Annotated in this window: 54 protein-coding genes and 4 tRNA genes (1 of these 58 only partly in view); 6 read left to right on the top strand and 52 right to left on the bottom strand. The window is 68.3% G+C overall.

Annotation, left to right across the window (positions count from 1 at the left end; translation table 11 throughout):
* The 29 genes from rplB to NIE79_RS17105 form a co-directional block, all read right to left on the bottom strand.
* Positions 1-185: the 5' portion of a 50S ribosomal protein L2 gene (gene rplB / locus NIE79_RS16960; protein WP_053653944.1), read on the bottom strand. Its footprint begins 655 nt before the window's first position; only the first 185 of its 840 coding nucleotides appear in the window; the start codon lies at positions 183-185; the stop codon falls past the left edge of the window.
* A gap of 12 nt (positions 186-197) precedes the next feature.
* The gene (rplW, locus tag NIE79_RS16965; RefSeq protein ID WP_007465304.1) at positions 198-500 is read right to left on the bottom strand and encodes a 50S ribosomal protein L23; all 303 of its coding nucleotides are present in this window, start codon (positions 498-500) and stop codon (positions 198-200) included.
* Complete coding sequence (rplD, locus tag NIE79_RS16970; protein WP_238679502.1) at positions 497-1,147, bottom strand: 50S ribosomal protein L4; 651 nt, start codon at positions 1,145-1,147, stop codon at positions 497-499. Before rplD ends, rplW begins: the two co-directional genes overlap by 4 nt.
* A complete protein-coding gene (gene rplC, locus NIE79_RS16975; protein WP_238679503.1) occupies positions 1,144-1,809 on the bottom strand; it encodes a 50S ribosomal protein L3 in 666 nt (221 codons plus the stop codon). The genes rplD and rplC overlap by 4 nt, the downstream gene beginning before the upstream one ends.
* A gap of 11 nt (positions 1,810-1,820) precedes the next feature.
* Positions 1,821-2,129: a 30S ribosomal protein S10 gene (gene rpsJ, locus NIE79_RS16980; protein ID WP_007073037.1), complete on the bottom strand. Its 309-nt coding sequence runs from the start codon at positions 2,127-2,129 to the stop codon at positions 1,821-1,823.
* A 350-nt stretch (positions 2,130-2,479) separates the two neighbouring features.
* Positions 2,480-3,673, bottom strand: coding sequence for an elongation factor Tu (gene tuf / locus NIE79_RS16985; RefSeq protein WP_030489585.1), 1,194 nt, complete (start codon positions 3,671-3,673; stop codon positions 2,480-2,482).
* A gap of 212 nt (positions 3,674-3,885) precedes the next feature.
* Positions 3,886-5,982 carry an elongation factor G gene (gene fusA / locus NIE79_RS16990; RefSeq protein WP_308193185.1) on the bottom strand — a complete coding sequence of 699 codons (2,097 nt, stop codon included), beginning with the start codon at positions 5,980-5,982 and terminating at the stop codon, positions 3,886-3,888.
* 74 nt (positions 5,983-6,056) lie between these two features.
* Entirely contained in the window at positions 6,057-6,527 is a 471-nt protein-coding gene (rpsG, locus tag NIE79_RS16995; protein WP_007465317.1) for a 30S ribosomal protein S7, read from the bottom strand.
* Position 6,528: 1 nt separating this feature from the next.
* Positions 6,529-6,903, bottom strand: coding sequence for a 30S ribosomal protein S12 (gene rpsL / locus NIE79_RS17000; protein ID WP_007465318.1), 375 nt, complete (start codon positions 6,901-6,903; stop codon positions 6,529-6,531).
* A gap of 506 nt (positions 6,904-7,409) precedes the next feature.
* Positions 7,410-7,790 carry a hypothetical protein gene (locus NIE79_RS17005; protein WP_238679544.1) on the bottom strand — a complete coding sequence of 127 codons (381 nt, stop codon included), beginning with the start codon at positions 7,788-7,790 and terminating at the stop codon, positions 7,410-7,412.
* A 730-nt stretch (positions 7,791-8,520) separates the two neighbouring features.
* Positions 8,521-8,889, bottom strand: a complete 369-nt coding sequence (locus NIE79_RS17015) for a hypothetical protein (RefSeq protein WP_210784125.1) — start codon at positions 8,887-8,889, stop codon at positions 8,521-8,523.
* Between the two features lie 94 nt (positions 8,890-8,983).
* Positions 8,984-12,871 (bottom strand): DNA-directed RNA polymerase subunit beta', encoded by a 3,888-nt coding sequence (locus NIE79_RS17020; RefSeq protein ID WP_238679504.1) that lies wholly within the window; start codon positions 12,869-12,871, stop codon positions 8,984-8,986.
* A gap of 80 nt (positions 12,872-12,951) precedes the next feature.
* Positions 12,952-16,383, bottom strand: coding sequence for a DNA-directed RNA polymerase subunit beta (rpoB, locus tag NIE79_RS17025; protein ID WP_238679505.1), 3,432 nt, complete (start codon positions 16,381-16,383; stop codon positions 12,952-12,954).
* Positions 16,384-16,952: 569 nt separating this feature from the next.
* On the bottom strand, positions 16,953-17,339 hold the full coding sequence (gene rplL, locus NIE79_RS17030; RefSeq protein ID WP_238679506.1) for a 50S ribosomal protein L7/L12: 387 nt from the start codon (positions 17,337-17,339) through the stop codon (positions 16,953-16,955).
* A gap of 54 nt (positions 17,340-17,393) precedes the next feature.
* Positions 17,394-17,939, bottom strand: a complete 546-nt coding sequence (gene rplJ, locus NIE79_RS17035) for a 50S ribosomal protein L10 (RefSeq protein ID WP_112584808.1) — start codon at positions 17,937-17,939, stop codon at positions 17,394-17,396.
* 340 nt (positions 17,940-18,279) lie between these two features.
* Complete coding sequence (locus tag NIE79_RS17040; protein ID WP_238679507.1) at positions 18,280-18,969, bottom strand: hypothetical protein; 690 nt, start codon at positions 18,967-18,969, stop codon at positions 18,280-18,282.
* A complete protein-coding gene (locus tag NIE79_RS17045; RefSeq protein ID WP_238679508.1) occupies positions 18,966-19,856 on the bottom strand; it encodes an ABC transporter ATP-binding protein in 891 nt (296 codons plus the stop codon). The genes NIE79_RS17040 and NIE79_RS17045 overlap by 4 nt, the downstream gene beginning before the upstream one ends.
* Before the next feature lie 80 nt (positions 19,857-19,936).
* On the bottom strand, positions 19,937-20,653 hold the full coding sequence (gene rplA / locus NIE79_RS17050; protein ID WP_238679509.1) for a 50S ribosomal protein L1: 717 nt from the start codon (positions 20,651-20,653) through the stop codon (positions 19,937-19,939).
* A gap of 78 nt (positions 20,654-20,731) precedes the next feature.
* Complete coding sequence (gene rplK / locus NIE79_RS17055) at positions 20,732-21,163, bottom strand: 50S ribosomal protein L11 (protein WP_091402426.1); 432 nt, start codon at positions 21,161-21,163, stop codon at positions 20,732-20,734.
* A 186-nt stretch (positions 21,164-21,349) separates the two neighbouring features.
* Positions 21,350-22,072, bottom strand: coding sequence for a transcription termination/antitermination protein NusG (gene nusG / locus NIE79_RS17060; RefSeq protein WP_238667527.1), 723 nt, complete (start codon positions 22,070-22,072; stop codon positions 21,350-21,352).
* A gap of 38 nt (positions 22,073-22,110) precedes the next feature.
* A complete protein-coding gene (secE, locus tag NIE79_RS17065) occupies positions 22,111-22,500 on the bottom strand; it encodes a preprotein translocase subunit SecE (protein ID WP_030329860.1) in 390 nt (129 codons plus the stop codon).
* Between the two features lie 212 nt (positions 22,501-22,712).
* Positions 22,713-22,785 (bottom strand) — tRNA-Trp (locus NIE79_RS17070).
* A 129-nt stretch (positions 22,786-22,914) separates the two neighbouring features.
* Positions 22,915-23,307: a MaoC family dehydratase gene (locus NIE79_RS17075; RefSeq protein WP_238679510.1), complete on the bottom strand. Its 393-nt coding sequence runs from the start codon at positions 23,305-23,307 to the stop codon at positions 22,915-22,917.
* Position 23,308: 1 nt separating this feature from the next.
* A complete protein-coding gene (locus NIE79_RS17080; RefSeq protein WP_238679511.1) occupies positions 23,309-23,755 on the bottom strand; it encodes a MaoC family dehydratase N-terminal domain-containing protein in 447 nt (148 codons plus the stop codon).
* Between the two features lie 124 nt (positions 23,756-23,879).
* On the bottom strand, positions 23,880-24,047 hold the full coding sequence (gene rpmG / locus NIE79_RS17085) for a 50S ribosomal protein L33 (protein ID WP_238679512.1): 168 nt from the start codon (positions 24,045-24,047) through the stop codon (positions 23,880-23,882).
* Positions 24,048-24,181: 134 nt separating this feature from the next.
* Positions 24,182-24,254: transfer RNA gene (locus NIE79_RS17090), tRNA-Met, on the bottom strand.
* 24 nt (positions 24,255-24,278) lie between these two features.
* Positions 24,279-24,351, bottom strand: a tRNA-Thr gene (locus NIE79_RS17095).
* A 93-nt stretch (positions 24,352-24,444) separates the two neighbouring features.
* A complete protein-coding gene (locus tag NIE79_RS17100) occupies positions 24,445-26,973 on the bottom strand; it encodes a putative bifunctional diguanylate cyclase/phosphodiesterase (protein ID WP_238679513.1) in 2,529 nt (842 codons plus the stop codon).
* Between the two features lie 50 nt (positions 26,974-27,023).
* Complete coding sequence (locus NIE79_RS17105) at positions 27,024-27,161, bottom strand: hypothetical protein (protein ID WP_238679514.1); 138 nt, start codon at positions 27,159-27,161, stop codon at positions 27,024-27,026.
* Between the two features lie 1,795 nt (positions 27,162-28,956).
* On the opposite strand from NIE79_RS17105, the gene NIE79_RS17115 reads away from it, so the two are divergent.
* Positions 28,957-29,469, top strand: coding sequence for a hypothetical protein (locus tag NIE79_RS17115; RefSeq protein WP_238679515.1), 513 nt, complete (start codon positions 28,957-28,959; stop codon positions 29,467-29,469).
* Positions 29,470-29,489: 20 nt separating this feature from the next.
* Here NIE79_RS17115 and NIE79_RS17120 read toward each other — a convergent pair whose 3' ends face one another.
* The 4 genes from NIE79_RS17120 to NIE79_RS17135 are packed head-to-tail and all read right to left on the bottom strand — an operon-like array spanning position 29,490 to position 32,849.
* Positions 29,490-30,179: a tyrosine-type recombinase/integrase gene (locus NIE79_RS17120; protein ID WP_238679516.1), complete on the bottom strand. Its 690-nt coding sequence runs from the start codon at positions 30,177-30,179 to the stop codon at positions 29,490-29,492.
* A complete protein-coding gene (locus NIE79_RS17125; RefSeq protein ID WP_238679517.1) occupies positions 30,176-30,916 on the bottom strand; it encodes a hypothetical protein in 741 nt (246 codons plus the stop codon). Before NIE79_RS17125 ends, NIE79_RS17120 begins: the two co-directional genes overlap by 4 nt.
* On the bottom strand, positions 30,913-31,098 hold the full coding sequence (locus NIE79_RS17130; RefSeq protein WP_030329852.1) for a helix-turn-helix transcriptional regulator: 186 nt from the start codon (positions 31,096-31,098) through the stop codon (positions 30,913-30,915). The genes NIE79_RS17125 and NIE79_RS17130 overlap by 4 nt, the downstream gene beginning before the upstream one ends.
* Entirely contained in the window at positions 31,095-32,849 is a 1,755-nt protein-coding gene (locus tag NIE79_RS17135; RefSeq protein WP_238679518.1) for a replication initiator, read from the bottom strand. Before NIE79_RS17135 ends, NIE79_RS17130 begins: the two co-directional genes overlap by 4 nt.
* Before the next feature lie 95 nt (positions 32,850-32,944).
* Here NIE79_RS17135 and NIE79_RS17140 point away from each other — a divergent pair, with 95 nt between their 5' ends.
* Entirely contained in the window at positions 32,945-33,298 is a 354-nt protein-coding gene (locus NIE79_RS17140) for a hypothetical protein (protein ID WP_238679519.1), read from the top strand.
* A gap of 26 nt (positions 33,299-33,324) precedes the next feature.
* Here the strand turns inward: NIE79_RS17140 and NIE79_RS17145 are convergent, their stop codons facing one another.
* The 5 genes from NIE79_RS17145 to NIE79_RS17165 all read right to left on the bottom strand — a co-directional run bounded on the left by NIE79_RS17145 (position 33,325) and on the right by NIE79_RS17165 (position 36,485).
* A complete protein-coding gene (locus tag NIE79_RS17145) occupies positions 33,325-33,867 on the bottom strand; it encodes a DUF2637 domain-containing protein (protein ID WP_238679520.1) in 543 nt (180 codons plus the stop codon).
* Complete coding sequence (locus NIE79_RS17150) at positions 33,864-34,052, bottom strand: hypothetical protein (protein WP_196919828.1); 189 nt, start codon at positions 34,050-34,052, stop codon at positions 33,864-33,866. Before NIE79_RS17150 ends, NIE79_RS17145 begins: the two co-directional genes overlap by 4 nt.
* A gap of 3 nt (positions 34,053-34,055) precedes the next feature.
* Positions 34,056-34,322, bottom strand: a complete 267-nt coding sequence (locus NIE79_RS17155) for a hypothetical protein (RefSeq protein WP_238679521.1) — start codon at positions 34,320-34,322, stop codon at positions 34,056-34,058.
* Positions 34,319-35,914, bottom strand: a complete 1,596-nt coding sequence (locus NIE79_RS17160; protein ID WP_238679522.1) for an FtsK/SpoIIIE domain-containing protein — start codon at positions 35,912-35,914, stop codon at positions 34,319-34,321. The genes NIE79_RS17155 and NIE79_RS17160 overlap by 4 nt, the downstream gene beginning before the upstream one ends.
* A gap of 175 nt (positions 35,915-36,089) precedes the next feature.
* Complete coding sequence (locus NIE79_RS17165; protein WP_091402451.1) at positions 36,090-36,485, bottom strand: transcriptional regulator; 396 nt, start codon at positions 36,483-36,485, stop codon at positions 36,090-36,092.
* Between the two features lie 1,333 nt (positions 36,486-37,818).
* Between NIE79_RS17165 and NIE79_RS17170 the strand changes: the two genes are divergently transcribed.
* On the top strand, positions 37,819-38,250 hold the full coding sequence (locus NIE79_RS17170; RefSeq protein ID WP_238679523.1) for a hypothetical protein: 432 nt from the start codon (positions 37,819-37,821) through the stop codon (positions 38,248-38,250).
* Here the strand turns inward: NIE79_RS17170 and NIE79_RS17175 are convergent.
* The 4 genes from NIE79_RS17175 to NIE79_RS17190 form a co-directional block, all read right to left on the bottom strand.
* Positions 38,240-39,016, bottom strand: coding sequence for a glycosyltransferase family 2 protein (locus NIE79_RS17175; RefSeq protein WP_238679524.1), 777 nt, complete (start codon positions 39,014-39,016; stop codon positions 38,240-38,242). The two genes, NIE79_RS17170 and NIE79_RS17175, sit on opposite strands and share 11 nt — an antisense overlap.
* Positions 39,004-39,825 carry a GntR family transcriptional regulator gene (locus NIE79_RS17180; protein WP_238679525.1) on the bottom strand — a complete coding sequence of 274 codons (822 nt, stop codon included), beginning with the start codon at positions 39,823-39,825 and terminating at the stop codon, positions 39,004-39,006. The genes NIE79_RS17175 and NIE79_RS17180 overlap by 13 nt, the downstream gene beginning before the upstream one ends.
* Before the next feature lie 149 nt (positions 39,826-39,974).
* The gene (locus NIE79_RS17185; protein WP_238679526.1) at positions 39,975-40,205 is read right to left on the bottom strand and encodes a precorrin-4 C11-methyltransferase; all 231 of its coding nucleotides are present in this window, start codon (positions 40,203-40,205) and stop codon (positions 39,975-39,977) included.
* A gap of 91 nt (positions 40,206-40,296) precedes the next feature.
* Positions 40,297-40,632: a hypothetical protein gene (locus NIE79_RS17190; RefSeq protein WP_238679527.1), complete on the bottom strand. Its 336-nt coding sequence runs from the start codon at positions 40,630-40,632 to the stop codon at positions 40,297-40,299.
* A gap of 551 nt (positions 40,633-41,183) precedes the next feature.
* Between NIE79_RS17190 and NIE79_RS17195 the strand changes: the two genes are divergently transcribed.
* Positions 41,184-41,606 (top strand): GntR family transcriptional regulator, encoded by a 423-nt coding sequence (locus tag NIE79_RS17195; protein ID WP_238679528.1) that lies wholly within the window; start codon positions 41,184-41,186, stop codon positions 41,604-41,606.
* A gap of 419 nt (positions 41,607-42,025) precedes the next feature.
* Positions 42,026-44,521, top strand: a complete 2,496-nt coding sequence (locus tag NIE79_RS17200) for a tetratricopeptide repeat protein (protein ID WP_238679529.1) — start codon at positions 42,026-42,028, stop codon at positions 44,519-44,521.
* A 91-nt stretch (positions 44,522-44,612) separates the two neighbouring features.
* Here the strand turns inward: NIE79_RS17200 and NIE79_RS17205 are convergent, their stop codons facing one another.
* Both NIE79_RS17205 and NIE79_RS17210 read right to left on the bottom strand, forming a co-directional pair.
* The gene (locus NIE79_RS17205) at positions 44,613-46,127 is read right to left on the bottom strand and encodes a protein kinase domain-containing protein (RefSeq protein WP_308193186.1); all 1,515 of its coding nucleotides are present in this window, start codon (positions 46,125-46,127) and stop codon (positions 44,613-44,615) included.
* 1,582 nt (positions 46,128-47,709) lie between these two features.
* Positions 47,710-47,793 (bottom strand) — tRNA-Tyr (locus NIE79_RS17210).
* Between the two features lie 147 nt (positions 47,794-47,940).
* Here NIE79_RS17210 and NIE79_RS17215 point away from each other — a divergent pair.
* Positions 47,941-48,435, top strand: coding sequence for a YajQ family cyclic di-GMP-binding protein (locus NIE79_RS17215; protein ID WP_124774541.1), 495 nt, complete (start codon positions 47,941-47,943; stop codon positions 48,433-48,435).
* A gap of 161 nt (positions 48,436-48,596) precedes the next feature.
* Here the strand turns inward: NIE79_RS17215 and NIE79_RS17220 are convergent, their stop codons facing one another.
* From NIE79_RS17220 to NIE79_RS17255, 8 genes are all read right to left on the bottom strand, one after another.
* The gene (locus tag NIE79_RS17220; protein ID WP_238679530.1) at positions 48,597-49,856 is read right to left on the bottom strand and encodes an MFS transporter; all 1,260 of its coding nucleotides are present in this window, start codon (positions 49,854-49,856) and stop codon (positions 48,597-48,599) included.
* Positions 49,857-50,003: 147 nt separating this feature from the next.
* Positions 50,004-50,879 carry a zinc metalloprotease HtpX gene (htpX, locus tag NIE79_RS17225; protein WP_196919843.1) on the bottom strand — a complete coding sequence of 292 codons (876 nt, stop codon included), beginning with the start codon at positions 50,877-50,879 and terminating at the stop codon, positions 50,004-50,006.
* Positions 50,880-50,994: 115 nt separating this feature from the next.
* A complete protein-coding gene (locus NIE79_RS17230; protein WP_238679531.1) occupies positions 50,995-52,494 on the bottom strand; it encodes an NADH-quinone oxidoreductase subunit N in 1,500 nt (499 codons plus the stop codon).
* Entirely contained in the window at positions 52,491-53,999 is a 1,509-nt protein-coding gene (locus NIE79_RS17235) for a complex I subunit 4 family protein (RefSeq protein WP_238679532.1), read from the bottom strand. Before NIE79_RS17235 ends, NIE79_RS17230 begins: the two co-directional genes overlap by 4 nt.
* Before the next feature lie 55 nt (positions 54,000-54,054).
* Positions 54,055-55,986, bottom strand: coding sequence for an NADH-quinone oxidoreductase subunit 5 family protein (locus NIE79_RS17240; protein WP_238679533.1), 1,932 nt, complete (start codon positions 55,984-55,986; stop codon positions 54,055-54,057).
* Positions 55,983-56,345, bottom strand: coding sequence for an NADH-quinone oxidoreductase subunit NuoK (gene nuoK, locus NIE79_RS17245; RefSeq protein WP_238679534.1), 363 nt, complete (start codon positions 56,343-56,345; stop codon positions 55,983-55,985). Before nuoK ends, NIE79_RS17240 begins: the two co-directional genes overlap by 4 nt.
* Positions 56,342-56,902 carry an NADH-quinone oxidoreductase subunit J family protein gene (locus NIE79_RS17250; RefSeq protein WP_238679535.1) on the bottom strand — a complete coding sequence of 187 codons (561 nt, stop codon included), beginning with the start codon at positions 56,900-56,902 and terminating at the stop codon, positions 56,342-56,344. The genes nuoK and NIE79_RS17250 overlap by 4 nt, the downstream gene beginning before the upstream one ends.
* Before the next feature lie 25 nt (positions 56,903-56,927).
* Positions 56,928-57,524: a NuoI/complex I 23 kDa subunit family protein gene (locus NIE79_RS17255; protein WP_308193187.1), complete on the bottom strand. Its 597-nt coding sequence runs from the start codon at positions 57,522-57,524 to the stop codon at positions 56,928-56,930.
* Positions 57,525-57,545 lie beyond the last annotated feature (21 nt).

Genomic DNA, 57,545 nt, shown 5'->3' on the forward strand with positions numbered 1-57,545 from the left:
TACTGACGCTTGTGACCGCCACCGTGGTGCCGCGTGGTGATCCGGCCGTGGGCGTTACGCCCGCCCTTCTTCGGCAACGGAGCCAGCAGCGACTTTTCCGGCGTGGACCGGGTGATCTCGGCGAAGTCAGCGACACTCGAGCCACGTCGGCCCGGCGTCGTCGGCTTGTACTTACGGATAGCCATTGTCTACACCCCTCAGCTGACCGGGCCGCCGAAGGCCTCGATGCGGTCACCGTCAGCCAGCTTCACGATCGCCCGCTTGGTCGCCTTGCGCTGACCGAAACCGGTCTTGGTGCGCTTGCGCTTACCCTGGCGGTTGAGCGTGTTGACCGTCAGGACGCGGACGTTGAAGATCTGCTGGATAGCGATCTTGATCTCGGTCTTGTTCGCGTCCGGGTGCACCAGGAAGGTGTACCAGTTCCGGTTCAGCTCGCTGTAGCTCTTCTCCGAGACGACCGGCGCCACGATGATGTCGCGCGGGTCGGCGATCGTGCTCACTTGCCACCCTCCTCGGTGGTCTCGGCGGGCACGCCCAGGAACTCGTCCAGGGCGTCCTTGGTGAAGACCACGTCGTCGGCCACCAGCACGTCGTACGTGTTCAGCTGGCCGGACTCGATCAGGTGCACCCGCGACTCGTTGCGCAGCGACACCCAGTTCAGCTCGTCGGTGCTGCTCAGCACGACCAGGACCCGACGGGCCTCGGTGAGCTTGGTCAGCGTGGCCAGAGCGGCCTTGGTCGACGGCTTCTCGCCCGAGACGAACGCCTCGACGACGTGCACCTGCCCGGCGCGGGCCCGGTCGGAGAGGGCACCCCGCAGAGCGGCGGCCTTCATCTTCTTCGGGGTCCGCTGGCTGTAGTCGCGCGGCACGGGACCGTGCACGACGCCACCGCCGGCGAACTGCGGCGCGCGGATCGAGCCCTGACGGGCGCGACCGGTGCCCTTCTGCTTGTACGGCTTCTTGCCGCCACCAGCGACCTCGGCGCGGGTCTTGGTCTTGTGCGTGCCCTGTCGGGCCGCCGCAAGCTGGGCCACCACGACCTGGTGCATCAGCGCGACGTTGGCCTGCACGTCGAAGATGTCCGCCGGCAGCTCGACGGAGCTGCTGGTGGTGCCTTCGACGGTGCGCACGTCAACGGTGGTCACTTGGCCGCACCGCCCTTCTTCACCTTGATCTTGGCCGCGGTACGGACCAGAACAAGCGCGCCCTTGGGACCAGGAATGGCACCCCGGACGAGCAGCAGGTTGTTCTCGGTGTCGACCGCCTGGACGGTGAGGTTCTGCACGGTGTACCGAACGCCACCCATACGGCCGGCCATCCGGGTGCCCTTGAAGACACGACCCGGAGTGGCGCAGGCGCCGATGGCACCGGGCGAGCGGTGCTTGCGCTCGACGCCGTGCCCGGCGCCCAGGCCGTGGAAGCCGTGCCGCTTCATCGGGCCGGCGTAGCCCTTGCCCTTGGTCTTGCCGGTGACGTCGATGGTGACGCCGGCCGGGAACTCCTCGACAGTGACTTCCTGGCCGAGCGAGTATTCCCCAGCGTCAGTGGTGCGCAGCTCGACGATGTGCCGGCGCGGCGCCACGTCCGCCTTGGCGTAGTGCCCGCTGGTCGGCTTCTTGACCTTGCGCGGGTCGATGGTGCCGTACGCGAGCTGGACCGCGGAGTAACCGTCCTTCTCGGCGCTACGAACCTGGCTGATGACGCACGGGCCGGCCTCGACCACGGTCACGGGAACAACACGGTTGTTCTCCCAGACCTGGGTCATGCCGAGCTTGGCGCCCAGGATCCCCTTGACTTGCCTGTCCATTTGTCCGGTCCCTACAGCTTGATCTCGATGTCGACGCCAGCCGGCAGGTCGAGGCGCATGAGCGAGTCGACCGTCTTCGGGGTCGGGTCGATGATGTCGATCAGCCGCTTGTGCGTGCGCATCTCGAAGTGCTCGCGCGAGTCCTTGTACTTGTGCGGCGAGCGGATAACGCAGAAACGGTTGATCTCCGTGGGCAGCGGCACCGGGCCCGCGACCTGCGCCCCGGTGCGCGTCACCGTCTCGACGATCTTCCGAGCCGAGGAGTCGACGACCTCGTGGTCATAGGCCTTGAGCCGGATGCGGATCTTCTGTCCCGCCATGGTGGCTTCTGTTCCTTCTCTCGATGCCGCTGTGTTGCGGGCGCCTGTACCGGCTGGCACAGGCCCACTTCGCCGACCCCCGCGGTCGGGCGTGTCGCGCCCTCGGGCCGAGCTCCGCCCCTAGGTACCGGAGTGGTGCTGACCGCACGGGGGGTCAAGGCGCCGATCGCATTACCGCGACCTGAACGCCGTGCGAGGGTGGTTGGCGACTGGGCCGCCAACCACCCTACGCTCGACTGCCTCGCCACCCGGAGGTTCAGCGAATGCCGAACACAGGCGACGAACTGTCGTTACGCAACCTGACTAGTATGCCGCACGACCGGCGGCGGGTCTAATCGGGGTTACCTAGTTCACTTGTTAATCTTGGTGACGAACCCGGCGCCGACGGTGCGGCCACCCTCGCGGATCGCGAACTTGAGGTTCTCCTCCATGGCGATGGGCTGGATCAGCTTCACCGACATGGACGTGTTGTCACCCGGCATGACCATCTCGGTGCCCTCGGGGAGGGTGACGACACCGGTGACGTCAGTGGTCCGGAAGTAGAACTGCGGGCGGTAGTTCTGGAAGAACGGGGTGTGACGGCCACCCTCCTCCTTGGAGAGGATGTAGACCGTCGCCTCGAACTCCGTGTGCGGGGTGTTCGAGCCCGGCTTCACGACGACCATGCCGCGCTCGACCTCGTCGCGCTTGGTACCACGCAGCAGCAGGCCGACGTTCTCGCCTGCGCGGGCGTCGTCCAGGGTCTTCCGGAACATCTCGATCGCGGTGACCTTGGTCTTGAAGCTCTTCTCCTTGATACCGACGAGCTCAACATCCTCGTTCGGCAGGAGAACGCCGCGCTCCACGCGACCGGTGACGACGGTGCCACGACCGGTGATCGTGAAGACGTCCTCAACCGGCATCAGGAACGGCTTGTCAACCTCGCGCTCCGGCTGCGGGATCGAGGTGTCGACAGCGGTCATCAGGTCCAGCAGCTTGCCGGTCCACTCGGGGTCACCCTCGAGGGCCTTCAGCGCCGAAACCCGAACGACCGGCAGGTCGTCACCCGGGTACTCCTGCGAGGAGAGCAGCTCACGGACCTCGAGCTCGACGAGCTCCAGGAGCTCCTCGTCATCGACCATGTCGCTCTTGTTGAGCGCCACGACGATGTACGGCACACCGACCTGACGGGCCAGCAGCACGTGCTCGCGGGTCTGCGGCATCGGGCCGTCGGTCGCCGCGACCACCAGGATCGCGCCGTCCATCTGCGCGGCACCGGTGATCATGTTCTTGATGTAGTCGGCGTGCCCAGGGCAGTCGACGTGCGCGTAGTGCCGCGACTCGGTCTGGTACTCGACGTGCGCGATCGAGATCGTGATGCCGCGGGCCTTCTCCTCCGGCGCCTTGTCGATCTCGTCGAACGGCGTGTAGGGGTTCAGGTCCGGGTACTGGTCGTGCAGGACCTTGGTGATGGCCGCCGTCAGCGTCGTCTTACCGTGGTCGATGTGACCAATGGTGCCGATGTTGACGTGCGGCTTAGTCCGCTCGAACTTAGCCTTCGCCACTGGTGTCCTCCTGTGGACTTCTTGGTTCGTACGCCCGGCGCGCCGGTCGGCGCTTAGGACTCTGTCGACAGCCTTTCCGGCCTGAAGGCCGGAGAGCCTTTGTGGGTTCTGCGGCGATGAAGCCTACAGGCCCGGTCTCACGCGATCCGATCGTGGTGGTCGCGGGCGGGTGAAACCTCCCGCGACCAACCACGAATCACCTGCTCAGGGCGTTACTCGCCCGTTGCCTTGGCGATGATCTCCTTCGCGACGCTCTGCGGAACCTCGGCGTAGGAGTCGAACTGCATGCTGTAGCTAGCCCGGCCCTGGGTCTTCGACCGCAGGTCGCCGACGTAGCCGAACATCTCCGACAACGGCACCAGGGCCCGGACGATGCGGGCGCCGCTGCGCTCCTCCATCGCCTGGATGATGCCGCGGCGGGAGTTGAGGTCACCGATGACGTCACCCATGTTCTCCTCAGGAGTGGTGACTTCAACGGCCATCATCGGCTCGAGCAGTGCCGGATCGGCCTTGCGGGCCGCGTCCTTCATCACCATCGAGCCGGCGATCTTGAATGCCATTTCCGACGAGTCAACCTCGTGGTACTGGCCGTCCAGCAGGGTCAGCTTCACACCGACCAGCGGGAAGCCCGCGAGGATGCCGTACTGCAACGCGTCCTGCGCACCGGCGTCCACCGAGGGGATGAACTCCCGGGGGATGCGGCCGCCGCTGACGGCGTTGGCGAACTCGTAGGTCGGCGAGTCGTTGTCCAGCGGAAGCGGCTCGACGCTCACGATCACGCGGGCGTACTGGCCGGAACCACCGGTCTGCTTCTTGTGGGTGTACTCGACCTTGTCCACCTTGCGGCGGATGGTCTCGCGGTACGCCACCTGCGGCTTGCCGACGTTCGCCTCGACGTTGAACTCGCGGCGCATCCGGTCGACCAGGATGTCCAGGTGAAGCTCACCCATGCCGGAGATGACCGTCTGACCGGTCTCCTCGTCCAGCTGGACGCGGAAGGTCGGGTCCTCCTCGGCCAGGCGCTGGATGGCAGTACCCAGCTTCTCCTGGTCGGACTTGGTCTTCGGCTCGATCGCCACCGAGATGACCGGCTCCGGGAAGGTCATCGACTCCAGGATCACCGGGTTCGCCGGGTCGGAGAGAGTGTCGCCGGTGGTGGTCTGCTTGAGACCCTGCACGGCGATGATGTCGCCGGCCTGCGCCGACGGACGCTCTTCCCGCTTGTTGGCGTGCATCTGGTAGATCTTGCCGATGCGCTCCTTGCGGTCCTTGGTGGAGTTGACCACCTGGGAACCGGAATCGAGCGTGCCGGAGTAGACCCGCACGTAGGTGAGCTTGCCCAGGTGCTTGTCCGTCTGGATCTTGAAGGCCAGGCCGGAGAAGGGCTCCGAGTTGGACGGCTTACGCAGCAGCGGGGTCTCGCCGTCGGTGGCCGTACCCTCGATCGCCGGGACGTCCAGCGGCGACGGCAGGAAGTCGACAACGGCGTCGAGCATGGGCTGAACGCCCTTGTTCTTGAACGCCGAGCCGCAGAGCACCGGGTTGGCCTTGCCGGCGATGGTGGCACGCCGGATGGCGGCCTTGATCTCCTCGGCGGGGATCTCCTCGCCTTCCAGGTACTTCTCCATCACCGCGTCGTCGACGTCGGCGAGGGTCTCCATCAGCTTCTCGCGCCACTCGGCTGCGGAGTCGGCCAGCTCGGCCGGGATCTCCTCAACCGCGTAGTCCTCACCCTTCTGGGTCTCCCCGCGCCAGGTGAGCCCGCGCATGCCGATCAGGTCGACGACACCGATGTGGTCACCCTCGAGCCCGATCGGGATCTGGAGCACCAGCGGGGTGGCGTTCAACCGGTCGATCATCATCTGCACGCAGCGGAAGAAGTCGGCGCCGGTCCGGTCGAGCTTGTTGACGAAGCACATACGCGGGACGTTGTACTTGTCGGCCTGCCGCCAGACGTTCTCCGTCTGCGGTTCCACGCCGGCGACACCGTCGTAAACCGCTACCGCACCGTCCAGGACCCGCAGCGACCGCTCGACCTCGACCGTGAAGTCGACGTGGCCAGGCGTGTCGATGATCTGGATCGTGTGGTCTTTCCACTCACACTTGGTAGCAGCGGAGGTGATGGTGATACCACGCTCCTGCTCCTGCTCCATCCAGTCCATGACGGCAGCGCCCTCGTGGACCTCACCGATCTTGTACGTGATGCCGGTGTAGAACAGGATTCGCTCGGTGGTCGTGGTCTTACCGGCATCGATGTGCGCCATGATGCCGATGTTGCGTACCTTGGCGAGCGCGTCTGCGGCGGCCACTTCAATCCCTACTTATCGTCGTCTCGACTCAACTGGTGGCGGTTCCGGCGCCCGGAGGCGCCGGAACCAGGGTGTTACCAGCGGTAGTGCGCGAAGGCCTTGTTCGACTCGGCCATCTTGTGCGTGTCCTCGCGCCGCTTGACGGCGGCACCGAGGCCGTTGCTCGCGTCCAGCAGCTCGTTCATCAGCCGCTCGACCATGGTCTTCTCGCGCCGGGCGCGGGAGTACGTGACCAGCCAGCGCAGGCCCAGGGTGGTCGCCCGGGTCGGACGAACCTCGACCGGAACCTGGTAGGTGGCGCCACCGACACGACGGCTGCGCACCTCGAGGGTCGGCTTGACGTTGTCCATCGCCCGCTTGAGGGTGACGACCGGGTCGGTGCCGGACTTCTCGCGGCAGCCCTCGAGGGCCGCGTAAACGATGGACTCGGCGAGCTGACGCTTGCCGCGGAGCAGGATCTTGTTCACGAGCTGGGTGACCAGCGGCGAGTTGTACACCGGGTCAGCGACCAGTGGCCGCCGCGGAGCGGGTCCCTTACGCGGCATGTCAGCTCTTCTCCTTCTTCGCGCCGTAACGGCTGCGCGCCTGCTTGCGGTTGCGGACACCCTGGGTGTCCAGCGAGCCGCGAACGATCTTGTAACGCACGCCGGGGAGGTCCTTCACCCGACCACCGCGAACGAGCACGATCGAGTGCTCCTGCAGGTTGTGACCGACGCCGGGGATGTAGGCGGTCACCTCGATCTGGCTGCTGAGCTTCACGCGAGCGACCTTGCGCAGCGCCGAGTTCGGCTTCTTCGGGGTGGTGGTGTACACGCGAGTGCACACGCCGCGCCGCTGAGGGGAACCCTTCAGCGCCGGGGTCTTGGTCTTGGTCGTCTTCGCCTGGCGGCCCTTTCGGACCAGCTGCTGGATCGTGGGCACCGGGTTTCTCCGCTCCCTTCGGCCGCATCGCGGCCGCGCCGTCTGCTCGTTAGCCGGCCTGATGACCGGCTCTCCTACATTCCGACCAGGGTCGCCTTGCGGAGACCCCGGCACCCGCGGTCGGGCGTGTCGCCCTCGTCACGGCCCAGTTGCGACGCTTTCGCGTGCGTACCGGGTTTGGTCACCGGCGCGCGGGTCGCCCCGCCCCGGATCTTTGGCTTGTCGTGCCGCCGTCCGTAAGCCGGAAACAGCGCACGCACGAGTTGCCCGGGCATGCCCGGGCACAAGGGGAAAGAGTACCTACCACAACCGCCCAGGTCAAAACGGAATGGCCCGGCGACCGTCTCACAACCGCCAGCCGGATCTCGTCCTGCCCCGTCGCCCGCGATGGGCACCTACGAATACAAGTGTACCGGCTTCCCCGCGGAAGCACCCATCGCCCCCGGCGTGACCGGAAGCCTTCCGGGGAAAGCCCCGTCAGGTGCCGAAGTTATCGGTGATCACCCTCACGTCAGTGTGAGAAGGAGGGCCAGAGCCAGGCCCAGCAGGCTGAGCAGTGCCCCCGCCGCGCCGCAGCTGACCCCGGCCATCGCCAGCCCGCGGCCGGTGAACTGGACCGCGGAGGGCGCGGTCGGCCGCCGGATCTGCCGCCGGCCGAGCAGCCCGATGACGATCGCCGCCCCGCCGGCCAGCACACCCAGCGCGGCGAACGCCCCGGAGGCCCAGGCCCCGCCGTCGTTCTTGAAGGCCACTCCGAAGCAGATCACCAGCAGTGAGACCAGGACCGACGCGATCCCCGCCACCAGCGCCCCGATGGCCAGCCCGGAGGTGACCGGTGCCACGTCCAGGTGCACGACGCCGAACGGCGTACCCGAAACCGACTCCACCCGCTTCGGCGGCCGCCGCTGGTCGTCGGTCGGCGGCGGCGGTACCGAACGCCCCGGCGTGCCACCCCACCCGGGGCCGTGCCCCGGCGGTGGCGGACCCCAGCCGGGCGGTGCCCCGGGCCCGGACGACGGCGAACCCCAGCCGTACGGCGCAGCCGGAACGGACGAGGGCGGACCCCACCCAGGCGGCACACCCGGCCCAGACGAGGGCGGACCCCACCCAGGCGGCACACCCGGCCCAGACGAGGGAGGACCCCACCCAGGCGGCACACCCGGCCCGGAGGGCGACGGACCCCAGCCGTACGGCACTCCCGAACCAGCCGCCGGCGGGCCCCATCCAGGCGGCACACCCGGCCCGGAGGCCGGCGGGCCCCAGCCGTGCGGCGTCGAGGTCGGTGCGCTGGAGACCGGGTACGGCTGCCCGGAGCCGGACGCCTCGGTCGTGCCCCAGCCGTTCGCACCCCAACCGGGAGGCGGTGCCGCGGGGGGCGGCGGGCTCGGTGTGGACACCGGTGGGTGTGGCTCGCCGCTCGGACCGGGTCGCGCCCAGTCGCTCGGCTCGGATGGCGGAACCGGCGGGTCCGGCGGGCCGGCCGGTTCGTCCGCAGGGGGCCGCGCGGGTTCCGTCACGAGGTCCTCCTGTCGAAAGGCCGCCACCGCCACATGGCGGACACCGGCCAGGCTACCGCCGCGAGCGTCGCCGCCCGCGCCGGGCGGGGCCACCGGCGGCTCAGTCCATGTTCGCCGGGTAGTCGTGGCCGAACGGGGCACCGGCCAACCGGACCACCCCGATGACCACAGCGGCCACCACGCTGACCGCGACCAGCACCAGGCCGGTCCAGGCCATCCACTCCCCCCGTCGCAGCCAGACGCCGCCGGTCAGGAAACCCCCCGAGGCGTACGCCTCCCGGCGCGCCTGCCGGGCCAGTTGCAGGGCCACCGTGGCGGGCACCACGCCACCGATGAACAGCCCGGTCAGCATGCCGAGCAGGCCCAGCGCGAAGACCGCCCGTGCCTTCGTGGCGCGGGCCGGGTCCGGGTCCAGCGGGTGGCGTACGCCCTGCTGGGCGACGGACACCTGCCCGGGTGCTGTCGTCATCCCCCCATCATGCCGAACCCGGCCCAGGGGTGGGTGGGCACGGACACGACGAGGCCCCCGGCTTTCACCGGGGGCCTCGTCGTGTGACTGGTGCTTAGCGGTACGACCCGAAGTCGAAGTCGTCCAGCGGCACGGCCTGCCCGCTGGCCGGCCCGAACCCGTAGTCGGTCTCCGGGTAACCGGTCATCGAGTAGACCTTGGCCTTGGCCTCCTCGGTCGGCTCGACCCGGACGTTGCGGTACTTGCTGATGCCGGTACCGGCCGGGATGAGCTTTCCGATGATCACGTTCTCCTTGAGGCCGACCAGCGAGTCGCTGCGCGAGTTGATCGCAGCGTCGGTCAGCACCCGGGTGGTCTCCTGGAAGGAGGCCGCCGAGAGCCAGGAGTCGGTGGCCAGCGAGGCCTTGGTGATACCCATCAGCACCGGACGACCGGCGGCGGGCTCGCCACCCTCCGAGACGAGTCGGCGGTTCTCCGACTCGAACAGCGCCCGGTCGACGAGCACACCCGGCAGGAACTCGGTCGAGCCGGAGTCGATGACCGTCACCCGCTTGAGCATCTGGCGGATGATGATCTCGATGTGCTTGTCGTGGATGAGCACACCCTGCGAGCGGTAGACCTCCTGGACCTCACTGGTCAGGTGGACCTGGACCGCCCGCGGACCCATGATCCGCAGCAGCTCGTGCGGGTCGATGGTGCCCTCGGTCAGCTTCTCGCCGACCGCGACGTGACCGCCGTCGTGGGTACGGAGCTTGACGCGCTTCGAGATCTTGTCGTAGACGATCTCTTCGCTGCCGTCGTCCGGCACCACGATGATCTTGCGCGAGCGCTCGCCGTCCTCGATCCGGATCCGACCGGGGGTGTCGGCGATGGGCGCCTTACCCTTCGGGACCCGAGCCTCGAAGATTTCCTGAACACGCGGCAGACCCTGGGTGATGTCCTCACCCGCGACACCACCGGTGTGGAAGGTACGCATCGTCAGCTGCGTACCGGGCTCACCGATGGACTGGGCGGCGATGATGCCGACCGCCTCGCCGATGTCGACCGACTTACCGGTCGGCAGCGACCGGCCGTAGCAGGCCGCGCAGACGCCCAGCTTCGACTCGCAGGTGAGCACGCTGCGCACCCGGACCGTCTCCACACCAGCGGCGACGATCTTGTCGACCCCGATGGAGTTGATGTCCTGACCGCGCTCGGCGACCACGGTGCCGTCGGGCCCCTTGATGTCGTCGGCGAGGGTGCGGGCGTGCACGCTGGTCTCGGCGTGGGTGTGGACGACGAGCTTGCCGTCCAGCTTCTCGCCGATCTGCATCGGGATCGCCCGGTCGGTACCGCAGTCCTCTTCGCGGATGATGACGTCCTGCGAGACGTCCACCAGACGACGGGTCAGATAACCCGAGTCGGCGGTCCGCAGCGCGGTGTCGGCGAGACCCTTACGGGCACCGTGCGTGGAGATGAAGTACTCCAGCACGGACAGACCCTCCCGGTAGCTGGCCTTGATCGGCCGCGGGATGATCTCGCCCTTGGGGTTGGCCACCAGACCACGGATCGCCGCGATCTGCCGGAGCTGGAGCAGGTTACCGCGAGCACCCGAGTTGATCATCTTCCACAGCGGGTTCTCCTGCGGCAGCGCGGTGTCCATCTCCTTGGCGACCTCGTTGGTCGCCTTGGTCCAGATCTCGATGAGCTCGCCGCGACGCTCCTCGGCGGTCATCAGACCACGCTGGTACTGCTTGTCGATCTGGTCGGCGTCCTTCTCGTACTTCGCCAGGATCTCCGCCTTGCGCGGCGGAGCGATGACGTCCTCCATGCCGATCGTCACGCCGGACCAGGTGGCCCAGTGGAAACCGGCCTCCTTGAGCCCGTCCAGGGTGGCGGCCAGCGCCACCTTGGGGAAGCGCTCGGCGAGGTCGTTGACGATGGCGGAGAGCTGACCCTTGCGGATCTCGTAGTTCACGAAGCGGTAGCCCTGCGGCAGCGTCTCGTTGAACAGCACCCGACCCAGTGTGGTCTCCACGGTCAGCGGGTCACCCTCGACCCAGCCCTCCGGGGCGCTCCACGCCTCGGAGCCGTTGCCGTTGTCGACACCGACCACGCCACGGAGACGGATCTTCACCGGCGCCTGCAGGTGCAGCTCGCCGTTGTCGAAGGCCATCCGCGCCTCGGCGTCCGAGCTGAACGCCCGGCCCTCGCCCTTCTCACCGACGGTGAGGTGGGTGAGGTGGTACAGACCGATGACCATGTCCTGGGTAGGCATGGTGACCGGCTTACCGTCGGCCGGCTTGAGGATGTTGTTCGACGACAGCATCAGGATCCGCGCCTCGGCCTGAGCCTCGGCGGACAGCGGCACGTGCACCGCCATCTGGTCACCGTCGAAGTCGGCGTTGAACGCGGTGCAGACCAGCGGGTGGATCTGGATCGCCTTGCCCTCGACCAGCTGCGGCTCGAAGGCCTGGATGCCGAGGCGGTGCAGGGTCGGTGCCCGGTTGAGCAGCACCGGGTGCTCGCCGATGACCTCTTCCAGCACGTCCCACACGACCGGGCGCTGACGCTCGACCATCCGCTTGGCGGACTTGATGTTCTGTGCGTGGTTGAGGTCGACCAGCCGCTTCATCACGAACGGCTTGAACAGCTCCAGCGCCATCTGCTTGGGCAGACCGCACTGGTGCAGCTTGAGCTTCGGGCCGACCACGATGACCGAACGGCCGGAGTAGTCGACGCGCTTGCCCAGCAGGTTCTGGCGGAACCGGCCCTGCTTGCCCTTGAGCATGTCGGACAGCGACTTGAGCGGGCGGTTACCCGGGCCGGTGACCGGCCGGCCGCGACGGCCGTTGTCGAACAGCGCGTCGACGGCCTCCTGGAGCATCCGCTTCTCGTTGTTGACGATGATCTCGGGTGCGCCGAGGTCGATCAGCCGCTTGAGGCGGTTGTTCCGGTTGATCACGCGGCGGTACAGGTCGTTCAGGTCGGAGGTCGCGAAGCGGCCACCGTCGAGCTGCACCATCGGGCGCAGGTCCGGCGGGATGACCGGGACGCAGTCCAGCACCATGCCGAGCGGCGAGTTGCGGGTGTTCAGGAACGCCGCGACGACCTTGAGTCGCTTGAGCGCCCGGATCTTCCGCTGACCCTTGCCGGAGCGGATGGTCTCCCGCAGGCTCTCGGCCTCGGCGTCGAGGTCCATGTTCTGGACCAGCGCCTTGATCGCCTCGGCGCCCATGGAACCGGTGAAGTACTCACCGAACCGGTCGCGCAGCTCGCGGTAGAGCAGCTCGTCGGTGACCAGCTGCTTCGGCTCCAGCTTGCGGAAGGTGTCCAGCACCTCGTCCAGGCGGTCGATCTCGCGCTGGGCCCGGTCGCGGATCTGGCGCATCTCGCGCTCTCCGCCCTCCTTGACCTTGCGCCGGACGTCCGCCTTGGCACCCTCGGCCTCCAGCTCGGCCAGGTCGGCCTCGAGCTTGGCGGCCCGCTTCTCGATCTCCGAGTCGCGGCTGTTCTCGGACTGCCGCTTCTCGGCCAGGATCTCGTTCTCGATCGTCGAGAGGTCACGGTGACGCGACTCCGCGTCCACGCTCGTCACGACGTACGAGGCGAAGTAAATGATCTTCTCGAGGTCCTTGGGGGCGAGGTCCAGCAGGTAACCCAGCCGGCTCGGAACGCCCTTGAAGTACCAGATGTGGGTCACCGGAGCGGCGAGCTCGATGTGCCCCATCCGCTCACGACGGACCTTGGAGCGAGTCACCTCGACGCCGCAGCGCTCACAGATGATGCCCTTGAACCGGACGCGCTTGTACTTACCGCAGTAGCACTCCCAGTCCCGCTGCGGACCGAAGATCTTCTCGCAGAAGAGCCCGTCCTTTTCCGGCTTCAGGGTGCGGTAGTTGATCGTCTCAGGCTTCTTGACCTCGCCGTGCGACCACTGACGGATGTCGTCGGCGGTGGCGAGACCAATGCGCAGCTCGTCGAAGAAGTTGACGTCGAGCACTATGTCCCCTATGTCGTCGTCTGTACTGCTAATTCTCGGGTGGGGTCGGGGGCCGGCGAGCCGGCCCCCGACCGCTCACCTCAGACCTCTTCGACCGAGCTCGGCTCGCGCCGGGACAGGTCGATGCCCAGCTCCTCAGCGGCCCGGAACACCTCGTCGTCGGTCTCGCGCATTTCCAGGGCCACACCGTCGCTGGAGAGAACCTCAACGTTGAGGCACAGCGACTGCAGCTCCTTGAGCAGCACCTTGAACGACTCCGGGATGCCCGGCTCCGGGATGTTCTCGCCCTTGACGATGGCCTCGTAGACCTTCACTCGGCCGAGCACGTCGTCGGACTTGATCGTGAGCAGCTCCTGCAGGGCGTAGGCAGCGCCGTACGCCTGCATCGCCCAGCACTCCATCTCACCGAAACGCTGACCACCGAACTGCGCCTTACCACCCAGCGGCTGCTGCGTGATCATCGAGTACGGGCCGGTCGAACGAGCGTGGATCTTGTCGTCGACCAGGTGGTTGAGCTTCAGGATGTAGACGTAGCCGACCGCGATCGGGTCCGGCAGTGGCTCGCCGGAACGACCATCGAACAACTGCGCCTTGCCGGTACGCCCGATCAGCTGCTTGCCGTCCCGGTTGGGCAGGGTCGACTCGAGCAGGCCGGAGATCTCCTCCTCGCGAGCACCATCGAAGACCGGGGTGGCCACGTTGGTGTCGCCCTCGGACTCGTGCGCCTCGATCGAGCGCAGCTGGCGCTTCCAATCGGCGTCGTCGCCCTCGACCTTCCAACCGGTCTTGGCGACCCAACCGAGGTGGGTCTCCAGCACCTGGCCGATGTTCATCCGGCTCGGCACACCGAGCGGGTTGAGCACGATGTCGACCGGGGTGCCGTCCTCAAGGAACGGCATGTCCTCGATCGGCAGGATCTTCGAGATGACACCCTTGTTGCCGTGCCGGCCGGCGAGCTTGTCGCCGTCCTGGATCTTGCGCTTCTGGGCGACGTAGACCCGGACCAGCTCGTTGACACCCGGCGGCAACTCGTCGCCGTCCTCGCGGGAGAACGTGCGCACACCGATGACCGTGCCGGTCTCGCCGTGCGGCACCTTCAGCGAGGTGTCCCGAACCTCACGCGCCTTCTCACCGAAGATCGCGCGGAGCAGCCGCTCCTCCGGGGTCAGCTCGGTCTCGCCCTTGGGCGTGACCTTGCCGACCAGGATGTCACCGGGGACGACCTCGGCGCCGATCCGGATGATGCCGCGCTCGTCGAGGTCAGCGAGCATTTCCTCGCTGACGTTCGGGATGTCGCGGGTGATCTCCTCCGGACCGAGCTTGGTGTCCCGGGCGTCGACCTCGTGCTCCTCGATGTGGATCGAGGTGAGCACGTCCTGCTGCACGAGGCGCTGCGACAGGATGATCGCGTCCTCGTAGTTGTGGCCCTCCCAGCACATGAACGCCACCAGCAGGTTGCGTCCGAGTGCCATCTCGCCCTCGTCGGTGCACGGACCGTCGGCGATGACCTGACCGGCCTCGACGCGGTCGCCCTCGAAGACGACCGGCTTCTGGTTGACGCAGGAGCCGGCGTTGGAGCGGCGGAACTTGTGCAGCAGGTACGTCCGGCGGTGGCCGTCATCCTGGTGGATGGTGACGTAGTCGGCGCAGAGGTCCTCGATCACACCGCCGACCTCGGCGACCACCACGTCGCCAGCGTCGACAGCGGCCCGGTACTCCATGCCCGTACCCACGAGCGGCGCCTCGGCCTTGACCAGCGGCACCGCCTGGCGCTGCATGTTCGCGCCCATCAATGCCCGGTTGGCGTCGTCGTGCTCGAGGAACGGGATCATGGCGGTCGCGACCGAGGTCATCTGCCGGGGCGAGACGTCCATGTAGTCGACGGCACCGGGGAGGACGTCCTCGGTCTCGCCGCCCTTACGACGGCAGAGCACCCGCTCCTCGGCAAACGTGCCGTCAGCCTTCAGGCGCGCGTTGGCCTGGGCCTTGACGAACCGGTCCTCCTCGTCCGCGGTCAGGTAGTCGATCTGGTCGGTGACCCGACCCTCGACGACCTTCCGGTACGGCGTCTCGATGAAGCCGAACGGGTTGACCCGGGCAAAGGTGGACAGCGCGCCGATCAGGCCGATGTTCGGGCCTTCCGGCGTCTCGATCGGGCACATCCGGCCGTAGTGGGACGGGTGCACGTCGCGGACCTCGAAGCCGGCCCGCTCCCGGGACAGACCACCCGGGCCGAGCGCGCTCAGCCGACGCCGGTGGGTCAGGCCCGCCAGCGGGTTGGTCTGGTCCATGAACTGGGACAGCTGGGACGTCCCGAAGAACTCCTTGATCGCCGCCACCACCGGGCGGATGTTGATCAGGGTCTGCGGGGTGATCGCCTCGACGTCCTGCGTGGTCATCCGCTCGCGGACGACACGCTCCATCCGGGACAGGCCGACCCGAACCTGGTTCTGGATCAGCTCGCCCACGGTACGGAGGCGCCGGTTACCGAAGTGGTCGATGTCGTCGGCCTCGTAGCCGTCCTCACCGGCGTGCAGCCGGCACAGGTACTCCACGGTGGCGACGATGTCGTCCTCGGTCAGCGTGCCGGTGGTGATCGGCACACCAACTTCGAGCTTCTTGTTGAACTTGTAGCGCCCGACCTTGGCGACGTCGTACCTCTTCGGGTTGAAGAAGAGGTTGTCGAGCAGGGTCTGGGCGTTCTCGCGCGTCGGCGGCTCGCCAGGGCGCAGCTTGCGGTAGATGTCGAGCAGAGCCTCGTCGGCGCCGGCGATGTGGTCCTTCTCGAGCGTGGTCATCATCAGCTCGGACCAGCCGAACTTCTCACGGATTCGCTCGGCCGACCATCCGATGGCCTTGAGCAGGACGGTGACGGCCTGCCGACGCTTGCGGTCGATACGTACACCGACCGTGTCGCGCTTATCGATGTCGAACTCCAGCCAGGCACCCCGACTCGGGATGACCTTGACGCTGGAGAGGTCGCGGTCGGAGGTCTTGTCCGGCTGCTTGTCGAAGTACACGCCCGGAGACCGGACGAGCTGGCTGACCACGACGCGCTCGGTGCCGTTGATGACGAAGGTGCCCTTGGGCGTCATCATCGGGAAGTCACCCATGAACACCGTCTGGCTCTTGATCTCGCCAGTGGTGTTGTTGGTGAACTCCGCGGTCACGAAGAGCGGAGCGCAGTAGGTCAGGTCCTTCTCCTTGCACTCCTCGATCGAGGCCTTGACCTCGTCGAAGCGCGGCGCTGAGAAGGAGAGCGACATGGTGCCGGAGAAGTCCTCAATGGGACTGATCTCTTCAAGGATCTCCGCGAGACCCGATCGTGCGTGCGGGTCGTCCGCCGACCGGCCCTGCCAAGCCTCGTTGCCGACGAGCCAGTCGAAGGACTCGTTCTGGATGGCAAGGAGGTTGGGGACCTCGAGGTGTTCGGTGATCCTGCCGAATGAAACTCGGCGGGGAGCGAATGCGCTCGACGTACGACTGGTCTTCGCAGGGCGGGAAGCTGCCAAGATGCGTCCTTCCGAGGACCGGTGCTGCAGAACGGCTGGTACGCGTGCACTCCAATGACCCCACCAGAAATATCCGTAAACGGACATTTCCGAGCAGGGGTCAAGTCGGAAGGCAGCGCAAACTAGCAGTGTAGCCGAGAGGCTAACCGCTGTCCAGCCCACCCCGCAGGTTGTTTGCGGAGCGCGCCTCGGCCCCCGTCAACCGGGGTCTGCCGGGCCGCTCAGAACGCAACTCCCCACTGGGCCGCTCGGGTGACAGCGGCCGATGGTGCCGTCGCTGTCATACCCACGTCGTGGCCGTCGCAAGCGCGGTGTCTTGCTGGTGTCAGCGTGCCTGGCAGCCCCGGGCCGCGTCAAGGGCCGGTATCCGGGTTGTCCCTTGTTTCCCACTGGAGGGCGACCCGCCACGCTCGTTCGGGACAAGGGTACCCATGGTCGGAGCCCAGCTCAGGACCTGTCGCAAGCAGATCCACCAAAACGGCGGGCGGTGATCCGTGTCGGATCACCGCCCGCCGCGACGCGATGGTGTCCCAGCTCACGAGCCGGGTACGCGTTGGTGGAACGTCAGGTCACTTGAGGGTGACCTTGGCGCCTTCACCCTCGAGCTTGGCCTTCGCCTTCTCGGCGGTCTCCTTGTTGACCTTCTCCAGGATGGCCTTCGGCGCGGACTCGACCGCGTCCTTGGCCTCCTTGAGGCCCAGGCCGGTCAGCTCACGCACGACCTTGATGACCTGGATCTTCTTGCCGCCGTCAGCCTCGAGGATGACGTCGAACTCGTCCTGCTCCGGCTCGGCCTCGGCCGCAGCGCCACCGGCACCACCGGCAGCGGCAACCGCGACCGGAGCAGCGGCGGTGACCTCGAAGGTCGTCTCGAACTGCTTCACGAACTCAGAGAGCTCGATCAGCGTCATCTCCTTGAACGCGTCGAGCAGCTCGTCGGTGCTGAGCTTCGCCATATCTGGCGTCCTTTCCTGATTCTGTTAAGTAAGAACTGGTGCGCCGTGGGGGCCTCAGGCCGCCTCGGCGCCCTCCTTCTCGCGCTTGTCCTGCAGTGCAGCCGCCAGACGGGCGGTCTTCGACAGCGGGGCCTGGAACAGGGCCGCGGCCTTGCTCAGGTTGCCCTTCATCGCGCCGGCCAGCTTGGCCAGCAGCACCTCGCGGGACTCAAGGTCGGCGAGCTTCGTGACCTCGGCCGCGGTGATGGCCTTGCCCTCGAAGACACCGCCCTTGATGACGAGCTTCGGGTTGGCCTTCGCGAAGTCGCGAAGCCCCTTCGCCGCCTCGACGACGTCGCCCGAAACGAAAGTCAGCGCGGTAGGACCGGTGAACAGCTCGTCGAGGCCGGTGATGCCCGCGTCCGTCGCAGCACGCTTGGCCAGCGTGTTCTTCGCGACCGTGTAGCTGGTATCGGCGCCGAGCGAGCGCCGAAGCTGGGTGAGCTGGGAAACCGTCAGACCGCGGTACTCGGTCAGCACGGTGGCGCCCGAGCTGCGGAAGCTCTCGGTCAGCTCAGCGACGGCCGTGGCCTTGTCGGCCCGAATCGGCTTGTCCGCCATGTCCCTCCTCTCTCGTTACTCGAGGCTGGTCACCGTCTCGGCCGAAGCCGGAACGGGGCGGAGGCAGCGCGACAACGAAAAAGCCCCGGCGCAGGGCGCACGGGGCGAGGGCCGGCGGATCGTCATGGTCGGCGGACCATGCTCACTGCCGAGTTACGCTTGCCGCCCTACGCGGGTCGCCCGTTGTCGCGGGACCTTCGACCGTGCCGAAGCACGGTGACCAGCGGTCTCTGGGTGGTTCCTCATCCATGAGAACACGGATGACGGTTGAAGAATACGCGCACCGGCCAGCAGCACCAAATCGCACCCGGTGAGCCACGTCACCCGCTACCTGCGCCGGTCAGCCCTCGGCCCGGCGCCGCCACAGGTAGCCGCCGACGACCGCAGCGCTCCAGGCCAGCGCCCACCCGGTCAGCCCCAGCAGCGTCAGCGCGGCGGCGTCGCCGGCGGTGGTGCGGGCGGCCGCCATGATCGGCGGCGCCAGCCAGGGGGCCACCGAGCCGGTCAGGCCGAACACCACAGCGCCGACCCCGCCGAGGGTCAGCACCGCGACGCCGTACCCGGCACCGCCCACCGACGCCCGGCTGGCCAACGCCCCAAGGGCAACCGCAGCGGGTACGACAAGCAGGTGCGCCCACAAGCCCAGCGCCAGCCCGACCGGAATCGACCGGTCCCCCGGGCCGACCGGGCCGGACACCCCGCCGACCAGCCACGGAAAGAGCAGCGCGACGGCCACCGTCACCAGCGCCGCCACAGCGGCGGCGAGCAGCCCGGACAACCGCTCCCGGGCCACCCCGACAGTCACCTGCGCCAGCCGGCGCTGCACGTCCGGCTCGACGTCCAACAGGATCTTGGTCTGCCAGGCGAGCACCGGGAAGAGCACCACAGCGGAGACCCCGTACGCCTCCGCCGGCTGGGCGCGGCCACCGCCGTAGAGGGTGCCGAGCGTGATCAGGCCGGCGAGCAACGGCGCCAACGCCCGGCCGGTTCGCAGGAGACCGGCCAACCGCATCCGGGCCAGGGCGCTCACCGGGTCTCCCCCGCCGTCGGCTCGACCACCGGGTCGGCGGCCTCCGGCTGCACCGCTGCCAGCTCCCCGGCGGCCCCGGGCGACGGCTCGGCGGGTCGGGCGGCACCTGCCGACCGGAGCGGCTCGGCGGGTCGGGCCTGGGGTGCTGCGGTGGAGGCGTCGGAGCGTACCCGCAGCACCTGGTGGCCCTCGGCGCGCAACCGGGCGACGGTGCCGGCGACCCGCGCGGCCGGCACCGCGACCTCGACCACAGCGATCGTCTCGTCCGTCGACGACGTCTCCTCGGAGAGCGAACCGTCGGCCACCAACCAGCGGCGCGCGGCCGGCAGCCGGACCGTCTCGCCGCGGTGGTCACTGATCAGGACGGACCCGTCGGCGGCGAGCACGTCGGCGATCAGCTCCGGCACCAACTCGCGGGTGGTGGCGTCCAGCCCTTCCCACGGCTCGTCGAGCACCAGCAGGCCCGGCGGACGCAGCATCGCCTGGGCGAGACCGACCTTCTGCGCGGTGCCCTTGGACAGCTCCGGCAACCGGACCGAGCGGAAGCCGGACAGCCCGAGCCGGTCCGTCCAGAAGGTCACCGCCTCGTCAGCCGCCGCCCTGCCCAGCCCTGCCACCCGGGCCATCCCGGTCAGGTAGCGGGTCACAGTGAACGGTTGGTCGGCGGGGAAACGCTCCGGCACCCAGCCCACCCGCGCCGGCCGGTCGGTGACCCGACCCCGGCCCGGCCGGAGGACCCCCGCGGCCACCTGGAGCAGTGTCGACTTGCCCACCCCGTTGCGGCCCAGCACTATCGCTGCCTCGCCGGGACCGATCCGTACGTCGATGCCCTGCAGCACCCACGGCCCCCGCCGGTGGTACCGCAACCAGACGTTCTCCAGCCGCATGGCGTCGAGCCTGCCACACCTCGAACGCGCCGGGGCGCCGCCACGGTCGTGGCGGCGCCCCGGCGGAGCGATCTGTCGGCTCAGGCGTCGGCCTGGTCCTCCCGAAGGTTCTTCACCAGGTTCGGGTCGACCGGGACGCCCGGGCCCATCGTGGTGGTCAGGATGACCTTGCGGAGGTACTTGCCCTTGGACGCGGACGGCTTGGCACGCAGCACCTCGTCGAGCACCGCAGCGTAGTTGTCCACCAGCTGGGTCTCCGTGAAGGACGCCTTGCCGATGATCAGGTGCAGGTTGGAGTGCTTGTCCACCCGGAAGGTGATCTTGCCGCCCTTGATGTCCTGCACCGCCTTGGTGACGTCCATGGTCACCGTGCCGGTCTTCGGGTTCGGCATGAGACCGCGCGGGCCCAGGATCCGCGCGATCCGGCCGATCTTGGCCATCTGGTCCGGCGTGGCGATCGCCGCGTCGAAGTCCAGCCAACCACCCTGGATGCGGGCGACCAGCTCATCGGTGCCCACCTCGTCCGCACCCGCGGCGGCGGCCTCTTCGGCCTTCGCGCCACTGGCGAACACGATCACGCGGGCGGTCTTACCGGTGCCGTGCGGCAGGTTGACCACGCCACGGACCATCTGGTCCGCCTTGCGGGGGTCGACGCCGAGGCGCATGGCGACCTCGACCGTGGCGTCGAACTTGACGTTGGTGGTCTCCTTGGCCAGCTTCACGGCCTCGGTGGGGGTGTAGAGCTTCGACCGGTCGATGACATCGGCGGCCTTGCGGTAGCTCTTGCTGCGCTGCATTGCTGATTACTCCTGTGGTCTCTGGCGGGCCGCTCGGCGCGAGCCCTCCCACGGTCGGGTCGAAGGCCGGGGCCGACGTCAGTCGTTGACGGTGATGCCCATCGACCGGGCGGTGCCGGCGATGATCTTCTCGGCCTGGGCGATGTCGTTGGCGTTGAGGTCGGCCATCTTCTTCTCGGCGATCTCACGCAGCTGGGCGCGGCTGACCGAGCCGACCTTCTCGGACTGCGGAACACCCGAACCCTTCTGCACACCGGCGGCCTTGATCAGCAGCCGGGCAGCGGGCGGGGTCTTCAGCACGAACGTGAAGGACCGGTCCTCGAACACGCTGATCTCGGCGGGGACGATGTCGCCCCGCTGAGACTCGGTCTGCGCGTTGTAGGACTTGCAGAACTCCATGATGTTGACGCCGTGCTGGCCGAGCGCGGGGCCGACCGGCGGCGCCGGCGTGGCCTGGCCCGCCGGCAACTGAAGCGTGAACGTCTTGACGAGCTTCTTCTTCGGAGGCATGTCACTTCCTGGGGCTTGGAGCTGGGAAAATGCGGCTGTCGCCGCCCTCGGGCGCGCACGGTCAGCGCGGTGCGACAGCGGCGACATTCAAGAGTAGCGCAGGCCGCAGCCCACTCGTCCGCCGAGGTCGAGCGAGAGCGCGTACGCCGACGTCGGCGGCGGGCCGGGCCCGCCGCCGACGACCAATCAGATCTTGGCGACCTGGTTGAAGTTGAGCTCCACCGGAGTCTCGCGACCGAAGATCGACACCAGCACCTTGAGCTTCTGCTGGTCGGCGTTGATCTCGCTGATCGTGGCCGGCAGTGACGCGAACGCGCCGTCGGTGACGGTGACGGAGTCGCCCACCTCGAAGTCGAGGACCTTGATCTCCGGCTTCGACTTCTTCTGCTCGGTCTCGACGGCCGGCGCCAGCCACTTCAGCACCTCGTCGAGCGAGAGCGGAGCGGGCCGGTCCGCCCGGTCGGTCGCGCCGACGAAGCCGGTGACGCCCGGGGTGTTCCGGACACAGGAGTAGGACTCGGCGGTCAACTCCATCCGGACCAGGATGTAGCCCGGGAAGACCTTGGCCTGGATCTGCGAACGCTTACCGTTCTTGACCTCGACCTCTTCCCGGGTCGGCACCTCGACCTGGTAGATGAAGTCCTCCATGTCGAGGCTCGTGATCCGGGTCTCGAGGTTGGTCTTGACCTTGTTCTCGTAGCCGGCGTAGGAGTGCACCACGTACCAGTCGCCCGGCGCGTAGCGCAGCTTCTGCCTCAGCTCCGCGACAGGGTCGTAGTCCTCGTCCGGTGCGGGCTCGGTCGTTGGGAACTCCGGCTCGCTGGCGGCCTCAACCGACTCGTCACCAGCCGCCGTCGCGACCGTGGACTGCTCGTCCACCGGTCCGGCGGTCTCGTCGTACTCAGGCACGCTCGCTCACTTCCGTCACTATGGCTGGAGGCAGCCGGTCAGTCCGAGTTGCCAAAGACAAACAACACGACCTTGGCGAAGCCGAAGTCCAGCACACCCACGATCGTCAGCATCACCGCGACGAACGCCACCACCACGGCGGTGTAGGTCAGCAACTCCTTGCGGGTCGGCCAGATGACCTTACGCAGTTCGGCTACGACCTCGCGGAAGAACCGGGCGATGCGGCCGAAGACGCCCACCCGACCCGTTTCCGACCGCGTGGTCGGTCGGCTGTCCGCCGACTCCGCCCGGGCACGGGACCGCGTGGCGGTGCCTCCCCGGGAAACCGGCTCGTCCGCGCCGGAGGCGTCGTCGTCGGCCACGTCGTCGACGATCTCGTCGTCCAGACGATCGTCGCCGTCGTCGTCGCGCCGCTTGTTGTCGGCCACTTCGCCCTCCGTCGCGGAATCTGGGGTCGCACGCCGAGCGGCGTACGCGGCGCTGGTCACGCCGGCCGGACCCAACCGTCCCGCGACGGGCCGCGGCCGGTGGATCACCCGGAGGGCCCGACTGCCTCGGACCACCCCGCCGATTCCACCACCACGGGCCGGACGCCGCCAAGCTGGCGGCGCGACCCACGGGAACGGTCAGGCCTGAGGCGCAGGGGTGACAGGACTTGAACCTGCAGCCTGCGGTTTTGGAGACCGCTGCTCTGCCAATTGAGCTACACCCCTATGTGGCAACACTCGCCCCACGCGGCCACAGACGACCGAGCAGGGGTCACTTGCCCCACGGCGGACCAGTGTACGGGTAGCCGCCCGACTTTCCCAACCGGTCTCTCCGCCACGCGTGGCGGGCTCGGTTCAGCGCGCCGTACGGATGGTTGCCCGCGCCTGGGACAGCACCTTCTCGCCCAGGCAGGTGGCGGTCACCTCGAGTCGGGTGAGACCGTCCCCGGTCACCTCACGGACCCGCGCGGTAACCTCGATCTCGGTCCCCTGGTCGTCGTCGGGGACCACCACCGGCCGGGTGAAACGCACGCCGTACTCAACGACCGCGTCCGGCGAGCCGGCCCACTCGGTGACCGCCCGGCCGACCAAGGCCATGGTGAACATGCCGTGGGCGATCACCCCGGGCAGGCCGACAGTGGTGGCCACCCGGTCGCTCCAGTGGATCGGGTTGAAGTCGCCCGAGGCGCCGGCGTAGCGGACCAGGTCCGCACGGGTCACCTGAAACGTCTGTGCTGGCAACTCCATCTCACGCCTCCCCGCGAATGACATACCTGGCCCAGACCGCGACCACTGGTTCGCCGCCGACGGTGCTCACGTCGGTGCGCGTGGTCAGGAAGCCGTGCCCACCCCTGGTGCTGACGTCCTCGATGGTGTTGGTGCAGACCAGCTCGTCGCCGGCGACCACCGGCCGGGTGTACGCGAACCGCTGGTCGCCGTGCACCAGGCGGCTGTAGTCGACACCCAGGGCCGGGTCCTCGATGATCTGGCTGCTGGCGGCCATCGTCACGATCACCGGAAAGGTCGGCGGAGCAACCACGTCGGAGTGGCCCAGCGCCCGCGCGGCCTCCGGGTCGTGGTGGGCCGGGTCGGTGGCGCCGATGGCGCTGGCGAACTCGCGGATCTTTTCTCGGCCCACCTGATAGGGGGCGGTCGGCGGATACGTCCGGCCGACAAAGGAAGGGTCCAGAGGCATGCCGCGAACCTACACGGAAAGCCCAATCGCCGACCTGATCGGTAGGCGGCGGCAGAGCCGCACCAAACCGGTCAGATCGGCGATTGAAAAGCTTCGACAGCGGCCGGCTGAGGCCGGCCAGCGGTCAGCGGGTCTCGCGGTGGACCGTGTGCCGACCGTCGCGCGAGCAGAACTTCTTCAGCTCGATGCGGTCGGGGTCGTTGCGCCGATTCTTGCGCGTGATGTAGTTGCGCTCCTTGCACTCCACACACGCCAAAGTGATCTTCGGCCGGACATCGGTAGCCTTCGCCACGGCGGAGTGCCTTCCTCGCTAACGGAAACAACTACGACGCGCCAGCCTAGACGCTGACAGCGCGGACATGCAAAGTGGGCGCCAGAAGCGCCCATTTTCTTACGACCACCGGCAACGAGCCCGGAAGACGAGAGTAGCGGTGGCCGGACTTGAACCGGCGACACAGCGATTATGAGCCGCTTGCTCTACCATCTGAGCTACACCGCTGCGATGGGTCCAGCTGAACCCTCGAGCCCCCTTACGGAATCGAACCGTAGACCTTCTCCTTACCATGGAGACGCTCTGCCGACTGAGCTAAGGGGGCCTGCGCGATCTCCCCGTGGGGCGCGCAGGAGTAAGAGTACACGGCCCGGCTCGACAGGTGAAATCGGATCCCCGGTGATCGTCCGCGCCCTGCTCAGGGCACGACGCGAAGGCGCGGCAGCTCCCCGCTGGAGATCGTCTCCGGGTCCACCTGGGCACCGAACCAGGCGGCCAACCGCTCGTACGGCAGCGGTCGGCTGAACAGGAAGCCCTGCCCGATCTCGCAGCCGATGTCCTGGAGAAGCTCAAGGGTCAGCTCGCTCTCCACACCCTCGGCCACCACCGCCAACCCGAACTGCTGGGAGAGGGTCACCACAGCGTTGACGATCGCCAGATCCCCCGGGTCGGTCGCCATGCCCTGCACAAAGGAACGATCCACCTTCACCTCGTGCACCGGCAGCCGGCGCAGGTGCGCCAGCGAGGAGTCGCCAGTGCCGAAGTCGTCCACCGACAGCCGTACGCCGAGATCCCGCAGCCGTTGCAGGGTGGGGATGGGCCGGTCCGTGCCGTCCAGCACACCCGACTCGGTGATCTCCAGGGTGAGACGCTGCGCCGGCACCCCGTACTCGGTCAGCAGCTCCTGCACCCGATCCGGGAAGTGCTGGTCGGTGAGCGTCCGTGCGGCCAGGTTCACAGCGATGGGCAACGGCTGGTTGGCCTCGGCCCAGTCCCGGCTGCGGCGCAGCCCCTCCCGGAGCACCACCTCGGTCAGCCGACTCAACTGGCCGGTGTGCTCGGCCACCGCCACGAAGTCCTCGGGGGCGACAGTGCCGTGCGTCGGATGCTCCCAGCGGGCCAGGCACTCGACACCGACCAGGCGGCGGTCCCGCAATGTCACCTTGGGCTGGAAGTAGACCTCCAGCTCTCCCTGATCAAGCGCCTGGTGCAGGTCGCCGGCGAGACCCAGCCGGCGCAGCGACCGAGACTCCAGGCCCGGGTTGAACAACTGCACGCTGCCTGGCACCGACTTGGCCGCCGTCGTGGCCAGGTCGACCCGCAGCAGCAAGGTGGCCGCATCGCTGCCATGATCCGGGTGTACGGCCACCCCGACGGCAGTGTCCACCACCAGAGTGAGCGCGTCGAAGACCATCTCGTCGCGGATCTGGTCCCGCAGCTGACTGGCCAGCTCCAACGCCGCGTCCGCGCTCTCCAACCGCAACGTCACCAGGAACTCGTCGCCACTCGCCCGACCCACCAGAGCCGACGACGGCGCGCTGGCCCGCAACCGGTTGGCGACCTCGGCCAGGACCTTGTCCCCCGCCGCGTGACCGAGCGACTCGTTGACCTGCCGCAACCCGTCCACGTCGAAGAGCAGCAGCGCCACCACCTCGCCGGGCGCGCGGATCTTGACCGACTCGTCCAGTGCGCCGGTGATGCGCCGACGATTGGGCAGCTTGGTCAGCGCGTCGTGGTACGCGTCGTGCCGCAGCCGGTCCACCAGCCGGGAGTTCTCCAACGCCACCGCCGCGTGCGCCGCCACCGTCTCGAACAACGGCACGTCGTTGCGGACGAAGTAGTTGCTGTCACCGAGCCGGTTGGCGACCTCGAGCGTACCGATGATCACGTGGCCCGACCGGAGCGGAAGCACGATCACGTCCTTGACCCGCTGCGAGGACAACTCGCCGCGCAGGTCGGCGTCGGTGGTCATGCCCCGTCCGACCGCGACGACGCGCCCCTCGTCACGGGCCCGTTTCCGCAGGACGGCCGGGGTCTTGGCGAGGTCGAGCAGACCCGGATCGTCGTTTCGTGCCGTCAGCAGCACCTCCGGATGCCGGCCCTGCGCCGGCAGCCACAGCGTGGCGTACTCCGCCTGCATGAGGGCCCGCACCCGGCCCAGCAGCGCGTCCGCCAAGGTCCCGTCCTGACCGCTCTCGGCCACCGCGCGACTCAGCTCGTACATGTCGGCGAGGGTGCGATGCTGTCGGAAGAACTGCGCGTACGCGCGGTAGACGATGGCCAACGCGCCGACGAGCGCCGCCAACAACAGCAACGACCACCAGGTCACCGCGATGAGAATGAGGACGACCAACCCACTGGCTATGTTGATGGCCGCGGTGAGCAGGGCCGGAGGGCACTTCCGGATGGTCTCCCAGCCCACCTGCCAACCCTGTAGCAGGGTGTGCACGCCCGCCACGGAGAGGATGCTCACCAGGTTGACCATGCTGGCCGCCACGAACAGGGTCAGCCACGTCCCCGGGCCGACCCCCCGCACGGGCGGCAGCGCCTGCAGGACCAGGATCGCCAGGGACGAGCCCGCGGCGGCACGAGCGACGTTGAACCAGAACTTCGTCGCGGCAAAGCGATGCCGGAGGTGCGTGATGACGGCCGCGAGGGTGTAGATCATCACCACGGTGAGCGGCCGGACCAGGTAGAACGCCAGGACCAGCGGAATCTCGGTGAGCGTCACCCCGATGGACTGACGCCGTACCGAGAAGTTGAGCACCGGAAGCCCTGCGGCAACCATGGCGACCAGCAGGGCCGCGGCGAGTGGCCACTCGCCGACGGACTCATCAGCGATCAGGCCGACGACTGTGGAGCAGACGACGGCCAGCAACGCCATTGGCCCGGTGATGAACCAGGCGCGCTCGGTCGAGCGGGGGCCCGCGCGGCCGTTACCCGCCATGCGACGCCCCCTCACCGCCCCCGCCGGTCACATCATCGAGATCGTGTTTGTTATCGAGGTGCTGGCATGTTCCAGATGACGTCCGCGGTCTGCATCTGGTCGCCCCACAGGTCACCCACGAAGACAGCCGCGAGGGCGGTAAGCACCAAGAACGAGCCAAGCAGCCGGCCCAGCGTTCGACCAGACATTTTTGCTCCTGTCGGGGAAGTGTCGCAGGGATGGTGGAGGTTCCACGATCGTGCCACACGGCCCGTATGCAGAAAAGCGGTCAGTGGCGGGACCGGTCCGAGCGTTGCCTAGGTCGCGCCCTTCGGACAGCCCGCCGTGCCAGATCAGGGCCCGTTCCATGCCGTCAGGCGTTTCGCTCGACGCTTGATACGACCATCAGCACAATTCACCCAGGCTGCTACGCACCCACCGACACGTCTCTGACGATCACTCCCTGTGACCGAACCCGCCGGGTTGAAACGCACCAACGGCGGCCAGTCCATCGACCACCATACCTGGTTCCCTCTCGGGCACAAGGGGTCATTCCGAGGCAACGCGGCTCGCCCCGACCCTGGCGCCGACCGTCGCCGCGCCTGACGTACGACGAGAAACTCTGACCTTTGGCGGCTCTCACGCATCCGCGCATCCGCGCATCCGCGCATCCGCGCCTGCGATCCGACGTCCATTGCCCTGGCATGCGCCCAGCCAACCCGCCAGCGTCGTGTTGCGACGACCGGGACGTGGATTCCGGCTTACCGCAGTGGACGGAACGCGGCCGCACCTCGCCGGCCGCGAAGTGGCGCCGCCGTCAGTCTCGGTGAGCTGCGGCGTTGGCTTGCACACACCCTCGCGGAACTCTCGTTGACCTACTACCTGGAGGGCAGCCGAGAGGGTCAGGAGGAAACCCTCCGGATCATGACCCGCCGCCTGCTCGCAGAGACCATCACGCCCCGCGACCTCACGTCCTGGGCGTATCAGCGACACCCTTGAGGATGTCGGCGCATACGTGATCGCCGAGGCGCACCGCCTGATCGGTGAAACCGCTATCGGGAACGGCTGAACTACACGAGGTCATCCGAGGGCTGCGCGTCGCTTAGCGGCTCCGAAGGATGCGCATGACGTCCTCGCCCACCTGAACGACCACGGCGTCGGCGCGAAGGTCATCGGCTGGACTCAGCCGACCCGGCCGAACAAACGACAACGGCCCCCGATCAGCATCTCTGCTGGTCAGGGGCCGTGTCTGCACCTGGTGGCGGGTAGAGGATTCGAACCTCTGAAGCTTTCGCGACGGATTTACAGGGCGTCCGTGATCTTGTCCCAGTCAGCCGTGCTGAGCTGCTGCTTCTCTCCCCGACCCGGGCTTCAAGGAGCCGGGTGCCCACCATCTGCCCACGCCCCAAGAGCATGCCCAGCCGTTGCCCAGAGTGGTCAACAACGTGCCAGGCTGGCACTGTCCCAAATTTGCACTGTGCCAGCCTGGCACTGTGCCAGTCGCGCAGATTTTTTTAAAAGGGCACTCGTCGCACGGAGCGCCGTGGTGGCCGACTGCGTCAGCGTGCCCGGCCCCGCTACTAGTGCACCAAGCGCAGCCAGAACAGCAGACACCCCAACCATGACCAGCTGAAACTTGGTTGGAGCCTCCGAGAAGCCAGATACCCCAGCCGCACCAGCAGCGGACTCGGCTACAAGCGGAAACAACCGCCGGCCTCGGTTCCTGGGGTTAGGGCGCATGTACGCACTGTTACACATCGGCGCTAGTGTCATCCGAGCGCATCGCCGATCTTGTCGTTCATGGTGTCGTCTCCCCCGTCGATGCAGTTGGCGTAGACGCGGAGCAGAACGGCCACGCCGTGGCCCAGGCGCCGGGCAACCTCAGTCGGCGGGACGCCGGCATTCAGCCGAAGCGAGGCCGCCGCGTGCCGCAGGTCGTACGGCCGGCAGACGAGCCGCGGATAAGCCAGCGACAGCCCGGGCGCGCTGCCGGATCATGTAGCGATGCTCGATCAGGACGCCCTCGCTCGCCTCCAGGACGCCGCTGTCTTCTGGAGCGTCGGTTCCGGCACCGCGGCCCAGGTGATCGACGCCGCCTGTGACTGCCTCATCGCGGGCATAGACAGCCCGGCTCTCCAGATCGTCGCCGGCATCTCGCCAGTGAAGGGCACGGAAAACGACGAGCTGCGGCGTTGGCTCGAAGGCGCGCTGTCGGAACTCTCTCTGAATTACTACGCCGAGGGGAGCCGAGAGAGCGAGGAGCAAGCCCTCCGCATCATGGCCCGGCGACTGCTCGCACAGACCATCGCGCCTCGTGATCTCACCTCTTGGGCATACCGATTCATCTCCTACGACGGCACTCCCCTGGCAGCCGAACTGATCGCATTGGACAACGCCTACGACCTCGTAGCCGCCATCCACGACTGGCAACCGCACAGCAGCACCGCAACCAGGGATATCGACGCGGACGTCGTCGGTGAAGCTCGGCGCCTTCTCGGCCACCCAACGACTGCCTAGAAGGACCGAAGCACGAGTGCTCATCCGAGGGCGTCGCCGATCTTGTCGTTCATGGTGTCGTCGCCCCCGTCGATGCAGTTGGCGTAGACCCGGGGCAGGACGGCGACGCCGTGACCCAGGCGCCGGGCGACCTCGGTCGGTGGGACGCCGGCATTCAGCCAGAGCGAGGCCGCCGCGTGCCGCAGATCGTACGGACGGCGGACGAGCGGCGAGGCGACCTGCGATTCGGTCAGCGCCTTCTCGCGGGCGAGCTTCCACCACCGGTCATAGACCGACTCGGACAGCGGCCCACCGTGCAGACCCCGGAAGAACCGCCCGTCCGGACCGACCCCGTGATTCTCGACGTGCGCGCACAGCAGCTCGACGAGCCGAGGCGGAATCGGGACCGTACGAGTCTCGGCCCTCCCCCGGTGCTTGAGTCCGCGTCGCTCGTGGGAACCGCCGTCATCGGTCCAGTGCGACCCGGCGCGCGGCGAGGTGCCGGCGAGCACCAGGCGGCCCCAGCGATATTCGATCTTCTCGTGTTCGCAGGACCGGGAAGGCTTGACCGCCGCCAGGTCGTCGAAGTCGGCGCCGCAGTCGGCGCACCGGCCGGCAAGGTCACAGTCCTCCCGCCGGAGGTCCGCAGCTTCCGAGGGACGCATCCCCGCGTAGTAGAGGCAGCCGAAGAACGCGGTGACCTTGTCGGCGCGTTTGCCGAGAGATTTCACCGCCTCCAGCAGCGTGGAGAGTTCGCCACCACCCGCCGGTCGATCGACTGTGCAACCTCGGGCGCGGTCCACTGGACCCGGTCGACCGGGTTGGAGGCGACCAGCTCCAGCTCGACGGCGTACCCGAGCACGTTGTAGAAGGTGGCCCGCTTGCGCTGGACGGTGGAGGCAGCCGCGGGCTTGCCGTCGAGGCGTACGCAGAGGCTGTCGAGGACGCGGCGGACCATCGCGGGTGAGTCGAGTTCGACTACCGGGAGGGACGCGGTTTCCAGCCAGGCGAGGGCCGCCGCGTCTTCGGCGGGGATCTCGTCGGACCAGCGGCGTGGGTTGAGGCCGTAGAGGTACAGCGCCTCACGGAGCAACGCGTCAGTCGGTCGGCCCCGCTTGGTCGGCCGGGTCAGGGTCACCGTGATGGAGGTCAGCGCTTCGACGATCGAGCGCCGGGTCTTGGCAGCCGCCCGGGGCCACTTCATCTCGACGTACGCCCGGCTGTGCGCGTACCAGGTGGTGGGGTTCTTGGTTCTGGCCTCGGAGACCGGGCGGCCGGTGGCCGGGTCGAAGGGCTCCCCCGCGTTGGCCGCCTGGACCAGCTCGGCGCGGAACGAGTGCGCCAACGCCTTCGTACGGAACATGTCCTCGAAGCGCTGGCCACTCACCGCCCAGCGAACCCGCCACGGCCGAGCCTTCCGGTCAGCGCGCTTACCGATCTCCCAGATCTGGACCTCATAGCTCTTCATGCGGCGTCCTGCTCCAGGTCGCCGAGCCACCGACCGAGCGCCGACCGGCGGACCCGAAGCTGCCCGTTCGGGAGCTTGATGACTCGTGGTCCCTTGCCGGTCTGCCGCCAGTAGAACCAGGTCGAGCGCGGTACGCGCAGCTCGGCGAGCACTTCCGGCACGGTCAACAACTCCTCGTTCACTGCGTCTCCTCCCCGTCGTGCTGTGCGCTGTGCTGAGTTGCCGAAAGATCTGGGGACCCCTGCGCGGCCCGGTCCTTGGCGGCGAGCAGTTCGGAGCGCCAGCGGGCCCGTTCGCTGATCGACCGCATGAGCCGGTGGGTCATCGGGCCGACGTCCGGGTCATCGGGCCGGGCCAACTCCCAGGCATGCCGGACCCGTTCGGGGGTGGCGCCCTGGTCGTCGACGAGTTGCGTGCCGTCGGTGGTGACGCCGAGCAGTGCCCGGACCCAGGCCCGCGCGTCGTGCTTGTGGTCGGCGAGGGTCTTGCCGGACCAGTCGCGGGAGATGAGGATGCGCCGGCCGCCGATGCCGAGGGTGTCGCGCTGGTGGAACTTGCCCTTGCAGCGGCCCGGCTTGTGCTTGGCGTGCGCCTTCTTGGGCTGGACGCCGTAAAGCAGCCAGTTGGCGCACCGGTCGGTGCATGGCGTGAGCTGGAGTTGCTGCCAGAGCCGGTCGAGGTGCTTGCGTTGCCGATCGGTGGTCGCCTTGTGGCAGTCGCCGGTGTGCTTGGTTATGTATTTCGTGACGTACCGGATGGTCCGTTCGGCGTCCTCAGTGCCGGGCATGACGCCGCGGGCGTCCACCTGGGCGCCGAAGCGGACTACGTGCACAGGTTCCGCGTCCGGGTCGTCGTCGATGGTGTCGAGGGCTTCCGACCAGGTGGTCAACGGCAGGCGGGAGTCGGGGTCTGCCCATGCTGCCGCCTGCTCGTCCCAGATCGGAAGCCGGTCGAGGGTGTAGCGCTGGACGTCGACCGAGGGCCACCACACCTGGTGGTAGGTCGCCGCCGCCACGGTGCGGAGCACGTCCCGAGGGATGGTGCCCCGGATGGCGAAGTGGGCGTGCGGGGCGAGACGGCGTTGCGGCTCGACGCAGCCGGCGTACTGGACGTTCCAGCCCTCGCAGCGCCGAAGGTTCTGCCAGAACCGGTCGAGAAGCCGGGGGAAGTGCACGGCGTCCCAGGCTGCGCGGCGGTAGTCGTACCTGGCCGGGTTGACCGGGGTGCCGTCGGGGCGGACCGGGCCGTACGAGTCGAGGGTGAGCGTCAGCCACATCGACGGTTGGTAGGTGGAGCCGTCCGGGGCGGTGTAGGTCTTGCCGACGGTGCGCCGCTCGACCTTGCGCCGGGGCAGTTCGGGGGCATCCTGGCGCCGCTTGGTGGAGCGCTTGCGCCGTGGGCCGGGCTCGTCGTCCTGGTCCTCGTCGTCGCTGGCGTGAGGTGGTCCGACGCGCCCGCGCAGGCCCTCAGCGGTGATGGCTTCCTCTACCTCGCGGATAGCCTCGTCGAGGTCGGTCACCTGGTCCCACTGGGCCGCCCTCACCGCCTCGTCGCGGGAGAACTCCAGGTGTGCGCGGAACAGGATCAGGGACTTCTGCGCCTCGGTCGCTGGTTCCGGGCCGGGTAACGGCTCGTCGTCGCGGTGCCAGCCTTCGCGGATCTGGGCTTGCCGTAGCCGGCGGTTCTTCTTGGCGCATGGCGGGCACTTGTCCTCGCGGGTCGCGCCGCAGGGCAGGTCGATGACTTCGGTCAGGCCGGTGTCGAGGTCGGTCCGGCGCATGGCGAGGGGGCGGACGCAGACGCCGTACTCGATGGCGATGTCTTTGAGGACGTCGATCGAGCGGGGTAGCGCCATGCGGGCCGCCCGCGACCCCGGTCGAGGAGCAACCGGGGCCGCGGCGGGTTCGAGGCCCGGCAGGGTCGGAGCCGTCATCGGCCCACCCCCACCGCGAGTCGAATGCGGTGGTCTCGGGTGCCGGCCCGCCGGTACTGTCCGGGCTCACCAAGAATCCGAGCGGCGAGGTCGACATGAACAGCGATGACGGTACGACGGTGCTGTGGCGCCCAACCGGGCCGAAAGAGCTGGATCTCGTCCGCGAGTCCGGATGGCGGGCGTGGCCGCCGCGCCTGCCGGATCAGCCGATCTTCTACCCGGTCCTGAACGAGGACTACGCGGTGATGATCGCCCGGGACTGGAACGTGCCCGCGTCCGGCGTCGGCTACGTAACCCGCTTCCGGGTGGAGTCGGAGTTCCTGAGTCGGTACCCGGTCCGCCAGGCTGGGGGTAAGACCATTCTGGAGCTGTGGGTGCCGGCCGAGGAGCTGGACGAGTTCAACGCGCACATCGTTGGACTGATCGAGGTCGTTCACGAGTTCCGGTAGCCGCCGCCCGGCTACGAGGGTGGCCGTCATCGGATGATCCCGACGACCTGGGGCCGGTTGGACTGGACGACACCGACCCGAGGCAGCACCGCGGCTGATGCCGGCGGCATCACCGGAGCCGGCGGCGCGGGTTCGACAGGCTGCGGCTCGTCGTACCAATCGCCCTGCGGCTGATTGGGCTCCGGGGCAGGCGGTGTGGTGGGTTCGCTGGACAGGACGACCTTCACCAGGGCGAGGAAGGCCAGCGACGGCACCGCCGCGACGATCCAGCCCCAGACGGACGGTTCGGCTTCGGCAACCTGGGCGGCGAGGGAGAGCAGCGCGAACGCGATCAGGAGGACGCCGACCAGGCCGACGGGTCGACCAGTTCGACGGCGGGCACGGATCTCCAGGCCGAGGTAGATGGCCATCAGCTCGACCGCTACGGCGTTGGCCCAGCCGATCCAGTCAGGCTGACCGTGGGCAACGGTCAGGTCGTGGACGTGGGTAAAGGCGGCGGCGCCGGCCATGGTGCCGATGGCGAGCAGGATCAGGACCCGGACGCCGGACTCGGCGCGTTCCCGGATCATCGGCCGCCCCTGGTGTCGCGCACGGTCAGGGTGATGCAGATCTGTTGGCCGTTGAGGTCGCGGCGGCGGTTGACCATGTGCGCCAGGCCGTGCAGGGCACCGGCGAGTCGGTCCGGGGAGCCGTTGAGCTCGATGTGCAGCGGCTTGAGGCGGTGGGTGCCGAGGAAGAAGCTCTTGAGGGACATCGGTTACCTCCGGGCCGGGGCGACGCGGGTACGGATGTGGTCGGGTGGCTCGCCGAGGGAGGCCACCGCTTCGGAGAGGCAGCGCCACAGCGCCCACGCCTCGTCGGGGGTCAGGTACATGCGGCGCCGGCCGCCACCGACGGCGAGATAGACCGGGTATGCGTCGGGCCGGGCGGGGTCGACGCGGACGGACACGGCCGTGCTGGTGGCGCCGTCGGTGCCGGGTGCGCGGAGCCGGTAGAAGGTTCGGCCGTCGGTCTGGGCGGTCATCGCGGCTCACCGCCATCGGTGTCCCGGTTGAGGATGTTCAGCAGCGAGTCGGGCAGCAGCGGTCCGCGACGCTGCCGGGGCAGCGGCGGGCGGACCGGTTCGGTGGCGGTTTCCCGGCCGACCTGGGCGAGGATGTCCACCGCGTCGGCCGGTGCCGGGTACTCCGCGGCCAAGTCCCGAATGTGGTCGTCGGCGATGTAGGAGAAGCGGACCCGGGCCGGCTCCGGGGTGCCGTCGAGGATCACGTAGCCGACGCCCTTGGCCCAGCGGGGCATCTGGTCGGCGAGGGCACCCCGGTTGCGGGCACCGTCACCCAACACGAGGTCGACCTGAGTGGCCTCGGTCAGGCCGAGCGCGATCCGGGTCGGGAACAGGTCCCGGAACGGCAGGACCTCCTTGCGGGGGTCCTGCAACACGGCCACCACCAGAACACCGACGCCGGCTCCCTGCGACAGCAGCAACCCGAGCGAGCCGGCGATGCGCTTGCGCAGGTCAACATCCTGGAGGTACGCGGTTAGTGCCGCCATCTCGTCGATGACGACCACGACCAAGGGGTCAGCCAGAGTCGGAGTGTGCACCCGCACCGCACCGGCAAGCCGGGTCTGCCGTTCCCGCATGACTGTCACGGCCTCGTCGAGCAGATCGGCCATGGCCTCGAACGACTTGCAGGCGAACCGGGCGAACAGCGGCCGACCCATCGCGAACTCCATGCCGCCTTTGGGATCGATCACCCAGAGCCGGACCAGGCCGGAGGAGATACCGCCGGCCAGAACGCGAACCAGCGACCACAGCACCGAGCCCTTACCGGACCGGGTCGCGCCACCGATGAGGACGTGCGTGGCGAGCAGGTGCAGGCACCAGTGCCGCAGGTCTTCCCGCCGAGCCAGCGGCAACGCGGTGAAGTCAGGCACCGATGGCACGTCGAAGGGGTCGACCAGGGTGCGCAGCGCATCCGTGCGGACCACCACCAGGTAGACCACCGACGGCCGGTCCCGGAACCGCAGCCGATCCACCGCGCCCAGGACCAGCGCCCAGTAGCCCGACCGGATCGGCGGGTCATCGGGACGCTCGGAGTAGACCCGGGCGTGCCGCCGGGCGAAGGCGTACGCCAGGTTCGCCGTTGCCTTCTGGAATTCCTCCGGTGTCTGGCCGCGGACCATGCGGATGGTCAGCACGTCGAGCGCCTGATCCGAGCGGACCCGCAGCAGCTCCGGCAGGACCGTGCGATGGTCGTACACCTTGGCCAGCCCGCAGAGGGTCATTGCCTCGCGCCAGGCCCGCCGGTAGACGAAGAGCTGACGGAAACGGCCGAGGATCGGACCGGCGCACCAGGTCCACCAGGACGACTCGTGCCGCCACCGCCACAGCGCCGACACGGCAGCGGCCAGGACGACGGGCACGATCACGCCGGATCGGCCGAACTCGCGGTAGAGGCTCACCCCGGGCACGACCAGGCCGACGGCGACCGGGTGGCGAAGACACCACCACAGGCCCCGCCACAGCCACCGGAGCACGAGGCCGGGCGCGATCAGCCAGACCGGCAGCTCCAGACGGCGCGGGCGGATCACCATCAGATCCCCGGCGGTGGTCATCACGACCTCGCCGCGCGGCCGGCGCATCATCGGGCAGCCGCCACTGTGGGCCGCCGCAGGACGGCAGGCATACGCTTGGACATGTCACTACCTCTCTCGACAGAGCAGGGGAAAGAGACAGAGGGCGGGGCTGCCGTCCGCCAAGACCTGACAGCCCCGCCCCCACCAGATGCAGCTACTGCGCCGCCTTCGTGGCCACGCCCGCCGGGGCACGCATCCCGGTCGCCCGCAGCGAATACGCCATCCGACCGTTGTTGCCCACGTACGGCGTGACCGTCATGCCGTCGAACTCCACCGCCTCGAACAGGCCACCCGTCGGCGGCACCGGCTGGTAGTCCGCCGAGATCTTCACCGTCGTCTCCCGCGACCGCTTCCCCAGCTCCGGATCCAGATCCATCACCCGGACCTGCCACACCCGCTGGCCGGTCAACTTGTCCTTCGCCGGGCTACGCCGGCCCGTCTTCTCGTCGTAGTCCTCGACCTCGCCCAGAGACTCGGGCACCAACGCGCACCCCGCCGGGAACACGTCCTCACACCGCACCGCGAACCTCGTGCCGCCTCGCAGAGCCATCGCTCAACCTCCAACTTGTTAACTTGTCTGCCAAGTTGCGTCCAAGGTAGACGGCACTTGGCAGACAAGTCAACAACAAGCCGCCGAGGTGGGCCGACACCACCAACCGGCAGCGAGGACACCGCCCAGAGATCGGCAGAGACCGCACCAGCAAGTCAGGGCACGGGTACGGGAGGACAAGCTGATCGACGGCTGGCGGCACGCTCTTGCGCCCACCACCTGCAGTGAGCGTGGCCCTAGCAGCTGCGCAGGGAACAGAGTCAGGCACTGCGGTCGGAGCCATATAGGAGCAACGCAGCTCGAAGGCTCCCCCTGCTCACGCCCGCCAAGCGACGCCTCATGAGCGAGCATGCATGCAAACAAGCATGCAAACCTGTTTGTAAACTTGTTTGCAAACTTCTCTAGGTTCGCGCTGCACCCGCCCACGGCCTTGCTTGCTTGCTAGCTTGCTAGCAAGCCCGTACCGGACACCTGCCGTCTGGCCGAACAGTCACCAGCGTTGTCGACCGATCGGGCGCCTGCGATGTCGCCAAGCTTGCTGCCGACGAAGGTCTGCTTGATACTGCAACTGCTGTACGCAACGCTGCAACGACCACTGCAAGGAACACTGTAAATATTGCTGTAGCTGATACTGCAAGGATTACAGTCGCTGATACTGCAACTGTGGCAGAGTGACGAGCAGCGCAGAGTGTTATACGCTTGGTTTTAGAAGTTGGGAAGCGTTGAACGTTCAACGCACCCACGCTCAGGAGTCTGCGTTCACGTAGTTGAGTGGGCGCAGAGAAAAGGGGCCCCCGCTGCGCCGGTAAGCTAACGCGGGAGCCCCACCTGGGGGCCGGGTCACCTACTAGGTGGCCTGGCCTCCAGACCCATCCCTGAAGTGAGTGATCAGCGAAACCACGGCGATGCCCAACCTGACAACCCAGGTCAGAGCCTTAACGCCGCACTGCCGCAGCCAACCACGCCTCCTGCGGTTTCGGCCTCGCACCTGCCGAGGCTTGGACCGCTTCCGGGATCGAGCCATGCTCCACCACCTCACGCGAACTCGGTGTGATCGCCGTTCTTGATCTTGGCGATTCATCGGTTTTGCGTCGCTCGGGCAGCCGATTATGACTCGCGATAATCATAGACACATCGGCGCCAGGAATTGCAACCGGACTCAGCGGAAGCTTCGACTCTAAGACTATTCAGCCCGGACTTTGAGCCCGCACCGTGTCGGTGCTTGACGGCAGCCTACGCCTGTTGTATCGCGCACTCTCCGTGCTGCAGACAATGCATCGCCTCCCGCTTGAACTCCTCTCCGCCGGGTACCGGAGCAGTTGTGGCAGAGCAGATGGAACGGCGTTCGGTCGACGAGGCACACTCGCGGCCGGCCGGGGTGGACGACACGACGGTGGAGGCTCTCGGCGAGTTGAGCAAGGCACTGGAGACGATCCATCGGGTGCGAGGGCACCTCTACTCGGCGCACCAGCTCGTCGGCGGCGCGGATCTCACCCTCGACCGGGTGGTGAAGCTACTTCGCGAGGCCGGACATGACGAGATGGCCGACCGGGTTGCGCACGAGCTGATGGGGCGGAACCTGCTACCCGGCCGGTGGACCTTCCAGATCATGGAGGAGTTCGACGACGGCTACTACGCCGCGTTCCAGGAGATCGAGCGGGACGCGCGGGAGAAGCTGGCGGGCGGTCGGCGGCACATCTTTGAAGCGGAAATGAAGGAGCGGCGCCGCACCCACGGGATGCCGGGGCACGAGGCTACGCCGTAGCGCTGCCGTCGAAGCCGTTCGGGATCATCGAGGTCAGGGCGTTGGCTCGGGCCTCAATGATCCTCATCCGTGCCTGGTACTCGGCCGGTTCCCGGTGTGCGGACTGGCTGGTGACCTGTCCGGGCCACTTGCGATAGAGCAGGCCGTACTCCCGGGTGAAGTAGCCCGCGGTGACCGCGTTGGCTGCAAGCAGGAGGCCGGTGTCCTCGGAGGCGGGCAGGGCCATCCAGCCGCCCAGGGCGAAGACGAGATCCCGCCGCAGGCACAGGGTCGCCGGGTGCACCGATGCTCGGTAGTCGTTGGTCTTCCAGAACGTCAGGACCGCACCGCGGTCGATGACTCCGCCGGCCGGATCCTTGTCCCATCCGGCGGTCGAGCCGTCCGGCAGCAGGTCGAGTACCCGCGAGGTGGTCCAGCCGATCTGCGGGTGCGCGTCGAACGCGGCGATGTCCCGAGTGAGCGCGCCGGGAGTCAGCTGATCGTCGGCGTCCAGGACCTTGATGAGGTCCCCGGAGACTCGGGAGAGCGCGAGGGTACGGGCAACACCAGGCCCACCGGGACGGCCGGTGCCCAGACTGATCCGGGGATCATCGGGCAGCGCGTCGACCAGGGCGCCGGTCTGCCCGTCCTCCTGGACGAGCCATTCCCAGTCCCAGCCGTCAGGCATCTCCTGCTTGGCCAACGACTCGTAGGCGCCAGGCAGGTGCTCGATGCTGGGCGCGTGGACCGGGGTGATGACCGAGACGAGCTGCGTCAAGTTTTCCACCGCTGGAGTCTGTGGGAGTAGACAAGCTCGGTGCGGTCACCCGGCATCACCACATCGGCGACCTCGACGACCCGGCCGGTGGTGTCGGTCGAGGTCTTTCGCACGGTGAGCACGGAGACGCCCGGGTCGATGTCCAGCAACTCGGCCTCATCCGGCGACGGCGGACGCGCCCGGATCTCGTCGTCGATCCGATCCAACTCGATACCCAGCGTGTAGAGCTGATGCTGCGTGCCCCCCGGCCACGGTTCCTTGCCCGCGTCGAGCAGGTCCAGGTTCGCGGCCACCAGGTCGTAGGGCAGGTAGGAGTACGACACGGTCAACGGCGCGTTCTCGTGCCGCGACGACGTCCAGTAGACCCGGCGCAGTAGCGGCGCACCCGGCTCGACCTGCAAGGCCGCCGCCATCTCCGCATCCGCCTCCACCCGAGAGTATTCGGCGTGGAACTTCAGGTCGTCGACAGTCAGGCCGGTGTCGTGTTCGGTGGCGCCAGTCTTCAGCCGCTCGTCCTCGTCGAGCAGGACGCGATCCTTCTCCCACTGGTACCGCTCGGTGTTGCGACGGCGTACCCGCTGGCGGGGTGCCCGCACGTAGGTGCCGCGCCCCTGCTCCGCGCGGACCAGGCCCCATTCCCGGAGCTGCCGGATGGCGTTGCGGACGCTCGTTCGGGACAGGCCCGAGGTGTCGGCCAACTCGGTCTCGCTGGGCATCAGGGTGCCGGGGGCCAGTTCGCCGCTCACGATCTTCGCCCGCAACTCCTCCGCGAGTTGCAGGTAGCGAGGGCGCCAGTCCCGGCCTTGCACACCGGTCACCGTACCCCCTAGACGTTCCAACGTCTGCCAGGTGGTGCCGCCAGCGGGCCGCTCAGGAACCGGCGGTACGGCTGCCGCTGCTCGCGGTGGCCGCGCAGGGCGCAGGCCAGGAGTACGAGGAACGGCTGAGCCCCGACGCGTATTGGCGTTCACCGCGTCTCTCCGGCCCGCTCGCCGCCTTCTGCAGGTGTCAGCATCTCCAGCTCGTCGATGAGCCGATCCACCTGCGCGGGCGACAGAAGCACGGTCTGCGTCGCGCCGTATCGGGTCGCATCGAGCTTCACAGCCAGGTCCCGGCGGGCGAACCGGTCGACGACCAGTTGGACGGTGACCCAGCCGGTCCGCTCCCGTCCAATGGTGGAGAGAAGCCCGCGGTGCATCGGGTCGTTCGGTCCACAGCCCCGACACCACACGGGGCACACGACCGGCGCGATCGACAACGGCGACCGGCCCTCTGGAATGGCAGCACCCTCACTCATCGCCGGCCACCTCTTGCCCGGTGACCTGGGCCAGTGATCCGCGAAGTTGCTCAACCAGTTGGGCCGCTTGCGGCAAGGACAACTCTGCCCAGGCGTTCCCAGCCCTGCACGTCACGTGCACGCCGACCATGGGACCACCCAGAGCCTCACTACTGATGAGGTACGTGACGACAAGGCCGCCCGCCCGACTGTCGCCCGCCCGTTGCATTGAGCCGCGATGACGGCGGGCCATATGCGTCATCACCGGCGGCACCAGGTAGCCGCAGCGATCGGGGGCGCACCAGTCCGGGTGGATCGTGACGGCGGCCGGCTTGTCCGTACGACTCATCGCGGCCACCGCCCGCCGTTGCCTCGAAAGAGTTGGGCCCGCGTCATCAAGGGCGCATACCGCAGCGCAGGAAATCCACGGGTGGCGTCCGTCGACCACCGCGGCGAGGAGGTCGTAGAAGCCGCGCGAGAACTCGACTGACCGACGCTGCTGGCACCCAGGGCAGATGGGCGCCTTCGGGACCAGCAGGACGAGAGCCAATGGTGTCGACGATGGGAGCCGGACATCGCACCTCCGCAGGTAGGCGGGGACCGGTGGCCAGCCACGGGGGAATGCGGCCGGCCACCGGCCCGGATGAGGGCGCGGCGCACCGCCCGACGCCGGACGGGTCGGGTATCGCCGAGCCAACTTGTATGCGCGACTACCGCAACCGGTCCGACAGGACGCCGCGCACCAGGTGCGACCAGAGCAGTCGCGAGACCACCCCTGACACGAGCCGTCACCCCAGCCGCACATCAAGAAACGTATCTACAAGTGGACGAGTTGTCTAGACGTCGAAACGGGTCACTTGGTTGGCACTTGGTAAGACAAGTGCCAGGTACGGTGAGCAGGTGCCCACCCCGCACCAGGGACAGCCCCGCTTCCGCGTCATCGCCGAAGAGCTGAGAGAACGCATCGAGAGCGGCGTCATCCCGCCCGGAGCCCTCTTGCCGGCCGAGAGCGCGCTCACCGCCGAATTCCGGGTAGCGCGCGGCACAGTTCGTCAGGCAATAGCCGCGTTACGCGAGACAGGCTTGGTCGCCACCGAACACGGCCGAGGAACCTACGCAACCCTCCGCCAGCACGAGCGTGGGCTAGACGAGGGTTCCGAGACGGAAACACAACAGCGCCAGGTCGCCGCTGACGCAGAGCTAGCAGCCCTTTTCGCTGTCGAGGTGGGCGCGGCCCTGATGGAACAACAGAGCCTCACTCGAACAAACGGAGCCGTCGGAACAGTCGTCAGAACCTACCGACTACTTCAGACAGAGCGGTAAAGCAGTCCGCACCTTCGATACGTCCTCAAGGCGGCCCTAAGCGGGCCGCCCGGGCGCGTGTCCGTCGCTCCGCTAGCGCACCGACTCCGCCCATGACACGCCGGGCGGCCGGCGCGGGAAGCGGAAGCCCAAGGGCCGCCGCAGAACAACAGGGTGTTGACCGGCATGGGGTTGGTGGCCGGCAGATGGCCGGGCCGCGCGTCCAGCACCGCGGCGTAAAGCACACTCCGGCCGCGCGGGAGAACTGGCGGCGATTACGGGGTTGCGGTAGTGCGCCTCCGGCGGGGGCGTCTCGGCTCCAGGATCGCACGGGGTCCGTGGGGGCTCACGGTCCCGTGGGGTGGCGGTACGCCATTCCCGTCTGCCATCGACCCGGGCAAGTCGAGCGGGTCGATGGCAGACGGGGCAGGTTCGGCGCGATGTTGTATACCGATAGTGAGCGCGGAGTGTCAGATACCGGTCTCTCCCAAGAACATCACGGTGGGCATCATGGTCAGATGGCCGGGTCACGGGTAGGGAAATCCCCATGGTTCTGGGGGCTGCTGGGCATCGCTGCGGTTGGGCTGGCTCTGGCCATCCGGCTTGATGCGGCGGGTTATTTTGCGGATGGGGGCCGCGCGGCGAAAGGCTGGGACTGGATCGAGCGCGCGTCCTGGCTCGCGGGCATAGTTGCCCTCCTGGTCACCACGGTTACCGCTCGTACGGCTGCCCAATCCCCAACGCCGCCGACCAATGCTGGACCGGCGCCGAGGGTCAATGCGTTGCCGTTGGTACGGGATGTCACCGCCCGGCAGGCATTGGGTGTTCATCCGGCGATCCCGCTGGACGCCACGGCGGACGACCGGTTGTCGGCGGAGTTGCCGTTGTATGTGCCTCGGGATCGTGACGTGGATGTGCGTACCGCGCTGACCCGGATGAGCGCCACTGGCGGTTTCTTGCTGTTGGTCGGACCGCCAGCTTCGGGTAAGACCCGGTGCGCCGCCGAGGCGATGCAGCAACTGCTGGGCAAGTGGCGGCTGTGTTTGTGGTCGGCGGGGCATGACCCGGAGTCTTTGCTCGATGCTGGCACCGTTCTCCGACGCACAGTAGTCTGGTTGGACGATCTTCACGAACTGTTGGAGCCCAGCGCATCGGTCACCGTCTCCACCTCAGCTGCGGGTGGCTCCAATCCTCGTCATCGTCGGTTGACGTCGGAGCTGATTCGGAGGCTGCTACTGCCGGAGAACGGGCCGGTCATTCTGATGGGCACGACCTGGCCGGAGAAACGGGACCGGTTTTCCGACATGCCGGACGCCGTTGAGGCGGACTTGTTCGCTGACGCTCGCAAGGTGGTCGGCATGGCCGAGCAGATCGACATGGTACCACTATTCTCCGAGGCGGAGTGGGACCGGGCAGTGGCGCTGAGCGGCGGTGATCCTCGGTTAGCCGAAGCCGTGGAGCACGGGAAAGGTCGAGCATTGCCGGCGACATTGGCCAGCGCCCGTGAGTTGATTCGGCGGTGGCGTCACGGCGGTGATGCATATGGGCAGGCGGTAATCTCCGCCGCCGTTGACGTCCGGCGTTGTGGGCACCCCGAGCCAATCCCTCTTTCTTTGCTAGAGGGCTTGGCCGAGCGCTACCTCACCGGATGGCATCGTGCCACTGCCGCACCGGATGCTTGGTTCAGTGAGGCGCTGGCATGGGCGTGTAGACCTGTACGCGGCGATATTTCTGCCCTGGCTCCGTCTGGTTCCAGCATTGGCATCGTCGACGGTTACCGAATCTCTGACATGCTTCTTGACCATGCCTCATTAGATCCGGAAATCGGTGCGGTGTCTGACAAAGTTCGGCGCTATGTAGCCGAGCATGCCGACGGCTTAGTCTGCTGGAACCTATTGGCGCGCGCTTATCAGGCGGGGAAGCTAGACATAGCCGAACTCGCCGGCCGGCGAGGTGCCCAGGCCGGCGACGCACGCAGCCTTTACAACTTGGGGGTTTTGCTGACCGGAAGTGGTCGGGTCGAGGAGGCGGAGGCGTTGTTCCGCCGGGCGGCCGACGCTGGCGACGTAGACGCGCTGAACAATCTAGGGGTTTTGCGAGCCGGAGCTGGTCGGGCTGAGGAGGCGGAAGCGTTGTACCGCCGGGCGATCGATGCTGGCCAAGTAAAGGCGCTGAACAACCTAGGGGTTTTGCGAGCCGGAGCTGGTCGGGCTGAGGAGGCGGAAGCGTTGTACCGCCGGGCAATCGATGCTGGCGACGTAGACGCGCTGATCAGCCTGGCGAACATGCTGGCCGAGGATGGTCGGGGTGAGGAGGCGGAAGCGTTGTACCGCCGGGCGGTCGACGCCGGCCACGTGAGAGCGCTGTTTAACCTGGCGAACTTGCTGGCCGAGGATGGTCGGCTTGAGGAGGCGGAAGCGTTGTACCGCCGGGCGGTCGACGCCGGCGACGTTTACGCGCTGAATAACCTGGCACTCCTGCTGGCCCGGGCCGGTCAGGTTGAGGAGGCGGAGGCGTTGTACCGCCGGGCGATCGATGCTGGACAGGTAGAGGCGCTGAACAACCTGGCGATCCTGCTGGCCGAGGATGGTCGGCTTGAGGACGCGGAGGCGTGGTACCGACGCGCGGCCGATGCCGGCCATTTGGACGCGTCATTCAACCTGGCGCTCCTACTGGCCCAGGGTGGTCGGCTTGAGGACGCAGAGACGTGGTACCGACGCGCGGCCGATGCTGGCCACGCCAACGCGCTGAACAACCTGGCGAACATGCTGGCCAGGCGTGGTCGGTTTCAGGAGGCAGAGGCGTTGTACCGGCGGGCGGCCGATACTGGTGATTTGATCGCGCTGAACAACCTGGCGACTCTATTGGCCGAACATGACAAAGCTGAGGCAGGCGGCCACGTCGCGAACCCTCCGGGCGAAGGACGATTCTTCTGAGCGGCTAATTGGGTGAGGGCTGCGATGCCCAAGGTTAGCTTGGCGCGTTATTTAGGGCACTCGGAGTGGTGATTGGGTGCTCGTGCGCAGACTAGCGCCTGCCAGAATCCTCCTCCAGGGCGTTAGCCCAGGCTTCGGCATCCGATGGAAGCCGCGAAATCATCTCATCAAGAAGGTCAGCTACAGAAGCCCTCTCTCCCGGCCCGCCCAAAACTGTTCTCCGCTGTTCAGACCATAAACCTCGGTGGCGCCCTCCCCAATAGGCGATGGACGAGCCGGCAATTAGGATAACTTCGGGATCAAGGCGAGGGATCGCCGCGAGACCAATCCATAGCTTTAACATTGGCGCTTTTTCGTGCACCTGAATGATCAGCCCTGCGGAGCGAGATTCCGGCGGATCTTCTCCCATGACCTGGGTTGTCGCAAGAACGCCTAGGTTCTCACTCAAGTAATCCGATGCGTCAACATCAAAATCACCGTACTTGCCGCCGTAAAAAGCCGTCACGGGAAGACCAGATGCACGGCACTGCCGACTGACAACCTCAGCCTCTTTTGCAAATTTGCTCATTAGCGCTTCAACCCTGTGCTTCCGATTCGCCTGACGCTCGTCTTCCGTCAACTGATACCGCACCGCTTCCTGTGCACGACGTACGAAGTCAGACAGATCTGCACCGGTGGCGACCGTACGCCTTGGTGCAGACCACTGGGTCAGCTCATCAGCAATACGTTCAGCAGACGGACGCCCCCGAGGATCCGTTCGCGTCATCGTTTCAAGCAGCCGCTCCAGTGAAGCCAAGCCTTTGTGAGTAGAGTAAGTTGTAAGCCTGAAGAGTTCAACGTCAAGACGATGCTCGCCTGGCAGAGGAAAGGCTTGGTTCGTGAGTAGAACCCAAAGCGTCTTGCCGAGGGAGTAAACGTCGGCCGCAGCACCATCGGCTGTGTGCGGGCTAAGTATCATCTCTGGTGCGAGGTAATGACGGGGACCCAGATTGACGGCACCCTCAGTCAACGGTTCAACGTTGGGGGCATCGACCAGGCCGAAGTCGCCAATCAGCCATCGCTCGTCGGACATATAGAGGTTATCGGGCTTCACGTCTCGATGGCTTACACCGATTGCGTGTATCGAAGCTAGCGTTTTAGTGATAGCGGCGATGGCGGAAACAACCACCTCGGCCGTCGGGTCCGGTCCCAGCGCGTCTCTAAGAGGCTGCGCGATCGGCATCGTAAGCCAAGCAGGATCCTTTGCGGTCGGCTCATCCGGAAGATGACTATCCAAGTACGGCAAGATCCCTGGCATGTCGCCCAGCAGGCGCAGCTGCTCGACCTCTCGTTGGAATCGAGCATAAGGTTCGCCTCGGCGAGCCCTAACGAGCTTCATGGCAACGCCGCCTGACGGCCCCCTTGCTCGCCAAACCTCGGCGTTGCCTCCGCTACCTAGGAGCTCAACAAGGACGTGACCACCTATTTCTTCCCCTGAGCGTCGCTGCGGCTTTCGTGACATGTGGGCTCCTGGCGGGCTAGCAAAACCAATGGATGCCACTTCGGCTTGAAGAAGATGAAGGAAAGGATCCCACACCGCTGCAATGCTGGACCGCCCCTCGGCCATCGCTGGGCCGTCAAACGCAACCAAGGACGACGGGCGACCGACCGGCGGCACCCCAAGGTGCAGCAGGCCAGCTGCGATGTGACAGCAGCTGGCCACCTGGGCGACGGACGAGTCGACCTCTACGCCGGACTCTGATGGCGCCTGGAGCTGCCAACGAACCCAAGCGGAGCCCTACTCTTTCGGGCCATGGACATTGCTGCCTTCGTCGTCTCACTGTTTGCACTTGCTGTCGCTTCCTCGAGCGCCTCCTACGCGCGACGACAAGCCAGGATCAACGACGACCGAAGGCGAGAGGAACGTTCACCGCGATACACAGCGGAGATCGAGGATGCGGGAGGTTGGTACCGCCTGTGGCTCCGGCTCGAATCCTCAGAGTCGATAGACGGGCTCACGGTGTCCGTGATTGACGATCGGACCGGGGTCTCCTTCACCCATGGCCAGAACGGCGTCGACCCCAGTCTCTCGTCTAGGCGCTTGCAGGCAAGCCATGGCCGGCTTGCCCCCGGGCAGGCAGCTGTGTGGAGGCTTGACCTAGATGACGCCCGGACCAGGAAGGTGTGGCTGCGCCTCGACAGCGAAGGCGCTCAAGCTCGGGACCGCTGGATGCAAACTCTTCTCGCCGAGGTGCCGGCCGAGATCGTTCTTCGCCACACATGAGGCGACAACCCGGACGGTTGCGGACTTCAACGGATCGCCTCACCGGCACAGGACCACCATCAGGACCAAGCCGTGCCCGCTCCCGGCGGCGGGGGGGGGGGGAACGCAGAGGCACAAGATAATGTCAAACGTCGTCAGTCAGCCACCATCGTTGGCAGCCCGAGGCGCGAAGTGAGCAGGCTCAGGCAGTGCCGGCCGAATGGGGTTATCCGCCAAGCGGCGTTGTCTTGGTCATGGGCAAGGGCATCCTCTGCAACGCTGACAACCGCGTCGGATGGTGGCACGCTGGCCGGGGCTGGTACGGATTAGCCTCCGAGGGGGCAGCCGTTCCCGGAGGGTGTGTACGTTACGCACAGAACTTGTAAGCGAGACGTCTTGCTTACCACTATCTTCCGCACGTGCCGCTCCCACGCTGCTGCCGATTTCTTCTTTTCTGGATCAAGGCGCCGCGCTTCGCGCGGCGCGGGCGGTGAGCCGGCCGGCGGCAAGCCGCCCCGGCCGCCTCCGGCGCCGGGGCGGAGAGCCACCGACTGCCGCCGGACCGCCGCCCCCGAGCTCCACTGATCCAGACCCAGCACGACCAAGGCCAGGCGGCACGGAAGCCGGCAGGTCGACCTGATCGAGGGCCAAGGCTTCCGACTGCCGCGCCAGTCCAACCCCGGGACTGGCTTGCCCCCGGGCTACCTACGCAGCCAGCTAAGCCCGCGGCAGCCTCAGCCGGTGCTCCAGGTGCGATCACGCCGGGCCAGCAACTCCCCGGAGCACGGGCGTTCGCAGCCCCCAGAGGAGCACTGAGAGGCAAGATCGACCTGCCCACCATCTGCCCACAACCAGTCGTCAACGGCTGGACTCAGCCGGACCCGGCCAGACAAACGACTACGGCCCCCGATCAGCATCTCTGCTGGTCAGGGGCCGTGTCTGCACCTGGTGGCGGGTAGAGGATTCGAACCTCTGAAGCTTTCGCGACGGATTTACAGTCCGCTCCCATTGGCCGCTCGGGCAACCCGCCAGGGCACCCCACCGCGTCGCAACGCGGCGGCGGAAGCAAGAATAGCGGCTCCCCCCGGTACCGATGCAAGCGGGTACGGTCAGGGGGTCGTGCCGCTGGTCGGCGGCCGACGGCAGGCCCAGACCGCCAGACAGCAGGAGCAGAAACATGGCAGCGAACCCGTCGTTCGACATCGTGAGCAAGGTTGACCGTCAGGAGGTCGACAACGCCCTTCGGCAGGCGGAGAAGGAGCTCGCGACGCGGTTCGACTTCCGCGGCACCGGCGCTGAGATCTCCTGGTCCGGCGAGGAGGCGATCGGTCTTCAGGCGGAGACCGAGGAGCGCGTCCGCGCCGCACTGGACGTGTTCAAGGAGAAGCTCGTCAAGCGGAACATTTCGTTGAAGTCGTTGGATGCTGGGGAGCCGCGCCCGTCGGGCAAGATTTTCAAGATCGACTGCAAGGTGATCCAGGGCATCGAGACGGACAAGGCCAAGGCCATCAGCAAGAAGATCCGCGACGAGGGCCCCAAGGGCGTGCAGGCGCAGATCCAGGGTGACCAGCTGCGCGTCACTGGCAAGAAGCGCGACGACCTTCAGGCCGTCATCTCGCTGCTCAAGGGCGAGGACTTCGGCGTCGCCCTCCAGTTCAACAACTACCGCTGAGGGTCACCCACCTCGGCCCCCAGCAGCGGTCCGGTCCCGGCTTAGATCGACTCGGGTTCCTGGAAGTCGGGGCATCCGGGCGACTGGAATACCGCGACTTTCAGGAACCCGAGTCGATCAAGTACACCCGACCGGAGGCACGGGCCGATTGGCCTACGCGTTCAGACGGTGACGGGGCGTTCGGTGCGTACCGCAGTGGTTTCCGCTCGGGCGATGGGCCCGGCGGGCAGTGCGGCGACCGCGGCCCCGACGGCGACCGCCGCCCCGGCGAACAGGAACGCCCAGCGGACGCCGCCGGCGTGATCCACGATCACGCCGGCCGCCGAGCCGCCGGCGGCGCTCGCCGCCACCGCGACGGTGACCACCCAGGTGTACGCCTCGTTCAACATGCCGGTCGGGGCGATCCGGCCGACAAGTGTGTTCTCCAGGGTCAGCGCGGGCGCGATGGTGGCCCCACCGGCGACCAGCGCGACACCCAGCGCGAGTGGGGTGGGCATCACCGCGAACACGGCGAAGGTGGCTGCCAGCGCGCCGAGCAGCAGGGCGAACTGCCGGGTCATGTTCGGTGCCGGCTTGCGGACGCCGAACCAGAGCCCACCGATGGCGCTGCCGACCCCCCAGACCGCGAGCAGCACACCGGCGAGGCTCTCCGGGTCGTCGGTGGTGTGGTCGCTCGCGAACGCCGGAACGATCACTCCGGCGGCTCCGAATGCGATGCCCAGGCCGGCGACGCAGATCAGCAGGGCCGGGAAGCCGGGGACCCGCAGTGGGCCCAGCCCGCGGGCGTGGTGTTCCTGCGGGTGCGGACGCCAGCCGCGCATGACCCGGCCGAGGGCCACGGCTGTCGTGCCGACCAGGGTGACCACTGCCGCACCGATCAGCGCGGCCGCCGCGTCGGCGACGAGGACGAAGCCGGCGACGAGCAGCGGGCCGAGGACGAAGACGATTTCGAACAGCGTGGTCTCGGCGGCCAGGGCGGTGTTGCGCAGGTGGTACCGGCCGGAGTTGGGGCCGGTCAGGTCGTTCCAGGCGCCTCGGATGGCGGCGGTGAGCGGCGGGTAGGTGGCACCTGCCACGCCTGCGGCGAGGTAGATGGCGGGGAGAGCGTCGTCGCCGGAGCGGCTGGCCAGCAGCAACCCGATGAGTGCCAGCGGGTGGGCTACTGCGGTGAGCAGCAGGACGGGGCTGGGGCCGACCCGGTCGGCGATTCGTCCGGCAACCGGGCTGAGCGCGGCACCGGCGAGGGCGTAGATGCCGCCGGCGATGGCGGCCAGCGAGTAGCGCCCGGTCACCTGCTCGACCACCAGGAGCAGCGCCAGTGGGGTCATGCCGATTCCGAGCCGCCCGATGATGCCGGTGATCAGCAGCATGGGCGCGCCGGGGATCCGCCAGACACCCAGGTACTGACGCAGCGCGGTCACCGTGAACCTCCCAAAGATGTAATGAGCGTGGGCCGTTATGACCCTAACGCCGCCGCCTGACCGGAAGACAGCGGAATAGGTCTCCGACACAGCGATCCGCCCGTACCCGGCGCTGCCGGGTACGGGCGGAGGCGGTGGACTAGCGGATCAACGCTGGAACTGCACCGGCCCCGCGTTGCGGGCCATCTGCTCCAGCCGGGCGACGCGGTCCTCCATCTTGGGGTGGGTGGAGAAGAGCGCCGCCATGCCGCCACCCCGGAACGGGTTGGCGATCATGAGGTGGGCGGTGCTGGTGAGCTGGCCCTGGGCCGGCAACGGCCGACGCCGGGCCACCGCGTCGATCTTGCGGAGCGCGCTGGCCAGGGCCAGCGGGTCGCGGCTCAGCTCGGCGCCGGAGGCGTCCGCCTGGAACTCGCGGCTCCGGCTGATCGCCAACTGGATCACAGTGGCCGCGATCGGGCCCAGGATCAGCGTGAGCAGCAGCACAGCCGGGTTGGGCCGGTCCTCGTCGTCCCCGCCGCCCAGCGGGATGAAGAAGGCGAGGTTCGCCAGCAGGGTGATGATGCTGGCCAGGCCGGCCGCCACGCTGGAGATCAGGATGTCCCGGTTGTAGACGTGCGACAGCTCGTGCCCGATCACGCCGCGCAGCTCGCGGTAGTCGAGGATCTCGGTGATGCCCTGGGTCACGCAGACGGCCGCGTGCTGCGGGTTGCGACCGGTGGCGAACGCGTTGGGCTGCGAGGTCGGGCTGACGTAGAGCCGCGGCATCGGCTGCCGGGCGTCGGTGGCCAACTCCCGGACCATCCGGTACAGCTCGGGGAACTGTGCCTCGGTGACCGGTTGCGCCCCCATCGAGCGCAGTGCGAGCTTGTCGGAGTAGAAGTAGGTGACGCCGTTCATGACCAGAGACACGACGACGGCGATGACCAGGCCGCCGCTGCCGCCGAACCAGTAGCCCACCGCCAGGATCAGGGCGCTGAGCAGGCCGAGCAGCGCTGCGGTCTTCAGACGGTTGTGGTGCACGATGTCTCCTTCGGTGCACGGATCGCCGGGATCCGCTGACCGGTCCAACAACCCGGTACCCGCCAACCATCCGTCTCAACGCTGAGAGTTGACTGAGACCGGGGCCCAGGTGGGGTCAGCGCCTGGCCAGGTCGAGCACCAACTGCGGGGCGACGCCGAGCACCACGGCGGCCACCGTCGCCACCGCCAGCACCACCGCCACCACGCCCACCACGGGTACGCCCGACGCTCCGCCACCGGCGAGCGCCGCGGCCGGGCCGGGAGTCGTCGTCGGTGCCCAGAGCGCGGCGGTCACCCGCAGGTAGTAGGCGAGCCCGATCACGGCGTTCAGCGCCACCACCAGCGCCAGCCAGGCCGCGCCACCGTCCAGCAGTGCCCGGACCACTGTCACCTTCGCGAACAGGCCAGCCAGCCCTGGCGGCAGACCAGCCAGACCCACCAGCGCGAGACCGAACGCCGCAGCTCGCCACGGGTGCCGCCGGGCTGCCCCGCGCAGGTCGTCCAGCGTGCCTCCGTCAGCACCCGCCGGCCGCAGCGCTGTCACTCCCGCGAACGCCGCCAGTTCCAACACCACGAAGAAGACGGCGTACGCCACGGCGGCCGCGTATGCGGCGGACCGTGCCTCGTCCGTGCGCCCGGCGGCCAGTGCCAACGCTCCCAGCGGGGCGAGGATGTACCCGGCCTGCGCGACGGACGACCAGGCGAGCAGCCGGACGGTCCGCCGCTGACGCAGGGCGACCAGGTTGCCGACGGTCATGGTGAGCACGGCGAGCAGGGCGAGCACCGGACCGGTCTGGTCCGCCGGCAGCGCCCGCTGCACCACGGCGAGCAGGGCGACCAGGCCGCCCAGCTTCGACGCGGTGGACAGGTACGCGGCCACCGGCAGCGGCGCCCCGTCGTAGGTGGCCGGCGCCCAGGCGTGGAACGGCACCGCCGCCACCTTGAAGGCCAGGCCGACCAGCAGCACCGCCACAGCGGCGGTGGTCAACGGCAGGTCCCGCAGCTCCGGCTGCTCGGCGAGCAACGCGCCGAGCCGGTCCAGGTGCAGCCCACCGGTCACCGCGTACAGCAGCGCCGCGCCGAGCAGGGTCAGCGTTGTCGCCACCACGCTGACCACGAAGAAGGTCACCGCCGCTTCGGCGCTCGCGAGACTCCCCCGGCGCAGGCCGACCAGCACGTACAGCGGCAGGGTCAGCGTCTCCAGGGCGACGATCAGCGTGATCAGGTCGCCGGCCGCGCCGAGCACCACGCCGCCGGTCATCGAGCAGGCCAGCAGGAAGGCGTACTCCCCGACCGGTGACCGCCCGGCCCGCAGCGCGGGCACCGACAGCCCGAGCACGCCGAGGGTGAGCAGCGCGACCACCACGCCGACCAGTGCCGCGCGACCGCCGAAGACCCAGGAGCAGTCGGCGCCCACGCAGAACGTCCGCCGCTCGGCACCCGCCCCGACCAGCGCGGAGCCGACGGCGGTGCCGAGCGCGCCGAGCGCTGCCACCGCGATCGTGGCCCGTGGCCGGGCCACGATCAGATCGGTGATGAGCACGAGCACGGCAGTGCCGGCGGCCAGGTAGGCCGGCAGCAGCGCGACGCTGTCCACACTCTGCACGACGTTCATGGTTTGACCACACCGATCAGGGCGTCGACGGGGGCCTCGGCGACGCCGAGGACCAGCGTCGGCGCCAACCCGATGGCCAACGCGAGCAGCACCAGCGGCACCCAGGCGGTCAACTCCGCACCGGCCAGGCCCGGGCCGACCTGACCGACGGCGGGACTCGGCCGGTTGTGGGTGACCTGGCGCAGCAACCGCAGGAAGTACGCGGCGGTGAGCGCCCCACCGACCGCCGCCAGCACCCCGAGCGTGGTCCAGAGCGGGCCGCCCACCTGCACGGCGGCGATCACCGCGAACGCTTCGCCCCAGAAGCCGGCCAGCCCGGGCAGGCCCAGCGACGCGATCGCCGCGAACGCGAGCAGACCCGCCAACCGGGGCGCGGTCTCCCGCAGCCCGGAGAGCTCGGCGAGGGTGCCGGTGCCGGTGCGGTCCTTCACCGCCCCGGCCAGGAAGAACAGCAAGCCAGTAATCACACCGTGCGCGACGTTGCCGATCAGCGCCGCCTGGATGCCGGTGGCGGTGAGCGTGGCGACGCCCAGCAGCACGAAACCCATGTGCCCCACGCTGGAGTACGCGATGAGCCGCTTCACGTCCGACTGGGCCAGGCAGACCAGCGAACCGATCAGGATCGCGGCGACGGCGAGCACGCCGAGCACCGGCGCCGCCCAACGGGCGCCCTCCGGCGCCACCCCCACCGCCACCCGGATCAGGCCGTAGGTGCCCATCTTGAGCAGCACACCGGCCAACACCACACTGCCCACGGTGGGTGCCTGGGTGTGCGCGTCGGGCAGCCAGGAGTGCAACGGCCACAGCGGGCTCTTCACCGCGAACGCCAACGCGAGCAGTGTGAACGCTGCCAACTGGGTGCCCCTGGACATGCCCGCACCACCGGTCAGCGTCACCAGGTCGGCGGTGCCGGCGGCGGCGACCACCACGTACACGCCGACCAGCAGCAGCACCGAGCCGAACAGCGTGTAGAGCGCGAACTTCCGGGCCGCCCGACGCCGGTCCGCGCCACCCCAGCCGGCGATGATCGCGTACATCGGCAGCAGGACGACCTCGAAGAAGAGGAAGAACAACACCAGGTCCAGGGCGAGAAAGGTGCCCAGGATGCCCACCTCGACCACCAACAGCAGCGCGACGAGCGCCCGGCCGCTGCCGCCGTCCGGCACCCGCCACATCGTGTACGCGCAGCAGAGCAACGTGAGCAGCGCGGTCAACACCACCAGCGGCCAGGAGATGCCGTCGACGCCGAGGTGCAAGCGCAACTCCAGACCGGGCACCCACTGCAGATCCAGTTGGTGCCACGGGCGCACCGCTGGCGCGCCCGCCGACCACGCGACCCAGCCTCGACCGCCGAACACCAACGGCACCGCGGCCAGCAGGGTCAACGCCGCCGCGACAGTGCCGACCAACCGGGCCGCCCGGTCCCGGGGCGTCGCCGCCACCGCTACCGCACCCAGCGCCGGCACCGCCAGAACAGCGACCAGCAACACCTGACCAAACGTCACTGGACCGCCTCTGTTCGCGACTGCGGGGCTCGCAAACCCGGCTCACTCCTCGCGCTCACTGGACAACTCCGATCAGGGCGGCGGCAAGGCCGATCAGCAGCGCGCCGGCCAGGACGCCGGCGGCGGCCCGGGGCAGCGCCGCGCGGTGCAGCGCGGCCAGCCCCGCGCCCAGACCGGACGCGGCTCGCCCACTGCCCTCGACCGCGCCGTCCACCACCACCTCGTCAGTCGTGCGCGCGGCGCGGGCAAGCGCGCGGACGGGACGTACCACAACTGCGTGCTGGACGTCGTCGAGCCGGAACGCGCTGGCGAAGACCGGCCGCAGCGGACCCAGCGCGGCGGCCGGGTCGGCGGCCCTGTCGCGCCGCCAGCCCAGCGTCACCAGCGCGGCGCCGAACAGCAGGAACGCGAGCGGCAGCAGCACCCCCGGCGCCAGGTGGACCAGGCCGTCCTCGGAGCCCGCCACCGGGACTGTGGGAAACCGCAGGCGGTCGGCGAACGCCCCGAGGAACCCGGCCAGACCGAGGAGCGCGGCCGGCACGGCCAGCAGCAGCACCGGCCAGCGCAGCACCGCCGGCGGGTCGTGTGGGCGGACCAGGGGCAGGCGCGGAGCGCCGAAGAAGGCGCGCAGCAGCAGCCGACCCGCGTACCAGGCGGTGACCGCCACGCCGACCAGCCCGGCGACCCAGACGATCCAGCCCACCCAGGAGGGGGCCGGGCCGGTGCCCTCCAGCGCGGCCGACTCGGCGACCGTCAGTACGCCGTCCTTGCTCCAGAAACCGGCCAACGGCGGCACCCCGGCCAGCGCGCCCAGGCCCACCACGGTGCACCAGAACGTCACCGGCATGCTGCGCCGCAGCCCACCCATCTCCGACATCAGTGTGGTGCCGACTGCGTGGATCACCGCGCCGGCGGCGAGGAACAGCAGCGCCTTGAAGGCGGCATGGGTCAGCAGGTGGAACAGCGCGGCCGACGGTGAGCCGACCGCCAGCGCGCCGGTCATGTAACCCAGCTGGGAGACAGTCGACCAGGCCAGCACGCGTTTGATGTCGTCCTGGGCGGTGGCGGCGAGCGCGCCGAGCAGCAGCGTGATCGCGCCGAGCACCCCCAACACGGTCAGCGTCACCGGCGCGGCGGTGAACAGCGGGTAGAGCCGGGCCACCGCGTACACCCCGGCGGCGACCATCGTCGCGGCGTGGATCAACGCGGAGATCGGGGTCGGGCCTGCCATCGCGTCCGGCAGCCAGGTGTGCAGCGGGAACTGCGCGCTCTTGCCGGCCACACCGGCGAGCAGCAGCAGGCCAGCGGCGGTCAACGTGGCGCCGGAGTGGTCGTGGGCGAGCACGTCGGCGATCCGGAAGCTGCCCGTCGACACACCCAGCAGTGCGATGCCGAGCAGGAAACCGACGTCACCGACCCGGGTCACCAGGAACGCCTTCATGGCGGCGGCGGGGGCGCCGGCCAGTCGGCGGTCGTGGGCGATCAGAAGGTACGAGCAGAGGCCCATCACCTCCCAGCCGACCAACAGCATGATCAGGTCGCCGGCGACCACCACCAGCAGCATGGCACCGGTGAAGAGGCTGATCTGGGCGGCGTAGGGCGGGTAGCGGTGATCCACCTCCACGTCGTCGTGGGGACCGCGTCGCAGGTAGCCGATCGAGTAGACCTGCACGGCCAGGGCGACAGCGGTGACCGCCACCGCTACCAGCGCGGCGGCGCCATCCAGCCGTACGCCGAGGGTCACCGCCAGCCCGCCGAAGTCGACCCAGGTGGCCGACGTTTCCGTCGGCCTGTCGACGGTGAGCAGCAGCGCCACGGCCAGCGCCAGCGCGCCGGCCGCACCGAGGACGCCGAGCGTCACCGCTGCCGTCCGGGCCCGGTCGCGGCCGGTCGCGCCGTCGCGCCGAGGGGCCGGCTGCAGCAGCAGACCGAGCAGCCCGGCGGCCAGCGGTACGGCGGGCAGCAGCGCCCCGAGCAGCCCGGTCACCGGCCCGCCTCCGCGTCCAGGACGACCGGCTCGCGCCCACCGACGGGATCCGGCGACTCGGTCAACGGCACGTCATCCACTGCGACTGTCGCCCGCAGCCGGTAGAGCTGAAGGACGATCGCCAGCCCCACCCCGATCTCGGCGGCGGCGAGGACGATGACGAAGAGCGCGAAGACCTGCCCCGAGTGCGGGAGCACGGCGCGGGCGGTGGTGTCCGCGGTGACCAGGATCAGGTTGACAGCGTTGAGCATCAACTCGACCGACATCAGCACCAGCACCGCGTTGCGGCGGCGCAGTACGCCGTACACGCCGAGGCCGAACAGCAGCGCGGCGGTGACGTACGGGATGACCGGCCTCACCGGCGCCCCCCGGGCTCGCTGTCGACCAGGTCGCCTGCCGTGCCGTCGCGGTGCGGGGCGGCTCGGCCGATGTCCGGCCGGGACAGCACGATCGCGCCCACCAGCGCGGAGAGCAGCAGCACCGAGAGCACCTCGAACGGCAGCACCCAGGATTGGAAGATCTGCTCACCCAGCCGCTCGGCCGTGCCGGCGGCGGGCAGCCTGACGGTGCTCCAGCGGTACGCGTCGACCAGCAGTGCGGTCAGCCCCAGCCCCGCGCCGCCACCGATCAGCGCGGCCGGCCAGCCGGGCCGGTCCAGGTCGTCGGAGGCGCCGATCGGGGCCCGGGTCAGCATCACCGCGAACAGCAGCAGGACCACCACCGCGCCCACGTAGATCAGCACCTGCACCCACGCCACCAGCTCGGCGCTGAGCACCAGGAAGTCACCTGCCAACGCGCCCAGGCACACCACCAGGTAGAGCCCGGCCCGGACCAGGTGTTTCGTGGTCACCACCAACACGCCGGCACCGACCGCCACCGCGCCGAGGGCGAGCAGCAGCACATCCGCCCCGGTCACCGGGCCGCCTTTCCGGCTCGGGCGCTCACGACGCCGGGTCCTGGTCGGCGTCGGGGCGTACCGCTGCCGGAGCGGGACGTGCGGCGGCCGCCTTGCGCGCGGCGGACGTTTCCTCCTTGGCCGGCTCGCCGTTCGGGTCGTGCGCGGGCGGCGGCGGGACGGTGGCCATCCACTGACCGAGGTGGTCCTTGTCGTGCAGCAGGTCCTTGATGTCGTACTCGGCGTACTCGAACTCCGGCGACCAGTAGAGCGCGTCGAACGGGCAGACCTCGATGCAGATGCCGCAGTACATGCAGAGCGAGAAGTCGATGTCGAACTTGTCGAGTACGTTGCGCTGGCGGGGGCGGGCGGCGCCGGGCACCACCACCTCCTCCTTGTGCGAGTCGATGTAGATGCACCAGTCCGGACATTCACGGGCGCAGAGCATGCAGACCGTGCAGTTCTCCTCGGACAGGGCGATCACGCCGCGCGAGCGCGGCGGCAGGTCAGGCGCCGTGTCCGGGTACTGCTGGGTGGTCGAACGGCTGGTCATCGTTTTGAGGGTGACCGCCAGCCCTTTCACCAGGCCCGCGCCGGGAAGGCCGCGTTCGCTGGTGTCGCCGCGCTCGCTGGGGTCGCTCATGTCGACCATCCTGCCCTGTGG

The sequence above is a fragment of the Micromonospora trifolii genome (assembly GCF_022229005.1).
Lineage (GTDB): Bacteria > Actinomycetota > Actinomycetes > Mycobacteriales > Micromonosporaceae > Micromonospora > Micromonospora trifolii.

Bases quoted from the DNA above. Each gene is read 5' to 3' on its own strand.
- rplC (WP_238679503.1), bottom strand. From the start codon at position 1,809: ATGGACAGGCAAGTCAAGGGGATCCTGGGCGCCAAGCTCGGCATGACC.
- rpsJ (WP_007073037.1), bottom strand. From the start codon at position 2,129: ATGGCGGGACAGAAGATCCGCATCCGGCTCAAGGCCTATGACCACGAG.
- rpsG (WP_007465317.1), bottom strand. From the start codon at position 6,527: ATGCCGCGTAAGGGACCCGCTCCGCGGCGGCCACTGGTCGCTGACCCG.
- NIE79_RS17015 (WP_210784125.1), bottom strand. From the start codon at position 8,889: ATGACGACAGCACCCGGGCAGGTGTCCGTCGCCCAGCAGGGCGTACGC.
- rplL (WP_238679506.1), bottom strand. From the start codon at position 17,339: ATGGCGAAGCTCAGCACCGACGAGCTGCTCGACGCGTTCAAGGAGATG.
- rplJ (WP_112584808.1), bottom strand. From the start codon at position 17,939: ATGGCGGACAAGCCGATTCGGGCCGACAAGGCCACGGCCGTCGCTGAG.
- NIE79_RS17045 (WP_238679508.1), bottom strand. From the start codon at position 19,856: ATGCGGCTGGAGAACGTCTGGTTGCGGTACCACCGGCGGGGGCCGTGG.
- rplA (WP_238679509.1), bottom strand. From the start codon at position 20,653: ATGCAGCGCAGCAAGAGCTACCGCAAGGCCGCCGATGTCATCGACCGG.
- rplK (WP_091402426.1), bottom strand. From the start codon at position 21,163: ATGCCTCCGAAGAAGAAGCTCGTCAAGACGTTCACGCTTCAGTTGCCG.
- NIE79_RS17075 (WP_238679510.1), bottom strand. From the start codon at position 23,307: ATGGAGTTGCCAGCACAGACGTTTCAGGTGACCCGTGCGGACCTGGTC.
- NIE79_RS17080 (WP_238679511.1), bottom strand. From the start codon at position 23,755: ATGCCTCTGGACCCTTCCTTTGTCGGCCGGACGTATCCGCCGACCGCC.
- NIE79_RS17100 (WP_238679513.1), bottom strand. From the start codon at position 26,973: ATGGCGGGTAACGGCCGCGCGGGCCCCCGCTCGACCGAGCGCGCCTGG.
- NIE79_RS17105 (WP_238679514.1), bottom strand. From the start codon at position 27,161: ATGTCTGGTCGAACGCTGGGCCGGCTGCTTGGCTCGTTCTTGGTGCTT.
- NIE79_RS17115 (WP_238679515.1), top strand. From the start codon at position 28,957: ATGCTCGATCAGGACGCCCTCGCTCGCCTCCAGGACGCCGCTGTCTTC.
- NIE79_RS17125 (WP_238679517.1), bottom strand. From the start codon at position 30,916: ATGAAGAGCTATGAGGTCCAGATCTGGGAGATCGGTAAGCGCGCTGAC.
- NIE79_RS17135 (WP_238679518.1), bottom strand. From the start codon at position 32,849: ATGACGGCTCCGACCCTGCCGGGCCTCGAACCCGCCGCGGCCCCGGTT.
- NIE79_RS17140 (WP_238679519.1), top strand. From the start codon at position 32,945: ATGAACAGCGATGACGGTACGACGGTGCTGTGGCGCCCAACCGGGCCG.
- NIE79_RS17145 (WP_238679520.1), bottom strand. From the start codon at position 33,867: ATGATCCGGGAACGCGCCGAGTCCGGCGTCCGGGTCCTGATCCTGCTC.
- NIE79_RS17150 (WP_196919828.1), bottom strand. From the start codon at position 34,052: ATGTCCCTCAAGAGCTTCTTCCTCGGCACCCACCGCCTCAAGCCGCTG.
- NIE79_RS17155 (WP_238679521.1), bottom strand. From the start codon at position 34,322: ATGACCGCCCAGACCGACGGCCGAACCTTCTACCGGCTCCGCGCACCC.
- NIE79_RS17160 (WP_238679522.1), bottom strand. From the start codon at position 35,914: ATGACCACCGCCGGGGATCTGATGGTGATCCGCCCGCGCCGTCTGGAG.
- NIE79_RS17165 (WP_091402451.1), bottom strand. From the start codon at position 36,485: ATGGCTCTGCGAGGCGGCACGAGGTTCGCGGTGCGGTGTGAGGACGTG.
- NIE79_RS17170 (WP_238679523.1), top strand. From the start codon at position 37,819: ATGGAACGGCGTTCGGTCGACGAGGCACACTCGCGGCCGGCCGGGGTG.
- NIE79_RS17185 (WP_238679526.1), bottom strand. From the start codon at position 40,205: ATGCACCGCGGGCTTCTCTCCACCATTGGACGGGAGCGGACCGGCTGG.
- NIE79_RS17190 (WP_238679527.1), bottom strand. From the start codon at position 40,632: ATGAGTCGTACGGACAAGCCGGCCGCCGTCACGATCCACCCGGACTGG.
- NIE79_RS17200 (WP_238679529.1), top strand. From the start codon at position 42,026: ATGTTGTATACCGATAGTGAGCGCGGAGTGTCAGATACCGGTCTCTCC.
- NIE79_RS17205 (WP_308193186.1), bottom strand. From the start codon at position 46,127: ATGGCCGAGGGGCGGTCCAGCATTGCAGCGGTGTGGGATCCTTTCCTT.
- NIE79_RS17215 (WP_124774541.1), top strand. From the start codon at position 47,941: ATGGCAGCGAACCCGTCGTTCGACATCGTGAGCAAGGTTGACCGTCAG.
- NIE79_RS17230 (WP_238679531.1), bottom strand. From the start codon at position 52,494: ATGAACGTCGTGCAGAGTGTGGACAGCGTCGCGCTGCTGCCGGCCTAC.
- NIE79_RS17255 (WP_308193187.1), bottom strand. From the start codon at position 57,524: ATGAGCGACCCCAGCGAGCGCGGCGACACCAGCGAACGCGGCCTTCCC.